This window comes from Candidatus Melainabacteria bacterium (assembly GCA_003963305.1).
Taxonomy (GTDB): Bacteria; Cyanobacteriota; Vampirovibrionia; order Obscuribacterales; family Obscuribacteraceae; genus PALSA-1081.
Window position 1 is genome coordinate 240,539 of record RXJR01000006.1, and the last position, 44,632, is coordinate 285,170.

The 44,632-nt window shown below is 51.4% G+C and carries 41 protein-coding genes (1 of these 41 only partly in view); 26 read left to right on the plus strand and 15 right to left on the minus strand.

Annotation, left to right across the window (positions count from 1 at the left end; translation table 11 throughout):
• The 5 genes from EKK48_08670 to EKK48_08690 form a co-directional block, all read left to right on the plus strand.
• On the plus strand, window positions 1-1,824 hold the 3' portion of the coding sequence (locus EKK48_08670) for a hypothetical protein (GenBank protein ID RTL43808.1). It extends 393 nt beyond the left edge of the window; only the last 1,824 of its 2,217 coding nucleotides appear in the window; its start codon lies beyond the left edge, outside the window; its stop codon occupies window positions 1,822-1,824.
• A 246-nt stretch (window positions 1,825-2,070) separates the two neighbouring features.
• A complete protein-coding gene (locus tag EKK48_08675) occupies window positions 2,071-3,450 on the plus strand; it encodes a ribosome biogenesis GTPase Der (protein RTL43809.1) in 1,380 nt (459 codons plus the stop codon).
• 52 nt (window positions 3,451-3,502) lie between these two features.
• Window positions 3,503-4,159: a glycerol-3-phosphate 1-O-acyltransferase gene (plsY, locus tag EKK48_08680; GenBank protein RTL43810.1), complete on the plus strand. Its 657-nt coding sequence runs from the start codon at window positions 3,503-3,505 to the stop codon at window positions 4,157-4,159.
• A gap of 362 nt (window positions 4,160-4,521) precedes the next feature.
• Window positions 4,522-5,502: a trypsin-like serine protease gene (locus tag EKK48_08685; protein ID RTL43852.1), complete on the plus strand. Its 981-nt coding sequence runs from the start codon at window positions 4,522-4,524 to the stop codon at window positions 5,500-5,502.
• Between the two features lie 21 nt (window positions 5,503-5,523).
• Complete coding sequence (locus tag EKK48_08690) at window positions 5,524-6,243, plus strand: response regulator transcription factor (protein ID RTL43811.1); 720 nt, start codon at window positions 5,524-5,526, stop codon at window positions 6,241-6,243.
• Window positions 6,244-6,282: 39 nt separating this feature from the next.
• Here EKK48_08690 and EKK48_08695 read toward each other — a convergent pair whose 3' ends face one another.
• Window positions 6,283-6,717 carry a hypothetical protein gene (locus EKK48_08695; GenBank protein ID RTL43812.1) on the minus strand — a complete coding sequence of 145 codons (435 nt, stop codon included), beginning with the start codon at window positions 6,715-6,717 and terminating at the stop codon, window positions 6,283-6,285.
• 545 nt (window positions 6,718-7,262) lie between these two features.
• Here EKK48_08695 and EKK48_08700 point away from each other — a divergent pair.
• The 5 genes from EKK48_08700 to EKK48_08720 all read left to right on the plus strand — a co-directional run bounded on the left by EKK48_08700 (window position 7,263) and on the right by EKK48_08720 (window position 13,390).
• Window positions 7,263-8,714 (plus strand): MBOAT family protein, encoded by a 1,452-nt coding sequence (locus tag EKK48_08700; GenBank protein RTL43813.1) that lies wholly within the window; start codon window positions 7,263-7,265, stop codon window positions 8,712-8,714.
• A 77-nt stretch (window positions 8,715-8,791) separates the two neighbouring features.
• On the plus strand, window positions 8,792-10,051 hold the full coding sequence (locus EKK48_08705) for a hypothetical protein (protein ID RTL43814.1): 1,260 nt from the start codon (window positions 8,792-8,794) through the stop codon (window positions 10,049-10,051).
• Window positions 10,048-11,397 carry a hypothetical protein gene (locus EKK48_08710; GenBank protein RTL43815.1) on the plus strand — a complete coding sequence of 450 codons (1,350 nt, stop codon included), beginning with the start codon at window positions 10,048-10,050 and terminating at the stop codon, window positions 11,395-11,397. Before EKK48_08705 ends, EKK48_08710 begins: the two co-directional genes overlap by 4 nt.
• Window positions 11,394-12,749 (plus strand): hypothetical protein, encoded by a 1,356-nt coding sequence (locus tag EKK48_08715; protein RTL43816.1) that lies wholly within the window; start codon window positions 11,394-11,396, stop codon window positions 12,747-12,749. The genes EKK48_08710 and EKK48_08715 overlap by 4 nt, the downstream gene beginning before the upstream one ends.
• Window positions 12,750-13,156: 407 nt before the next feature.
• Complete coding sequence (locus tag EKK48_08720) at window positions 13,157-13,390, plus strand: translation initiation factor (GenBank protein RTL43853.1); 234 nt, start codon at window positions 13,157-13,159, stop codon at window positions 13,388-13,390.
• 51 nt (window positions 13,391-13,441) lie between these two features.
• Here the strand turns inward: EKK48_08720 and larB are convergent, their stop codons facing one another.
• From larB to EKK48_08750, 6 genes are all read right to left on the minus strand, one after another.
• Window positions 13,442-14,107: a nickel pincer cofactor biosynthesis protein LarB gene (gene larB, locus EKK48_08725; protein ID RTL43817.1), complete on the minus strand. Its 666-nt coding sequence runs from the start codon at window positions 14,105-14,107 to the stop codon at window positions 13,442-13,444.
• The gene (locus tag EKK48_08730) at window positions 14,104-14,931 is read right to left on the minus strand and encodes an adenine nucleotide alpha hydrolase (protein ID RTL43818.1); all 828 of its coding nucleotides are present in this window, start codon (window positions 14,929-14,931) and stop codon (window positions 14,104-14,106) included. Before EKK48_08730 ends, larB begins: the two co-directional genes overlap by 4 nt.
• Entirely contained in the window at window positions 14,915-16,390 is a 1,476-nt protein-coding gene (locus tag EKK48_08735) for a DUF111 family protein (protein RTL43819.1), read from the minus strand. Before EKK48_08735 ends, EKK48_08730 begins: the two co-directional genes overlap by 17 nt.
• A gap of 141 nt (window positions 16,391-16,531) precedes the next feature.
• A complete protein-coding gene (locus EKK48_08740; GenBank protein ID RTL43820.1) occupies window positions 16,532-16,825 on the minus strand; it encodes a hypothetical protein in 294 nt (97 codons plus the stop codon).
• A 146-nt stretch (window positions 16,826-16,971) separates the two neighbouring features.
• On the minus strand, window positions 16,972-18,360 hold the full coding sequence (locus tag EKK48_08745) for a hypothetical protein (protein RTL43821.1): 1,389 nt from the start codon (window positions 18,358-18,360) through the stop codon (window positions 16,972-16,974).
• Window positions 18,361-18,483: 123 nt separating this feature from the next.
• Window positions 18,484-18,714: a hypothetical protein gene (locus EKK48_08750; GenBank protein ID RTL43822.1), complete on the minus strand. Its 231-nt coding sequence runs from the start codon at window positions 18,712-18,714 to the stop codon at window positions 18,484-18,486.
• Window positions 18,715-18,922: 208 nt separating this feature from the next.
• Here EKK48_08750 and EKK48_08755 point away from each other — a divergent pair, with 208 nt between their 5' ends.
• The 15 genes from EKK48_08755 to EKK48_08825 all read left to right on the plus strand — a co-directional run bounded on the left by EKK48_08755 (window position 18,923) and on the right by EKK48_08825 (window position 36,923).
• On the plus strand, window positions 18,923-19,669 hold the full coding sequence (locus EKK48_08755) for a response regulator transcription factor (protein RTL43823.1): 747 nt from the start codon (window positions 18,923-18,925) through the stop codon (window positions 19,667-19,669).
• On the plus strand, window positions 19,666-21,060 hold the full coding sequence (locus tag EKK48_08760) for a HAMP domain-containing protein (GenBank protein RTL43824.1): 1,395 nt from the start codon (window positions 19,666-19,668) through the stop codon (window positions 21,058-21,060). The genes EKK48_08755 and EKK48_08760 overlap by 4 nt, the downstream gene beginning before the upstream one ends.
• Before the next feature lie 388 nt (window positions 21,061-21,448).
• Complete coding sequence (locus EKK48_08765; GenBank protein ID RTL43825.1) at window positions 21,449-22,558, plus strand: hypothetical protein; 1,110 nt, start codon at window positions 21,449-21,451, stop codon at window positions 22,556-22,558.
• A 91-nt stretch (window positions 22,559-22,649) separates the two neighbouring features.
• Window positions 22,650-24,719 (plus strand): type II/IV secretion system protein, encoded by a 2,070-nt coding sequence (locus EKK48_08770; protein RTL43826.1) that lies wholly within the window; start codon window positions 22,650-22,652, stop codon window positions 24,717-24,719.
• A 17-nt stretch (window positions 24,720-24,736) separates the two neighbouring features.
• Window positions 24,737-25,876, plus strand: coding sequence for a type IV pilus twitching motility protein PilT (locus tag EKK48_08775; protein ID RTL43827.1), 1,140 nt, complete (start codon window positions 24,737-24,739; stop codon window positions 25,874-25,876).
• Between the two features lie 3 nt (window positions 25,877-25,879).
• On the plus strand, window positions 25,880-27,106 hold the full coding sequence (locus EKK48_08780) for a type II secretion system F family protein (GenBank protein RTL43828.1): 1,227 nt from the start codon (window positions 25,880-25,882) through the stop codon (window positions 27,104-27,106).
• A 76-nt stretch (window positions 27,107-27,182) separates the two neighbouring features.
• Window positions 27,183-28,115: a sigma-70 family RNA polymerase sigma factor gene (locus EKK48_08785; protein ID RTL43829.1), complete on the plus strand. Its 933-nt coding sequence runs from the start codon at window positions 27,183-27,185 to the stop codon at window positions 28,113-28,115.
• A complete protein-coding gene (locus EKK48_08790; GenBank protein ID RTL43830.1) occupies window positions 28,112-28,870 on the plus strand; it encodes an ABC transporter ATP-binding protein in 759 nt (252 codons plus the stop codon). Before EKK48_08785 ends, EKK48_08790 begins: the two co-directional genes overlap by 4 nt.
• Complete coding sequence (locus EKK48_08795; GenBank protein ID RTL43831.1) at window positions 28,867-29,691, plus strand: ABC transporter permease; 825 nt, start codon at window positions 28,867-28,869, stop codon at window positions 29,689-29,691. Before EKK48_08790 ends, EKK48_08795 begins: the two co-directional genes overlap by 4 nt.
• Before the next feature lies 1 nt (window position 29,692).
• Complete coding sequence (locus EKK48_08800; protein ID RTL43832.1) at window positions 29,693-30,883, plus strand: prepilin peptidase; 1,191 nt, start codon at window positions 29,693-29,695, stop codon at window positions 30,881-30,883.
• A 29-nt stretch (window positions 30,884-30,912) separates the two neighbouring features.
• Entirely contained in the window at window positions 30,913-32,727 is a 1,815-nt protein-coding gene (gene pilM / locus EKK48_08805; protein ID RTL43833.1) for a type IV pilus assembly protein PilM, read from the plus strand.
• Window positions 32,727-33,455 (plus strand): hypothetical protein, encoded by a 729-nt coding sequence (locus EKK48_08810; GenBank protein ID RTL43834.1) that lies wholly within the window; start codon window positions 32,727-32,729, stop codon window positions 33,453-33,455. The genes pilM and EKK48_08810 overlap by 1 nt, the downstream gene beginning before the upstream one ends.
• Window positions 33,456-33,462: 7 nt before the next feature.
• Window positions 33,463-34,224 (plus strand): hypothetical protein, encoded by a 762-nt coding sequence (locus EKK48_08815; protein ID RTL43835.1) that lies wholly within the window; start codon window positions 33,463-33,465, stop codon window positions 34,222-34,224.
• On the plus strand, window positions 34,221-34,772 hold the full coding sequence (locus tag EKK48_08820) for a hypothetical protein (GenBank protein RTL43836.1): 552 nt from the start codon (window positions 34,221-34,223) through the stop codon (window positions 34,770-34,772). Before EKK48_08815 ends, EKK48_08820 begins: the two co-directional genes overlap by 4 nt.
• A 276-nt stretch (window positions 34,773-35,048) precedes the next feature.
• On the plus strand, window positions 35,049-36,923 hold the full coding sequence (locus EKK48_08825) for a serine/threonine protein kinase (protein RTL43837.1): 1,875 nt from the start codon (window positions 35,049-35,051) through the stop codon (window positions 36,921-36,923).
• Window positions 36,924-37,009: 86 nt separating this feature from the next.
• On the opposite strand, the gene EKK48_08830 is transcribed toward EKK48_08825, so the two are convergent.
• From EKK48_08830 to EKK48_08865, 8 genes are all read right to left on the minus strand, one after another.
• Window positions 37,010-37,684, minus strand: coding sequence for a molybdenum cofactor guanylyltransferase (locus tag EKK48_08830; GenBank protein RTL43838.1), 675 nt, complete (start codon window positions 37,682-37,684; stop codon window positions 37,010-37,012).
• 2 nt (window positions 37,685-37,686) lie between these two features.
• The gene (locus EKK48_08835) at window positions 37,687-38,499 is read right to left on the minus strand and encodes an enoyl-CoA hydratase (protein RTL43854.1); all 813 of its coding nucleotides are present in this window, start codon (window positions 38,497-38,499) and stop codon (window positions 37,687-37,689) included.
• A 21-nt stretch (window positions 38,500-38,520) separates the two neighbouring features.
• The gene (locus EKK48_08840) at window positions 38,521-39,483 is read right to left on the minus strand and encodes a hydroxymethylglutaryl-CoA lyase (GenBank protein ID RTL43839.1); all 963 of its coding nucleotides are present in this window, start codon (window positions 39,481-39,483) and stop codon (window positions 38,521-38,523) included.
• Between the two features lie 40 nt (window positions 39,484-39,523).
• Window positions 39,524-39,736, minus strand: a complete 213-nt coding sequence (locus tag EKK48_08845) for a biotin/lipoyl-binding protein (protein ID RTL43840.1) — start codon at window positions 39,734-39,736, stop codon at window positions 39,524-39,526.
• Between the two features lie 257 nt (window positions 39,737-39,993).
• Complete coding sequence (locus EKK48_08850; protein ID RTL43841.1) at window positions 39,994-40,938, minus strand: hypothetical protein; 945 nt, start codon at window positions 40,936-40,938, stop codon at window positions 39,994-39,996.
• A gap of 249 nt (window positions 40,939-41,187) precedes the next feature.
• Complete coding sequence (locus EKK48_08855) at window positions 41,188-42,000, minus strand: hypothetical protein (protein ID RTL43842.1); 813 nt, start codon at window positions 41,998-42,000, stop codon at window positions 41,188-41,190.
• 210 nt (window positions 42,001-42,210) lie between these two features.
• Window positions 42,211-43,728: a hypothetical protein gene (locus EKK48_08860; GenBank protein RTL43843.1), complete on the minus strand. Its 1,518-nt coding sequence runs from the start codon at window positions 43,726-43,728 to the stop codon at window positions 42,211-42,213.
• On the minus strand, window positions 43,725-44,372 hold the full coding sequence (locus EKK48_08865) for a response regulator transcription factor (GenBank protein ID RTL43844.1): 648 nt from the start codon (window positions 44,370-44,372) through the stop codon (window positions 43,725-43,727). The genes EKK48_08860 and EKK48_08865 overlap by 4 nt, the downstream gene beginning before the upstream one ends.
• 146 nt (window positions 44,373-44,518) lie before the next feature.
• Here EKK48_08865 and EKK48_08870 point away from each other — a divergent pair.
• A partial coding sequence (locus EKK48_08870) for a hypothetical protein (protein ID RTL43845.1) occupies window positions 44,519-44,632 on the plus strand: 114 nt, incomplete at its 3' end.

Below are 44,632 nucleotides of genomic sequence, written 5' to 3' on the forward strand. Positions count from 1 at the left end.
GCAAGACGACTCGCCGCCAGTACAAACGCCGAGACAACCGGGTCACGCCCGGCAATTCAGGTGGAAACGCCGGTTGACGAGGTGCAACCAGCCTCGCACACAGCCACAACATTTGAACCAACCCCGGTAGGCGTGGCCCTTGGCGAAGTCGATTATGAGTACAGCGACCCGACGATGTCGTCCTCGTCGGCATCGGCTCCGACTAGTTTGTCCTCATCGCCAGAGCCACCCGAATCTTCAACTGCAGCGGCACCAACTGCTCGAGTTATTGCAGAAAGCGGCAAGCAAACCTCAAAACCGATCGAAGAAAGCACCGGCGACTATGAACCACTCAGTGACAGTCACATAGCCGGCGACTTTCACTTCGATAACTCACTCATGGCTGACAATGAGGACAGTTACAGCATAGAAAACAAGTTATCTGCATCACCGCCGGAACCCAAACCTGCAACATTGACAGCTGAATTGCCCACCGTGCCCAATTCAAGCACAGCGGCTCAGGCAAAAGCAGCGAAAGATCCCGAAGAAACCGGCGAGCATGACATTTTCGACGACATCGAATCGTTGGTTAGCGAACAACGCGAAACGCCAGCGCCTGCGCCAGCATCGACCAAAGCAGCTGCCGATATGGACTTCAGCCTGGCCAGTGAAAACCCCGAACCAGAACCCCAGCCTCGCAAAAAGAAGAATTTTCCCGATATCGACTTTGGTCTATCATCCGAGCCTGAAACAAATGGCGGCGAACATCACCAGGAGGCGATGCCCGCAGGTGCAGTGCAGACCGCACCGCGCCCGCCCGAACCGCAGCCGGCAGCCGTGGCGGCAGCAGCGGAAGAAGGTGCTGTCAGCCAGCTAACGCGCGATCCGGAGGGCATTTACAACATCGCCCGGTCCGGCCCGACCGTCAGCAGTAGCGCCTACAACCCTCTGGTCGAGTTGTCCTGGAAAGATCTTCAGACCGTCTATAACTTCAGCGTTGCCTCTCTTAAGGACTACGCCAAACCGGGCTTTGGCAGCGAACCCGGCTCATTGGGCGGAACCAACTTTGCCGACTCCTCCACCCAGCAGCCCAAAGCCGCCCCACAGCCGAAACAACCGGCACCAAAGCATGAAGAGCGATATATGGAACCGCCCGACCCGATGGGTCAGGATCCACGGCGCACCGGAGATCGCTTGCAGGCGCTCTCAGACCCCCGCAATCTGCTCGACTCAGAACCAATCGTCGACCTTGATGCACTGGATATTTTCGACGATCTGGACGATTACGTCGATCTCGACAAAATCGAAGTTATTGAAGACGTGGTTGCCAAGCCCAAGGCAGAAGAGCCATCCATGGGCGGCGACGAGTTGCGAGAGCTGATTAAGGGTCGCATCAAACAAGCGGCAGAAATGCCCAACGAGCCAGCCACGCCGCGCATGACCACTCCGCCCCAGCAGGGCAAAGATGATGCCAAGGGCGCCGCACCAGCTGGTGGAGCGCGCAACAAGTTCATCGGCGGTGCCAAAGCCGGTCAAGAACCACCGCCGACCACTCCAAGCTTCGTAGTCAAGCAAATTCCTCCTGAAATTCGCAAAGCTTGCATGATTTTGGGTCTTAAACCAGAAGACGCTACACAAAAGTCGGTTATCGAAGCCTGGAAGAAACAGATTGCCTCACCAGGCGTCCATCCCGACCTGGGCGGCGATACCGAAGCAGCCGTCTACCTGAATACTGCGAAAGACCAGCTGGTTCGCTGGCTAGACCAGCAGGCGCCCAAACTTGGTAAGAAGTTCGGGCAGGCTAAACCAGAGCCCCCTCGTCCGCCCAAAAAAGACGACGACTGAGTGTAACGAAACCAGTGAAACCAAGAGACGTTTGCTTCCTCCGAAAGCGGCTCGGTGGATCAACCTGCTTATAATTGATGCGAATCAATCGCCGTGTAATTGGTATTTGATTCAGTCGATCCGCCCGGACTTTTGCCTCAACTGAGCAGTTGTTTAGAAGCGAATCGGCGAGCGTGGATTCCGAGGACTGCCAACGCAGCACGCTACAGACTCAAACCGCCCTCGGTTTGCAAAGGAAAAAAACTAATGGCCAAACCAGTGGTCGCAATCGTTGGTCGCCCCAACGTCGGCAAATCTACATTCTTCAATCGCTGCATCGGTGCTCGACACGCAATCGTCGACGACAGCCCCGGCGTCACACGTGACCGCCTCTATAGAGAAACCGACTGGGCTGGTCGCCAATTTCTGCTCGTAGATACAGGCGGCGTCATTCCCAATAGTTCCGAATCAATTCAAAACGAAGTCTTCGATCAAGTCACACTGGCGGTTGACGAAGCCGACGTAATCATTTTCATGGTCGATGGAAAAACAGGAATATCAGGCGCGGACGAAGAAGTGGCCAACCTTCTGCGCCGCAGCAAGAAGCCGATTATCGTAGCCGTGAACAAAATCGACGAGCCTAAAGAGCAGCCTAATGCCATGGAATTTTATGGACTTGGGCTCGGAGACCCGCATACACTCTCGGCTATGAGAGGAAGTGGTGGAGTCGGTGATTTGCTCGATAAGGTAGTGTCTCTATTTCCTCCCGAGACACGCAAATCCGTCGACCTGGACAATCTCTCACAAAATGGCGAAGCAGCCGAAGAAGAAGAGGAGCAAGGACCGCTCTCGCTCGCCATCGTGGGCAGACCAAACGTCGGTAAGTCTTCACTCGTAAATGTACTCGTAGGAACAAACCGCAGCATCGTCTCCAATGTGCCGGGCACCACGCGCGATGCTATTGACTCGCAAATAAAGTTTCAGGGGAAAGAATATATACTCGTCGACACCGCAGGAATTCGCCGAAAATCGCGGGTAGACTACGGCATTGAGGCATTTGCCGTAGTGCGTTCACTGCGAGCCCTGGAACGAGCAGATGTCGTAATTTTGATCTTAGATGCGACGCAAGAAATTTCAGACCAAGATCAAAAAATCGCCGGCAAAATCGACGAAGCAGGTAGAGCCTGCGTGATCGTCGTCAACAAGTGGGATTTAATCGACGAGAAAACTTCCAAGCTGATGAAACAGTTCACTGAAAACGTGCGCTCAGAGTTGCGCAGCATCGCCTTCTCGGAAGTTATTTTCACAAGCGCAATCAACAAGCAGCGCGTCACCAAGATTATCGAAGCAGCAGATCGCGCACACGCAATGACCAAGAAGCGAATTGGAACCGGGCTTCTCAACCAGATCGTCAATGAATCTGTGGCCCTCGTTCCACCACCGTCATCCAAACGAGGCAAGCGCTTAAAAGTGTATTACACGACGCAAGTATCGACCGCGCCACCAACATTCATACTGTTCGCCAATGACGACAAACTGATGACAAAAAATTATGAGGCGTATTTAGAAAGAAAGTTGAGAGAGGCGTTTGGTTTCGAAGGAACGCCGATTAGAATAGTGACCAGAGCAAAGAAAGACAATCGCTGAGAGGACGATTTTCGTGATAGGGGCGCTGCTGCTTATAATCTGTGGCTACGTCATGGGATCGATTCCTACGGGCTTCTGGCTGATCAAGGCTCTGAAAGGAATCGACATTCGTCAGTTCGGCAGCGGCTCGACAGGCGCCACCAACGTCTGGCGCGCGGCTGGTCCAGCAGCCGGAATCTTCACGTTTTTCTTCGACACGATCAAAGGCTACATTCCCGTAGCAGCGGCAGTCTATCTCGACACACACGGCTACGAATCGGAATGGGCTTTCGCCTACCCGCATCTGGTACCGTCTATAGTGGCAGCGGCGGCCCTTGTCGGCCACAGCAGATCCGTGTTTTTGAAATTCTCAGGCGGTAAGAGCGCCGCGACCGGACTGGGTACTCTTTTGGCTCTCAGCCCCATGGGTGGCTTATGCACTTTCCTGACCTGGATGCTTATTGTTAAACTGAGCGGATATATCTCTTTAGCATCGATACTGGGAGTTGGCTCGTGCCCATTCTGGTTTTATGCTTTCCACGCGTCAGTTCCCGCCATCGGCTATTGCATCTTCGGCTTTATCTACGTGACTTACAGGCACAAAGCGAACATACAACGTATGCTTAAAGGAACGGAACCTAAAATCACAGACAAGAAAAAAGTTGACACGACTGAAACATCAAGCAAGTTACCTGACACCACATCTAGCACTACCGAATCAACTACCTGACCATGAAAAAATCTGTTTCTAGAACTTCAATTGCTATCGCAATTCTCACGATCGCGCTTGGTTTACCAGGCATGGCGCTACCTGATGGAACGGCGAAATCCTCGACTGGAACGTCGAAATCCTCGACCGGAACGTCGAAATCCTCGTCCGGAACGGCAAAATCCTCGTCTGGAGCGGCAAAATCCGCCGCCACAGCAGAATCCAAGCCAGCCGGAAATTCTGGCAACGGCGCCCAGAAAGCCGCGGGCTCCAGCGCTGAAAGCAAATCGACAGCTACTAAAACTGCTGTCTCGGCAGCAAAACGAGCGGTCAATGCCGCGAAAGCAGCCGAATCAGCAGCGCAAGCTGCAGTTGCCGTTCATATGACGCCGGAAGAAACCGAAAATATCCGTATATACAAACAAGCAAACCGGGCCGTCGTAAACATCTCCAGCCAGACGACAGCCGAAGACGTCTACCTCAATCTCGTGCCCAAGGAAGGCTTCGGCTCGGGAACGATTATTTCAAGCGACGGATACATCCTCACCAACAACCACGTCATTAACGGAGCCACGAGCGTGCGTGTGACGCTCTTCGACGGCTCGAGCTATCCAGCCACACTGGTCGGCGACGATCCTCCTAACGACCTGGCTGTGATCAAAATCAACGTCCCGCCGGGCATGAAACTCACCACCATTGCCTTCGGTGACTCATCCAATCTGGAAGTCGGACGCCGCGTGCTCGCTATCGGTAATCCGTTCGGCTACGACAGAACAATGTCTTCGGGAATTATCTCAAGCCTCGGTCGAACGCTTAGAACCGAGAAAGGAAGATTGATCAAAGGCATAATTCAGACTGACGCCGCCATCAATCCCGGCAATTCAGGCGGTCCGCTGCTTAACTCAGCAGGACAGATGATTGGCATAACCACTGCAATCTTCAGCAATACAGGTTCTTCAACCGGCATCGGTCTGGCGATTCCCATCAATATAGCCAAACGAATTGTGCCCGAACTGATTGCCCACCACGGCGTCAGCCGTCCGGACCTGGGCATCGAACTGTACGAACGCACAGACAAGGGACTGAGAATTATCCGACTGGACCCGAACGGTCCGGCTGCAATTGCTGGATTGAGCGGTCCCAAACTGGTAATTTATAAGGACGGCGATTTTGTCTTCAGAAGCATAGATCGCAGTCTGGCTGACATTATCACCGGTATCGACGGTACTCCCGTCAAAACACTCGATGATTTGCTCTCATATGTAGAGCAGAAGAAAGCTGGTCAAGTGGTTACACTGACTGTATTGCGCTCAGGGAAGAGCGTCAAAATTCCAGTAAAATTGTCACTCGTAAGTTCAGCATAGGCTGCGGCCACGGAGAGAAAATTGTCAAGGATTCTCGTAATAGACGATGATCAAGCCATCGCCGAGTTGGTAAAAGTCAACCTGGAGCTGCTCGGGCATCAGGTCACTACAGCCAACGACGGTATCAAGGGATTGGCTCTCGCCCAACAGAATAGACCGGACCTGGTCGTACTCGACGTGATGATGCCTGACCTGGACGGTTTTACCGTCTGCCAGCGTCTTCGCCAGAACCCCACCACTCATCCGATCCCAGTTTTGATGCTCACCGCCCTCGGCATGACCAAAGACAAAGTGACAGGCTTTGATTCCGGCGCCGACGATTACCTGGTCAAACCTTTCGAAATTCCTGAACTGCAGGTGCGCATCAGAGCCCTGCTGCGCCGCTCCGGCTCCGTGCCGCAGTCGTCAACTCTGCCGGAAATTTTGCACGCAGGTGAAATAACGCTAATCCCAGAAAATCTGCAGGCGAAGGTAAAAGAGCGCATCGTCAAATTGACACCGACAGAGTTCGAAATTCTGCATTGCTTGATGCAACACCACGGTCAAACCGTTTCCACCGGCAAATTGCTGGAAGAAGTCTGGGGCTACTCGCCCGATGATGACGTGGATACAATCCGCGTACATATCAGACATTTGCGCACTCGTTTGGAAACATCAGATCGCAAATACATCAAAACAGTCTATGGCGGTGGCTACCAGCTCATTTCTGACGGATTCGAGAGAGCCGCCGGCGAAGCCTGAGCACCACCAGTAGTATCCGAACAGACACGGTGCAAACACTCACCGTGTCTTTATTTGTTGGTGCAATAAGTAAAGCCCCCAGTAAATGGCGGGAATGCTGATTACAGCTATCGAAATCGTCATGCCAACTTTCCAAATCTCGGGGCCAAAACTGCGCTGATCGCTGGACATACAAATATCCACTAAGGATCCCAGGCAGTAACACAAGTTCCAGAAGACCGGAAGCACCGTAAGGGCGAACAGATAGGCAATTGGCTCTACTAAATCTTCACCGCCAACCAGAACGTTAGCCTGCCTGATACAAAATGCGTACAAAACAAACGAGACTACTGTTGCCGCAACGATGAGCAGATTGTAGAAAAAGCGGCGCTGCTCCCACCATTTCCATATCTCGGTCCTGGTTACGTTCGGCCCGACCAGAGGCTGGAAAAGCCCAGAGGCTTCTCTATCTGCAGCAAAATTATTCTCGACCATAGGTTCATTGTATAGACTGCCGCTTAATTTCGCTCGCTCTCATCGAACCTCATCGCAAACGGCTCTGGCGCTGTCCTGAATGGCTCCAGCAACATCCTGAATGGCTCTAAGCCATCTTCCAGAGCGAACCAACTTTCGCAACACGTCGCTCGCTCAGGCTCTTGATGCATGCCACTATATGCAGTGACATGATAAAAAAAGAAGACGTATTGAAGTTTCAAGCAATATTACAAATTGCCGATACCGCTTGACATATATCGTTTGCGTATAGCCTGATTTGATCGCGTAATCTTATATGAGAGAAGACTTCACAAGCACGAAGTCAAGCGCCCGAAAACCACGCATAATCTGATTCTGTAGAAATTGTGCAGAAGGAAACTATAGACTTTTTAAGTAAACACAGAGCCTGTTCGCTAGACATTCTTGAAATCCACCCGATATGATGTGCAGCGAGCCATTGATAACTTATCTATGGATAGTCTGTATCAGCAACTGCTGATAATCCGAGACTTAAAAACCGACATCGGTGACTAAGGAGAAGTAACTTGCTATTCAACAGTTTGCAGTACTTGGTGTTCTTGCCCACAGTATTTTTGCTGTTCTGGCTGCTTCCACATCGCGCCCGCGTGCCACTGCTCTTGGTGGCAAGTTATGTGTTCTACATGACCTGGCGTCCGATTTATGGATTGCTCATCCTTGGCTTGACCGTCGCTAACTGGCTGCTCGTCAACCGGCTCGGCAAATCGGAAACTAAGAAAAAGGCATGGCTCACCGCGACCGTCACGGTCAACTTAGTTACTCTGGCAATCTTTAAATATCTGAATTTTGGTCTCGATACCATCAAAGATGGTCTTGCTCTGGCTGGCGTCAATTGGCATGAACCTCACCTCCACATTCTCCTCCCGCTCGGTATTTCGTTCTTCGTATTCGAGTTTATTCACTATGCGGTTGAAGTTTACAGAGGCAAACCAGTAGTCAAATCGCTCATCGATTTTGGCTTGTTCGCATCCTTCTTCCCCACGCAGATCGCAGGTCCGATCAAACGCTATCAAGACTTCATTCCGCAGCTCAGCATTCCAGCTAAGTTCAAATGGGAATACGTCGATGAAGGTATGCAGATGATCCTCATGGGTCTCGGCAAAAAAGTTTTGATTGCAGACAACCTGGCAATGGTTGTGCAAGCAGGCTTTTCACACCCGGAGAATTTCTCTTCCTTAGATCTCTGGTTGATCACCTATGCATTCGCTTTCCAGATCTTCTTCGACTTCGCCGGATACACAGATATCGCCCGCGGTTCCGCAATGTTGTTCGGCTACAAAGTGCCGATCAACTTCAATTTGCCTTACCTGGCTGCGAACGTAGCTGACTTCTGGCACCGTTGGCACATCAGCTTGTCCACATGGTTAAGAGACTACCTCTTTATTCCTCTGGGCGGTTCACGTGGCGGCAAGTGGCTGAACTACAGAAACTTGTTCCTCACCATGACACTGGGCGGTCTGTGGCACGGAGCTGCCATGCACTTCCTGGCATGGGGCGCATATCAAGGCGCGCTGCTCATCTTGCACAAGGAATACTCAAGAGGGCTGGAAAGAGCTGGAGTCGCTTCAAAACTTCTCAGCTCCAAGCTCTATCACGTCGTTTCAGTCATCGTGACATTCCACATCGTCTGTCTCGGCTGGGTATTGTTCCGCGCTGATGACTTGAACATTGCCGGTAAGATCATTGCCAAGTTGGCTCAGGCTCCAGAAGCTCTGGCACACTTCAGCTCATCGCAACTGGCTGTTCTTCAGATCCGTGATCCAATCATCTTCCCTTCGTTGGTTCTGATTGTTCCTGCGTTGATGGTCTCTCATCTGGTCGTCAACTGGCTGAACGATAAAAAGTTCTACCAGAGCCCACCCTGGGCAGTGCAGGTAGCCGTCATGGTTGTCCTCATGTGCGTGCTGACAATCTTCAGTCCAGATAGTTCACCGAAGTTCATTTACTTCCAGTTCTAATGGTCAAGTGACGTCGGCGGGTAGAGTCCAGGCTTGTCACAACAAGTTCTGCGAGTCGAACGATTCAGGCATCTCCTTTGGCAACAGCACAATCAACTACTTCTAATAAGCCACAATCCGCGCGTAAGCTCGTGAAAAGCCGCTTCCTCGTTGCAATTGTTGCATTCATCGCGGTCAGCGCCGTGTGGGGCTGGACACGTCTGGGGGCTCTCAGTCCTTCGGATTTCCCGTTCCACACCTGGACAGCCTGCGCGATCGAAGACTTCCTCAGCAACGAGCAGGGTCGACCTCAAATCGACCTCGTTGGTTCATCGCTCATGCTTGCACCGATTGGCGGAGTCGACGCCGACTTCACCAACGCCGCTGTAGATGCCCCACATCACCACCGCAGTCTCTACTTCGAGAACGCCTTCAAGAAGCGCACAGGCGAGTCAGTGAAGACATTCAACTTCGCCTTGCCTGGCGAAATGCCGTCTGATGCCTACCTGATTACAAAGTTCCTGATGAAGGGCGAGAAACGCCCTGACGTAATCGTTTATGGCGTCGGACCAAGAGATTTCCTCGACAATCTCTTACCGAGTCCGTCGGCAACAGACCCTTACGCCTGGTTGAGCAGATTTGGAGACGTCAACGACCGCATCGCTCTGATTTCACCAGACTGGCAGCAACGACTGAACTACGAGTTAGGACGCCTGATCTATCCATACGGTCAGAAAGTCGACCTCAACAATTCATTCTGCCGAGCGGTGACAGCAACATTGAACAAAGTCGTTCCACCAACTGACGGTGGAGCGCCGATGAGCGTGCGCCGGACCATTTTGCCTGAATACCGCAACTTCGAAGTCGGCAAAAACGAATGTCTGTTCACTCCGACCACAGATGCCAACCGCCCGGCATTCACCGATAACATCGCCGAATACAAGAAGCGCTACAAGCACATGAAGTGGGACACATATCTCACTCAGATGCGCTTCATGATCGATATTCTCAATACTGCCCGTGAACGTAAGACGCACATGGTCATCGTCGCCATGCCGATTACGCCGATTAACCGCTCCCTGCTCAGCGACCTCGCCTGGGATACATACAAGCGCAGCATCAAGGTCATAGCGCTGGCAAAAGGCGCTACCTTCATCGACATGGAAGGAAGCGGCAAGTTCGCGGTCAAAGATTTCAGCGACACTGTCCACCTGCATTCAGGCGGCGGAGCCAAATTGCTGGATCTGCTGTCAGAGCGCCTGGCTAACGATCGCGCTGTAATGACAGCATTGAATCAACCCGCCAGGGCTGATCAGAATTCAACTACCGTCGCCGGCTTGAAAGGACAGCTTCAATGACCGGAACTATCGCACCACCACCAGCAGTGGAACAACAGCATGCCAACCATCATGGCGATGCACCATTGCCGTTCGTCGATCGCCGCAAGAATGGACCGAGATACAAACGCGGCTACCAGAGCGTTTTCGTGTTGTCGTTTGTTGCTTACATAGCAATCAACTTGTATCTATCTTTCTCGGGACCAATTGAATTCGATCCCTACAATTACATTTACCGCGGCTGGTCGTGGTGGATTCTCAACGATCTGAGACGACATCCGCAGCCACATAATGTGGCGTTGCTGGGGTCTTCGCTGATGGTTAGCGCGGTGGCAGGAACGGATGCCAACTTCCTAAACGAGAAGATAGACCTGACCAATTACCACAAAGCTGCTTACCTCGACGACAGATTACAAGCCAAATTCGGTGGAAAATTCAACACCTTCAACCTCTCTGCGCCAGGACAGATGCCGTCTGACGCCTTCATGACGCTGAAGGCGATGGTCAACACTGCTGACCGCCCTGAAGTGGTTGTCTATGGCGTAGCGCCAAGAGATTTCATCGACAGCACGCTTTCGAGCCCGGTAGATACCGAGCCATTCCACTATTTGAAGCGCATCGTCAACCTTGATGATGTTTCCAGCGCGCTCTTCAGAAGCCCACAAGCCAAGCTGGATTTCTGGCTCTCGAAGAGTTTGTACTTCTATCAATACTCACTGGACATTGAAATGGCAGTGAACGAATTTGTCACCGAAAAACTGGCTGTATTGCTGCCACCAGACAAGAAACATCCTTTCACCTGGTGGGATCGCACGAGATTGCTGCCTAATTATCTGCCAGGCGAAATCAAGCCGGGCGCGATGATTAGCGCGCCTATGGATTTCGAAACAGCGAAAACACACTTCGCCGACAACACGAAAGAATACATTCAACGCTACAAAAAGCCTGATCGACACATTTACAAAACCCAGTTCATTTTCCTGAACAAACTGGCCGAGTTTTGTCATCGCGAAAAGATTGAACTCGTCATCGTCAACATGCCGATTACGCGTTACAACGTCAGCATTCTCAAGCCGCAAGTATATTTGAATTACATTCAGGCGCTGCGTGAGTGGGCTTTTTATCACAACTTCCTCGCTTACGATTTGTCGAACTTCGAAAAATACGAGCGCTCCGACTTCCATGATTCAGTTCATTTGAACGCATTTGGCGGCAAGAAACTGTTCGACAATATCGTTGAAATTCTCAGCTCAAACATCCGCACATCTTCAGCAATGGAGATGGCCGGCAAAGAGCTGGAGCGCCATCGCGCCATTGCTGAATACAGCAAGAATCATCCTGAGCAACCGGGGATGAGACCGCTATGAGCTCCGAGACGAATTCAACAATCGCAAAAGAAGCGACTTTAACAGACACGAAATCGACGATGGAAACATCGCTACAGAACATTTCGTCGACGTACGAAAGCCTGAAGAAGTCCGAGAAGAAAACATCACCACTGACCTGCCGCACACTCTCAGCATTCCTGCTCTTCGCGGTCGTAAACATAGCGATATCTTATATAGTGCCACATCCAGCCAGAGTAGTGGATGAAGAATTCATTCGCTCGAACGGTTCGGAAGCTCGCCAGCAAGGCAAGTGGACATGGTGGATCAGCCGCAACTACCTGGGTCGCCGCCATGCACCGGATATTGCCACTATGGGCAGCTCGCAGATGGGCTCGGCAACTTTCTCAGCCGACGCTGCCACGTTGAAGAAGCCTCTGGATTGTGTCCTGCACCGCAGCAGCTCAACGCTCGAGAAAGAACTCTTCGACCGCACCGGCAAGCGCGTAGATACCTTCAACTTCGCTATGGGCGGGTCGATGGCTTCTGATGCTTACATGTTCTCCAGTGCGCTTTTCAAAGCCGATAAGAAACCCAGAATGGTTGTTATCGGAGTCAGCCCCCGCGACTTCATCGACAATACACTGCCTTCTGTAAGCGCCACTGAACCATTCAATTTCTTCGCCCCCTTCGTTGAACTGGGCGAACTGAGCCATGTCGCATTCTCAGATCCTCTGGCAGAGTTCAACTTCTACGTCAGACAAAATCTGCCGCTTGAACGAATTCACGATGCGCTCGATCAATGGGCGAAGAATTATCAGAACGAAGCGCCGACTCAAATGACGGCTATTCCCAAAGCTTCCGAGCACAAATCATTGCTCAGAGCCGTTCTTGGCTCAGCAGACGAAGTCAGGCTGAACGAATGGCTGATACCAGAAACGATACCAGCATGGATCTTCGAAGATAACACAAAAGAATACCTGAACAGATTTAAGAACTGCAGACCACCGCTATACAAATCCGAAAAAGCATTTTTCAATGCATTCCTGGCTAACATGGATGCTCAACACATTCCCGTGCTGGTCGTGGGAATGCCGAGCCTGCCGGCTAATCGCACCATTCTTCCAAACGACTTCTGGACAGAGTTCCGCGGTGATGTCGCCGGCATGTGCAAGACGCACAATGCAATATGGGTCGATCACACAGATGACCCGCAATTCGAATTGCCCGATTATCTCGATACCGTACATTTAAATGCGAAAGGCGGAAAGAAAATCTTCTCCGAGATGGCAAAAGCAATAACAGCGGACCCAGAGCTGCTTTCCGTCGTCAACACGACGAAAGTTGATCCCAGGCTGACTGAAAAGAACCAACCTGCACACTTTAGCTTCTAGGTTGCAATCGATTTGGCATGACGAATCAGGCTAGTGCAAGAATTCTATTTCTGAGCCCGGATCTTGAACAGGGAAGACTAGCAAAAGAACTGTTCGACAGCGAAGCGGCTAAAGCCGAACTGGCTTGGAACGCCCTATGTGGACTTCATTCCGAACTTTCACAGGCGAACCAGGATGTGAACCTGGTGGTTATTTTGCACAACGGTATTGCTCCGAATCATCCGCAGTCAGATTCCATAAGAACGGAATCCTGGAACATTGGCACACCTGACGACAATCTATTGCAGCAAAACATATCTCGGCTGGTGGTCCGCTTGATTCTCCAGGGTGGGCGCCGCACTCCTCTCTCAGTAGAAACCACGACGAAAGCAAATCACACAGACAACGCAAAAGCGGCAGCACAAGCCATGGTGCGGGTCGGATTGGAATCAAAAGGACGCGGTGGCAAGAAAGTAAGCGTGATTACGGGACTGCCGTTGAGTGATACCGAATTCGATACCTTAACCACAAAATTGAAACGGACATGCGGCACAGGCGGAACACATAAAGACGGGCAAATTGAAATTCAAGGCGATCACCGCGAAAAACTTATGGCAGAACTGCAAAAGCTCGGCTACAAGCCAAAAAAAACCGGAGGCTAACCGTGCGCTTTTGGTTGGCCACGGCATGAAATTTGCAAAGCCAACCGCCAGCTAGAAATTACCGGCGTTCAAAACTCGGATGGCCGCACTTGCGGCGCCGAATCCATTATCGATATTTACTACTGTAACTCCCGGTACACAGCTGGATAATAGGCTGTTCAAAGCCGCCTGCCCTCCAGCTGTCACACCATAGCCCACGCTTGTGGGAACCGCAATGACGACGGATGGAACCAGACCAGCCAACACTGTGGGCAGCGCCGCATCCATTCCAGCAACAGCGATAATTATCGGAAAGTTCTGTAGAGCAGGCGCAGCATCGACAATGCGCCACAGACCAGCTACTCCCAGATCCTGAAAAACAGATGCAACATATCCATAATATTCAAGCGTCTTGGCGGCCTCAGCAACAATCGGCAAGTCGGAGGTGCCACCGGATACGATTGCGACAAGAAGACTGCGATTCAATTCAATCGGCTCACCAACTACAGCCGTGTTCGAAAGTGCATCATAAGTGATTACAGCTTTCGTTTCCTTGGGCAGCTTCGCGTACTGCTCGGGGGTCAACCGGGTCAGCAAAACTCTGCGCCCTTCTTCAAAAATCTGTCCGACAATGCGGCTTATTTGATCGATACTTTTGGAAGCACAAAAAATGCATTCGTCCAGGCCGGTGCGTTCGCGCCGGTCTCTGTCTTCCATAAAATCGTCAGTCAGTGTCATTTAGCTGCTTGTAGAAATGCGCTTCCGGTGCGGTAAGCAGTCACATCCAGCGGATGGCTCTTGAACCTGTTTGCCAACAGCGAACGGATCTCGTGCTCGATCGATTCGTTCTGTCTGATATTCGACGAAACTTCCGGTAGGGATTTTTCATCGATCTCGATTACTACCTTCCCATTTCGCAACCTGCATCTCACAGTTCGGCAAGAATATTTTTCAGAAATGAATAATTCGATAGCATTAATACTTTTCAGTTCGTCCGGCTCAATTGATATGCCGGTTTCAACGCGACTGGCCAGGCAGGGCGCCGCAGGCAGGTCTGAATACTGCGAAATACCATACAAAGGTGCCAGCTCTCGAATCATTTGCTTCGTGACATCGGCTTCGACGAAAGGATGCCTGACGCCGTAAGTTTTTGCCGCTTTGAGACCGGGACGAAACTCAAGCAAATCATCCTTGTTCGTTCCAGACACGATCACTGCATCGGTAGCCGAACGTATGGTGCCATACAAAGCAGATTTACAGTAGAAGCATCTATCGACCGGATTTTCGCGGTAGTTCGGATCGGCAAATTCATTCGCATCCACCAATCGCACATTCCACTTGAACTGCTCGGCGCACTCCAGAACGCGAGCAGTAGCCTGCTCTGGAACCGCAGCAGAAACCGCGTGAAACATCGTGCAGTTCACAGCACTCTTCTGAGACACCGCAAAACAAATCGAAGAGAGAACAAGACTGTCGATGCCGCCGCTGAGAGCGACAGCGATATTGTCGACATCGCTTATTATCTGTTCTAAGGCTTCAGCCTTTTCAATTATGCTCATCATTGGTTTCCTTTAGAACAGTTTTCTCAGCGGCATTTGCCAGCTTGCGCATGTCGTGGCAATTCGCAGAAGAAGCGCTTAAATCGTCAATATCCACCTTTGCAGTCTTCGCACCGCCGGGTCTCTCTGCTACTTTCACTCTTACATTGCTATCGCCGACCGTCATCGATTTCAATTCGCGAGCCAACACAGTTCTAGAAACAATCTGCTGGCGAACACCAAGAGTGGTGGTAGAACCAAGGATAAGATTCACAACTTGCTCTTGCAATTCAACCTTAGCGAGAACCTGAACACTCATTACCAGACGATTCTTCTTACCGTAAACCGTCGACTGGGTTACATCCAGCACACCTTCGGCAGCGCGCAGATTATCGAGACAGATCGCTAACTCCTCACCAGTCATATCGTCGATTTCGAAATTTAATAGCGCGATCGGTTGCTGTTCAGTCGGAAAAGACTGGAAAAATAAAACTCGCAACACATTACTGATAGACGGCAACTTCCTGGTTCCGAATCCATTTCCGACACCCTTCAGCTCCAGGGCAGAAGGCAATCTCAGAGAGGGATTCAAGTACTTTAGAATCGCAGCACCAGTAGGCGTTATTCGCTCGCCAAGCACGCCATCATCATGGAAAACAAATCCGCGCAATATTAATGCCACCGCGGGTGGAGGCACAGGCAGTTTACCGTGAGCACTGTCAATGAAACCTCCGCCTTTAGGCAACGAAGAACAAGACCATGTCGCACCATCCGCATACTCAATGGCACAAGCGGCACCGATCACGTCAACAACAGAATCCCAACCTCCGACCTCGTGAAACGAAATCAGTTCAACAGGCACACCGTGTACTTCTGCCTCCGCCTCTCCGATGATGCGGAATATGTTGAGACTGTGCTCTCGAACGCGCTCCGGCAATTTGGCGGTGGTCAGTATCTGGCGAATCTCTTCGTAGGTCCTATGAGCATGTCCGTGATTTCGCGCTTTTGCATAGACATTTTCGTACTGCGGCTTATCGTCGGGAACTGACGAAGGCGCGTGCTCATGATGTTGCGAGGTATGCAAATGGTCGAAATCATGCGGATGTTCGTGCGCCGATTGCTCGTGGTGTTCGTGGGTATGCAAGTGTTCGAAATCGTGCGGGTGCTCGTGCGCCGATTTCTCATGATGTTCGGCAGTATGCAAGTGTTCGAAATCGTGCGGGTGCTCGTGCGAATGTTGGTGCGCCTGCAAATGTGAATAGTCATGACTATGAAGATGAGAGCGTTCAACTTCAGTCACCTGAAAGTGCGTGCCAAGCAGAACACCGTCGTTCTTGGATTCAAAGCAAATGGAAACACCCGAGAAATTTGCTTCAGCAATGACTCGTTCAATTCGCAGCTTGAGTTCAGGAAATGCATTGGACATCGCAGCGATAAACATGTCGCCGGCGATTCCGCCTACCAGATCGAGATGAATGTGCACCAACCGAGCCTCCGTGCCTTCATCATAAAACACTTACCGGAGAACGCGGACATTCTTCTTCAAAGAAACACACAATCTAAAGTCAGCAGTTGGCTACAGCCTGTTCTGCTTGAAATCAGGGACGGATGGACCGCGAACGCCTTAGCTGCGCTCCTGAGACTCCATGGATTCGCCAAAAGGAGAAGGCCGCACTATTCTGAAACGGTTCAGGGGGACAACATTAGTGCTTGAACCGTCAGCCCGACTAGCGCTGTCACTATCGGCGAGAGCTTCGGCATCTGAGCCTTTGCCCGGAGCGACGGCAGATTTATCAACTCTCTCAATTTCCTCGGCAATATGCATCACTTTCGCAGCGTCATCGAGGTATCCGCTTTTCATTGCTTTGATTGCAATGCTTTCCAATTGTTTTATGGCTCTACTAACGTCTTCTTCCATACTTCCGGCCCTCCGCCAGCTTAGACGCAGAGTTACCAGGAAAGTTTCGGGAAAGTTGCGGCAAGCCGACCCTTTCGCCTGTTATCGTTTCAGGCATCGTTCGATGAATTTCCACGAATAACGGCTCGAGCCGATACCGCCTGTTTTCATTTTTCAGCGCGAGGCTTGCGCTTGCGCTGAGATTTCGGAATCACTTCCTTACCTCGGATACCGCTTGAATCTGTATTCAGCATTCTGTCGAAAATAAATGTCAGATCCTCACGATAAAAAACATCCTGCAGAAAAACGTGGCTGCCAGGCGGCCAGAGCAAATCAGAGCCGAACAAATCGTCATCCAGGTCGTGCAGATAAGCTTTATATAGATTGGAGCGGTCCAAGTCGGGTGTCAGAGCAAGCATGTACAAGCGCGGCAACAACGCAGTCTCGTGATCCTCCATTGCTTCCTTGAGCTGCTCCTCAGCCTTGTCCTTTTGCCCATTAAGCGCCATCATGCGGGCCACCTTCAAGTTCAAACGAAAACTTGGGGACAGTTCCAACGACTTGCGCATTGATTCAATAGCTTCATCCTTGCGTCCCAGCGCCCACAATGCCTCAGCCCGTGTCTGGTATAGACCTGACGCGACTTTCCCTTCACGCATAATCTTCGTGCTCACCCACGAAAACGGCACTGGATGCTCTCGAATTTCCTCCGCCTGCTCGAAGAAATGTGGTGCCAATTTCCGCTCAATACGCGAGTCACCAACCGCAGTGAAATCACACAAATAGTAGTTCTTAAGCATTTCAAGATAATTGAACATGCTGAATCCTACGTCCATCAAAACTAGAAACAAGAAGACGGCACCAAACTGTTGCACATAGACCGTACCCTTAACCTCAGGTTGCGCAAGCCTTTTAGAGAGACGAGAGTTTAGTTTGAGGGCAGGATTGTAATACTGCATCGTGTCGATCAACAGTTTTTGATCGGCAACACTGGCAAATCCAAACGGCACCTTGAGAATTTCTTCGGCGCCGACTGGCTGAAATAGCGGTATTCCGGACTTCTTCAATTTAGTGCTGGGAGCACCACTGAGTGCCCGAGACAAAATTCGCAAGTTGCCCCACATGGTCAACTCGACTTCGTCGATGGCACGCCACAGCACATGTCGCTGACCAAAACTGACACCTGGTTCCAAATCTGAAGAGTCAAGGCGAAGCCACTGTCGATAGACGCACGGAGGACGGCGCTTCCATATCGGCGAGAAGAAGTTACAGCCGGCCTCGCTTTCTACCCAGCTTAGAAAAAAGTGCGTAACGACCAGTGCAACCAACGCAGCTGGAACACCCAGCCAGGCAATGTTTACCTCGAACCAGAAATCGTTCGAATAGAGCGTGAGGAACCCCAACTCGAACATGATGAAGCCAATGGCGACGAGCGTATACCCCTGGTGACCGAGCGTCGTGCTCAGACTTACATCTGCTGCTGGTTCAAATGACGGTACTGTGGTCGAAACCACATCCCTGCTTTCAGACCCATCTGCACTGGAGGCAACACTCATCTAAGGAATCCCACATTGGTCGCTCCAATCTTATTCCCACTGATGCGTAAGTGCCATAGTCAAATCCCCAGGTTTAGTCTGGACTGACGCGACCCGAAAGGCTGTGGATTCGGTTCAATCAGTCTAACGATGGTGATGATGTACGGTGTGGTGTACGTGGTGCACGTGGCGCACGTGATGATGATGATGGTGGTGGTGATGGGTGACGCGACGGCTCGATGCTACATAAGGATAAGCGGCAGGGTTTTGAGAAGCATTCTGAATTTCTCGCTCAACAACTGAATGGCTTGCAGCCATCGTCGGAGCGTTCAAGGTTGCCAGTAAAACGAAAAACGGAATCAAAATTTTCTTCATTTTCCTATCCTTATACCATTTAGTTGCCGTCCAGCTAATTCAACCACATCTCTGATGGAACAAATTCCAGCCAGAGGTGCACAATGTTATCAGGAGGGTCAAATCGAACAATGATGAGCTTCTCGATAAGCTTGCAAGCCAAAAGCAAGATTGCGGTGCTATAACCGATTCAAGACCCTATACTGACGTGCATGCGACCGCAATACGAATGTGGCGCAGCACCCTCAGTCAAAATTCAGCGCCACAACTCATTCCAACTCTGACTATTCTGGAATCCGCAATGAATAAAGTATTGCTGGCCGAAGACGATGACTACTTACTCAAGGGACTCTTGCTCGCCTTGCAGCGTCGCGGTTACTCGGTGACGACAGCAAAAACGGGAGCGGAAGCACAAGCAGCGTTGCTCACAGACACTTTCGACTTGTTGCTGCTCGACCTGGGTTTGCCGGGAATCGATGGCACCCAGATATTGTCCGAACTACGAGCCCGTGGCAATGACGTGCCAGTGATCATCATCACAGCAAGAGATGGATTAGAAGACAGAATCAACGGTCTCGACCTTGGCGCCAATGATTATCTCGTCAAGCCATTTGACTTCCGCGAACTAGAAGCAAGAGCCCGAGCCGTTCTAAGAAAAACCAACTGGAATAATCAAGTCGAAATCGAGTTTGGGTCGCTGAAACTCAATACCAATAACGGGGTGTTGCAGTTTAAAGATGACGAACTGGATTTAACGCCGAAAGAAACTATCGTCTTAAAAACGCTGATGGCTAAAGCCGGTCGCGTAGTCAGCAAGCGGCAAATTATGAATCAGGTCTCCGATCACCTGGAAGAAGCGAGCGAAAACGCCGTCGAAATAGTCATTCACCGGTTGCGCAAAAAACTTGAATCCGCCAGGGTTCTAATCACTACCGTGCGCGGTTTTGGCTATCTGCTAACTGAAGAAAGAGCATGAAAAGACTTTCGATTAGAAAGCAGCTTCTCACTCTGTTTGTGCCCTTCTTGTTTGGACTGTGGATTGCCAGCGCGGTGCTGTGCTTCTGGCTGGTTTCCAATTTCTCGCACGAATCCTTCGACCGCGATTTGGTAAGCTCCGCAGATTCTGTTGTAGGCAGGCTGAGAGTGAAGCAGGGCAAGGTAGTCGTGGACATGCCACCAGCGGCGATTGCAATACTCAAACACGATGATTCCGACAAGTTTTACTACAGCGTCATTGATGCTGATGGAAAGCTAATCTCCGGCGACGCAAATCTGCCACCACCGGAGCAATCGCTGCTCATCGATGTGCCGAAAGTTGTAGACGGTCAAATAGCAGACAAGAGCGTACGCATCGCTGAAATTAAAGTATCGCCGGTAGATGCCGACAATCAAACAGTGATCGTACAAGTAGCAGAGACCAAAAACGTACGAAGCGCATTCCTGAAAAAAATGTTTCTCAGCATCGCCGTGCCTCAACTGCTGATTATCTTACTCGGACTTTTTGCCGTCTGGTACGGCATCGCGAAGATTCTGACGCCGCTCAAACTTTTGCAGGAGCAAGTGGTAAATCGCACTCAATTCGATTTGAGTCCGTTGTCTGGTGCAGAAACGCCAGAGGAAGTGTATCCGCTCGTGCGAGCCCTGAATCAGTTGCTGGAACGATTGAAGGAAGACATTCAAGTACATCAGCGCTTCATCGCCAACGCCGCGCATCAATTGAGAACCCCGCTAGCCGGGCTGAAAACATATTCCAGCATCGGTACTGAAATGTCCGACCCAAACGAATTGCAACATATCGTCAGCGAGTTAGATTCCGGAATCGATCGCGCCAGCAGAATTGTCACACAGCTCCTTGCTTTAGCCAGAACTGACGGAGTAGAACAAAACAGCAACAGAACACAGAGCCTGGTCGACTTGAATTTCGTTGTCTCAGAAGTGACCTCTGAACTTATCGATCAAGCAATAAGAAAAGGATTAGAGCTGACCTGCAATCTCTCGCCCGTTCCAGCCACCATTGGCGGTGAAGAGATGGGCTTGAGAAACCTTGTTTCGAATCTGGTCGAAAATGCAATTCTCTATACCGAGCCAGGCGGTCATGTTACAGTCGAACTGGTTAACAAAGACAAGCCAATTTTGACCGTCACAGATACAGGACCAGGAATACCCGAACAGGAACGCCCCAAGGTATTCGAGCGATTTCATCGCGTACCGGGCGTACAGAACAGCGGCAGCGGGCTGGGTCTGGCCATTGTGCAAGAAGTAGCAAACTCCCACAAAGCACAAATAACTATTGAAACGGGACGCGACGGTCACGGCACGTCGTTCATCGTTGAATTCCCTCAAGCTGGCAATACTTTGAGTGCCTGAACGCAAGCATTTTGCAAGCTCAGCCGAAGGAGAATACCCAGGGGAGACTTCCACTCAACCAGGCGATGGTTTTTCCTTCTTAGCATCGAATCGTTGATGTCAACTTCGGAACAGGAAATCTCCCACTCTTTCACAGTCACATGATGGACAACGTCGCTCGCCTGAGCACCATAAGCGATGGCAAATGTCATCGCTTATGGTGCGCTAGCGTGTTGTGCTGCGAGACCCTATACTATCTGGTATGTTGTGTGGGGGCTTGCCGCGTTTAGCGAGCCTGACGCTCGGGCACATGGCGTACAGACGGCGGTGTTGAAAGCAACCAGGTCATTATCAGACGCGTCGGGGTTTGGCAAGCTCTCTTTGTTGTTTTCAAGGTGAAGAAGTAAAAATGGCATCCATTCGTAAGGCTATTGGCGATTTACTTGTCGACAATGGTCAGATCACGCCCGAAGAACTCGAGCAGGCTGAGGCCGAAAGAGTTAAAACAGGGGAACCCATCGCGACAGTTTTAGAAAAACTGGGGCTGGTCACCGAAAATAGTTTAAAAAATGCGCTGGAACTGCAGTACGGCGTCAATTACGTCAATTTATCAAAACGCGAACCGGAAACTGAGCTGATTTCGCTCTTGCCTGAGGATGTTATCCGAGCTCAACTGGCAGTCCCGGTCTCGCAACAGGGCGAGAGGTTGACTATAGCAATGGTCGACCCTAGCGACTCAACCGCCGTTGACGAGGTAAAGAGAAAGTTGGCAGGACGCCAGCTCAAAACTGTCGTCTGCCTGGAAGAAGAGTTTGTCAAATTCGTCGATAAAGCCTTCAGACCAGAAGAAACCTCTGGAAACGGCTCAGATGCACATATTGACGACAAAACCGATGCAGCCAACCATGCCGACAGCCAATCAGACACTGACTCAGACAGCGGTTCAGGCGCTGATGCAGGCACTGACACCGCAGCCGAGGAGAACGCCAGCCCTGAAAAGTCTGGACTCGATAAGCCTCAACAATCGACCAACGGTTCACATGATGCTGACTCGAAACCGTATAACGAACCGGAAATCTACTCCACCCAGGAGATGAAAGCGAGACCAGCGCCGGGCTCAGTGCCGACTGAGCAGGAAAAAGAAGTCTCTTCCGATTCATTCAGTGAGCTCAGTCTCGCCAGGCGAGCTCAAGAAGAAGCAATAGTGCTGCTGGCCAACCAGATTCTGGGCAGCGCCATCAAGCGCCACTGCTCTAATATCCACATTTCCATGGGTGCCCGAGAGTCAGTCGTCCACTACAGACTGAACGGTCGCCTGGTCGTCGACAGAAAACTGCCTAATACGGTAGTGACCGCGCTGGTAGCGCGCTACAAGATGATGGCCAGATTGAACCTGGCTGAGCGCAAAGAGCCACAAGACGGGCACATCAAGGTGAAGTCAGCCTCCAAAGAAATCGTTTGCTTGATTTCCGTCATACCAACTGATCACGGCGAAAGCATCGTCATCTGGATTGTTTAATCGTATCCAGATAGACGCAGCCACGATAGGGGCACGCCCCAGATGGGCAGATTTCTATAAGGTGCGCCCACGGTGACAAGGACGAGAGAGCATGGCTTTAATCAAGAAGGAAATCGGCGAGCTGCTGGTTGACAACGGGTTGATCACGGCTGATGAACTGAAGCTGGTTCAACAGGAGCGCCGAAAAACGGGCGAACCAATCAGTCTGATTCTCTCCCGCCTTGGTTTAGCTAATGAAAGTCATTTGAAGAATGCCCTCGAGCTGCAGTTCAACTGCAACTATGTCAGCCTGGCAAAAACCAAGCCTGATTTTGCCGCCATGGAACTCTTGCCTGAGAAACTGATTCGCCAACATCAAGTGGTGCCATTTTCACAGGACGGCACTGAAGTAGTCGTGGCGATGGTCAATCCCAACAATCTAATTGCCCTCGACGACATCAGATATCGTCTCAAGGGCGTGCGCATCAAGCCGATGGTTTGTACTGAAGACGACTTCCAGCATTTTATGGAAACGGTCTATGCGCATAAACAGGAAGAACTTCATCAAGCCGGCGAAGCACTGGCAGACCAGACCTTCATCGAGTCGGAAGTGGACCTGAGCACACTCGATGTAATGTTCGACAGCGATGACGAGATAAACGATCTCGACCTGGCGAAACAGGCTCAAGATGCCCCGATTGTCCACTTAGCCAATCAGATTCTGGCCAAAGCAATCAAGAAACGCTGCTCAGACATCCACGTCGAGCCGCAAGATAAGCACGTCACTGTGCGCTACCGACTGGACGGCGTTCTTTTCGTAGACCGCAAACTGCCCAAAGCAGTAATGGCAGCGCTGGTTTCAAGATACAAAATTATGGCCGACCTCGATATCGCCGAACGCAGACTGCCCCAGGACGGGCGCATTCGGGTGCGTTTTTCGGGAAAAGACATTGACTTTCGCGTCTCATCAATTCCCAGCAAACACGGCGAAAAGGTGGTCATGCGTATCCTCGACAAAACGACGACAACACTCGGTCTGGATACCCTGGTCACTGACGAGAGCACGCTGGAAATGCTGCGCGATATGATCAGCAAGCCCTATGGCATTATTTTCGTGACAGGTCCAACCGGTTCGGGAAAAACTACAACGCTCTATGCAGCTCTGGCTGAACGAAACACGCCGGAGGTGAACATCGTCACAGCCGAAGACCCGATTGAATACGATATGCAGGGTATCACTCAAGTGCAGGTGTTGAGGGAAAAGGGACTGGACTTCGCCCGCATTTTGCGCTCATTCTTGCGACAAGATCCTGACATCATGCTGGTGGGAGAAACCCGCGATAGAGAAACAGCGAAGATCGCCGTCGAAGCAGCGCTCACCGGTCACCTTGTCTTCACTACACTTCACACCAACGATGCCCCTGGCTGCATTACCCGTCTGGCAGAAATGGAAGTGGACCCATATCTGGTGGCATCGGCAACCATCGGGGTAATCGCCCAACGACTGGTGCGCAGAATCTGCCCCGATTGCAAAGTGCAATATGTGCCTGAGCGAGCCACTCTCGAATATTTAGGTTTGCTTGAAAAGAACAGCGAGCGCGTCACTGAATCGATCGCCCAATATTATCAGCTCAATTTGAACGAAGACGGGCTGCCTGTATTTGCTCACGGCACCGGATGCGATGCCTGCAACAACACAGGCTACAAAGATCGAGTCGGCGTTTTTGAAGTGATGCGTCTGAACGACGAAATCAGAGACCTGGCCGCCAAGGGGTCCACTACATCAATGATTCGCTTTGCGGCAAAGCAGTCGGGCATGGTGCCCTTGAAAGATTACAGCATGAGACTGGTCGGACAAAACCTCACCACGCCCGAAGAAGTGATTCGTGTCACTCTTGCTGACACTACGGGCGAAGACACACTCTGCACCAAGTGTCGCAATCCTGTCGGAGACGACTTCATCAAATGTCCGTTCTGCCAGCATGAGCTGAAAACCTCCTGCACCAGATGTGGCACCATGCAGCAAGAAGGATGGACCAGCTGCCCTAAATGCGGACTCTCTAAAGAGGAAGCCAACCAGGAAAGCTGCTGCCGCGGCTGTGATGCAGAAATTGCCGGAGACTGGCATCTTTGTCCTTATTGTCAAACCCCAAGGCAGTTGACCGAACGAGTTAATAGTTAAGAAGAAAGTGGAGCACAATGCTGGAAATTCAGGAACTGCTTCAGCTCGTTTTTGACCGAGCCGCCTCCGACCTCCACATCAAGGCTGGACAGCCGCCGATTATTCGTGTTGCCGGAAAGCTAATAAAGTCGACACTGCCACCATTATCGAAAGAGGAAGTGCAGCGCCTGATTTTTTCGATCATTACATCCGAGCAAAGAAAACAGCTCGAACAGACCTATGAACTCGATTGCAGTTTCGGTCTGGACGGCATCGGTAGATTCCGCGTCAACGTATATAAAGATAGAGGTTCGTATGCTGCTGCACTGCGTGTAGTGGCAAGCAGAATTCCCTCACTAGACGAACTGAACTTGCCGCCGATCGTCAAAGAGATAACCCAAAAGCCCCGTGGGCTCATCCTCATTACCGGCGCTACAGGTCAGGGGAAGTCCACCACGCTGGCTTCTATGATTGACTGGATCAACGAGAATCGGGCCGACCATATTCTCACCATCGAAGATCCAATCGAGTTTATTCATCAGAACAAACGATCGATTTTGAGTCAACGAGAGTTGGGTCAAGACACCAAAAGCTTTGCCAACGCGCTCAAAGCGGCTCTCAGAGAAGATCCTGACGTGATCCTGGTAGGCGAAATGCGTGATCTCGATACCATTCACCTGGCCTTGACCGCAGCCGAGACCGGTCATCTGGTCTTCGGAACTGTGCATACATCGTCGGCCGCGCAGAGTATCGATCGGGTTATTGACGTTTTCCCACCCGACCAGCAACAGCAAATTCGCATCATGCTCTCAAACGGTTTGGTGGCAATCGTCAGTCAAACCCTGCTACCCAGACTGCAAGATTCAGCCGGCGGAAACCCGGTCACCAAAGGCAGAATTCTAGCTGCCGAAGTTCTCGTCAACACACCGGCAATCGCCAATTTGATCAGAGAATCGAAGACTCCGCAGATTTACTCCACAATGCAGATGGGCGGTGCACTTGGCATGCAGACTCTGGAGGCTTCGCTGGCCGGACTCGTCAAAAACGGCTTGATTAGCCTCTCTGAAGCCATGGCCAAGACGACGCGACCGGAAGATCTGGAGCGACTCTGCGGAGCATCAGCCAAAAGCTCTACGGCACCAGGCAAAAACTACGGAAGTTTCGGCGGCAGGTTCTAAGCGATGGTGGAGTTTGTCTACAAAGTCAGAGACGCACAGGGACGCATACAAGAGGCGCTGGCTCAGGCTGAAACTTCTGCGATTCTGCGGGCACGGCTGACATCGCGTGGTCTGGATGTACTTGAAATCTCTCAAAAGACGGAGGGCTTGAACTATCGAGAGCTCTGGGAGAAAGCCAACGGTGTTTTCGAGCAGGTCACGCTCAAAGATATGGTCGTTTTCTCAAGACAGTTCGCAGCCATGGTCTCGGCTGGTGTGGCAATGTTGCGCACATTGACAATCATCGTCGATCAGTGCCCCAACAAAAAGCTCAAGCAAACTCTCGACGATGTTCGCAAGTCGGTAGAATCTGGTCTTTCTCTTTCAGACGCCATGGCTAAGCATCCCAAGGTGTTTGACAAGCTTTACGTTTCCATGGTCAGAGCCGGAGAGACAGGCGGTATCCTGGCAGAGGTTCTCAAGCGACTGGCAGACTTTCTGGAAGCGAGACAGAAGCTGAATACGAAAGTGCGTTCGGCGATGGTCTATCCGACGGTGGTTCTAGCGGTGGCCATCCTGGTTTTCTGGGCCATGCTGACCTTCATTCTGCCGATTTTTCAGGGGCTCTTCCGCAATGTCGGGGGCGAACTTCCAGCCTACACCCAGTTTTTGATTTTCCTCTCCGAAGCGATGCGCTCGATTTACATGGCCATCTTCATTGTGCTCGTGCTAGTGGGCGTTTTCCTCTTGAAGAGGTACTATGCCACTGAAATCGGTCAACTGCACATCGACGGAATCCTGCTCAGTCTGCCCGCTTTCGGCGACCTGATTAAAAAAGTGGCGGTTGCCCGCTTCAGCAGAACCTTCGGAACGCTTATCCGAGCAGGAGTTCCAATGCTTTCTGCGCTTGACGTCGTCAAAGACACCGCCGGCAATGCGGTGGTCAAAAAGGCTGTAGACCGTGTCTACAACGAGGTCAGACAGGGCGGCAGCATCGCTAAACCAATGTCCAAAACCTCAGTTTTCCCACCTATGGTGACGCAAATGGTGGCAGTCGGAGAGGAAACCGGCAAGCTCGATGACATGCTCTCCAAAATCGCTGATTTCTACGACATGGAAGTGGAAAACGCCGTCGAAGCTCTTACCTCGCTCTTAGAACCGATTATGGTTGTCGGCATTGGAGGCATCGTCGGCTCGGTCGTCGTGGGAATGTATCTGCCGATTTTTACAGTCATCAATCAGCTGCATTGAGGAAAACCAACCATACACCGTCTTATAAACCGCTCAGATTGGAACTCAATAGCTTAAATACAGCCTTTACGACATAATGATTGGTCGTATTTGGTATTTTTGTTTTACAATCTGGCTATACCCCGACAATAAGAAAACAGTGGTTGACGATAACGTGATAGTAAGCAAAGACAGCTTGCCCGCAAAAGGCGCCGTGGGCCCGGCTAATGGACCCAAGCCCGAAGGTGGAAAGGGACAAGATCAGATTCACCACTGGCTCTCTGTCTACTCCGACACACGCGACCCAGCGTTACGTGACGCCATAATTCAGGCCTCGCTGCCTCTGGTCAAACGTATTGCATATGGTCTGGCTCGACGCTCGACTGACCCTGTGGAAGATTTGATCCAGGTTGGCTCGATCGGTTTGATCAAAGCCGTCGACCAGTTCAAGCCTGATGCTGGAGCTAAGTTCCAGACTTACGCCACTCACTTGATCACAGGCGAGATTCGACACTACCTGAGAGACAAGACAGCTATGATTCGCGCTCCGCGCGAGCTTCAGGAGTTGTCATTCCGCATCAACAGACTGGTTCAGAACCTGACGGCACGTCTGGGCAGAGAACCAAGCGACACTGAAATCGCTCATGAGCTTGAAATCCCGGTCAGCCGCGTCAACGAGGCTTATGAAGTCGACCGCCGCCGCACTTTGATTTCGCTCGACCAGGCGCTCTCAAACGATGCAGGCAGCGAGCAGTCGCTCATCGACACTTTGATCGACGGACGCTATCAGCTTCTTCAAAACGCAAAAGAAGACCGCTTTATGCTCTCTGAAGCAATTAAGCAGTTGCGCGATGGGCTGCGCGAAGTCGTGCACCTCACCTTCTACGAAGATTTGAGTCAGACTGAAGTAGCCCGCCGCCTCGGCATCTCGCAAATGCAGGTCTCGAGAAGGTTGCGCGCAGCCACGGCTGAATTGAACAAAATCATCACTCAGAGCAAAAAAGCGGGCGGACAGAAAGGCGGCGCATGACAGAGGCTGCAATTGAGGCGTCCAAGCTAAGCAAGGACGTGGTCAGCAGTTTCTTGCGTAAGCGCGTGCGGGTCCTGCACGAACTTGATCTGACGGTGGAGAAGAGCGAAACGTATGGTCTGCTGGGTCCCAATGGAGCCGGCAAGACGACCACATTGAAGATTCTTCTGGGTTTGATGCGCCCCACAGAAGGCACGGCAAAAGTGCTCGGTGAAAAAGCCGGCGACCGCCGCGCCCTGGAGAAAGTTGGCTTTCTGCCAGAGCAACCCTATTTTTACTCGCATCTGACCGGGCGCGAATTTATGGACTTCGCCGGGCGTCTTTTCGGCTTGAACGCAAAATTGCGTGCCGAGCGCACTGCTGAATTGCTCGAAATGGTGGCACTGGAGAAAAACGCCTGGGACAAACCGATGCGAAAGTACTCGAAGGGAATGCTGCAGCGGCTCGGCATTGCCCAGTCACTGGTGAACGACCCTGAACTCTTGTTCTGGGACGAACCCATGTCTGGTCTGGACCCGATTGGACGCAGAGACGTGCGCAAAATTCTCAACGCCTTGAAAGACCGAAAGAAAACCATTTTCTTCAACTCACACCTGCTGCCTGACGTAAACGAAGTCTGTGACCGCGTCGGCGTGCTCAACCGCGGCAGACTGGTAGCGCAAGAAAAAATCAGCACCATCTCGTCGACCGGCAACTATAGAGATCTCGAGGACTATTTCCTCACCATAGTTGGTGAATCGGAAAAAAGCGCATGAGTTCAAGCTCTCCCCACAGCAGCGCCTTGAGCAGCATCACAGCGATTGGCTTGAACACGTTCCGCGAGACGGTGCGCGACAAAATCATGTATGCCTTCATGTTATTTGCCTTTGTGATTTCACTGCTCTCAATACTGCTTGGCAGTCTGTCGGTCGGGCAAGATGTGAAAATTCTGGAAGACATTGGGCTCGCCGCCATCGCGTGCATCAGCGGTATCATCGCCGTTTTCGCGGGCACGAATCTTGTATACAAAGAGCTGGAAAAGCGCACAGTGTACTTAATCTTCACTAAACCGATCAGCGGCTGGCATTTCATCGCCGGCAAATATCTGGGCCTTGCCGCTTGTCTTTTGATTGTGGTTGCGGCGATGGGCTTTTTTCTCAGCGGGCTTGTCTGGATGGTGCGCCCTGAGCACGGTCTGAACGACCTTATGGCGGTCTCAAACTTGATGATGCCCGCTGTAATGCTCGTCTATCTGGAATTGCTCCTGGTCATTGCTCTCGCGACCTTCTTCTCGACCTTCGCAAGCCCCGTCATGAGCGTTCTATTTACGTTGGCGTTGTGGTTGATCGGTCATTTCGGCGATTCACTCAAGCAACTCGGTCAGATGTCTCAGAACCCGACCTTCGCTCAATTCTCCAACTTCCTCTACCTGATTCTTCCCGACCTGGCCGGGCTAACGAGAGCGCGCTCGATATTGATGTACGGTCGCAGCCCCGGTCCTGAAGTGATTACCTTCATAACCTGCTATGTTTTTGCGTATGTAGTATTACTTCTGGTGCTAGCCGCTGCCGTGACCGATCGAAGAGAATTCCCTTGATATGTTTGACCCCATAACAAGCAGTTCCATAGGTCGCGACGCACTGGCAGCGGTGCTCGGGTTGTGCGTCGGCAGTTTTTTGAACGTACTGGCTTTACGGTCCGTCAAAGAAGAATCGCTGATTAACCCACCATCGACCTGCCCCGATTGCCAACACAGAATCGCTGCATACGACTTGATTCCAGTCGTCTCATATATAGTTCTGAACGGTAAATGCCGGCATTGTCGAAAACCGATTCACTGGATGTATCCATTCGTTGAAGTTTTTACGGCTTGCACTTATGTTGCCTTGCTGCACCTGTTTGGTCCCAATTTCAACAGCGGCGACCTGATGATCATGGATTTCGGGCAACTGATCGGCATGACCATCTTTTGCAGCACCCTGATTGCCATCAGCATCACAGACTTTCGCGAAAAACTGATACCACACGAAATTACCTACCCGTCCATGCTTCTTGGCATCATATATAGTGGCGTGGTTCGCAATGACGCGCAAGGAGCACTTATTGGCGTCGGTGTGAGCTACATGCTCTTTGACTTTCTGGCTTTCTACGGCACCAAGTTCTACATCAAGCTCTACGGCGATCCCGATGATCCCGAAAACAAGCACAAAAAGATTTTGCTCGATCGAGATCGTGAAGGCATGATGGTGACGGGCGCGGACCCAGACGTGCATATTCACCACACACTTTATGCAGCAGATGCCTTTATCGGCGAGGAACTAATTTCTGTCGACGAAGATGACGATGAAGAATTCACGGTCATGGGTGGCGGCGATGCGGTTCTTTCCGCCGTCATCTCAGCCTGGCTGGGGCTGCAGGCGCTCGGCATAGCACTACTGGTCGGTTTTCTGGCCGGTACGGTAATGGGTTCCGCCTACCTGTTTTATGAAATGTACAAAGCGAAAGTACTGCGCAAGTGCCTGAAGCCGGCCTTAATAGGGGCTGCTTTAATGATCTTGCTGGTTGAAGGGATGTTGCTCTTTTTCCGGTCGCTCAGCGCCAACTCCGGCTTTACCATGCAACTGCCCTACCTTCAACTCGGTCTGGCCGCCGCTATCGGTGGTGCACTTCTGGGGGCGCTCCGCTCCGGCCATGATGTCTCGAAACCCTTTCCCTTCGGTCCTTCGCTCGCTGTCGGAGCAGTTGTAGCCATGGTTACAAAGTCAATGATTTTCCCAGGTGCGCCATAATAGGATAAGCAAGAACCCGTGGAGCAACTTTGAACGTTTTCAGTTTCGGCAAAAAGAAAGGACCGACTCTCGGTCTGGATATAAACAGTGATAGCATCACGCTTATCCAGCTCGACAAAACACGTTCAGGAATAGAAGTTGCACGTTTCGCCTGCCAGCCCACGCCTGCCAACGCCATTCGTGAAGGTTTAATCGCCGACCCGGAAACAGTCGGTCAACTCCTCATGGATTTGCTTGCCTCAGCCAGCATTCCGGTTTCAGGTCCGTCACCGGTAATAAATGTAGCGGTACCGGCCCAGGCGGTAGTAATTCGCTTGATGCCAGTGCCGGTCGGTATGCCGCCGGAAGAGCTCGCCGACGTGGTCACGCAGGAAGCGACCAACCATGTGCCCTTCCCCATTGAAGACGCCAATCTCGACTGGTCGCAAATGCCGGCCACCGAGCGCACTGATGCAGACGGCGTGCGGCGCATCGACGTAATTCTGGCGGCGATTCAGCGCTCAATCATCGAATCTTACTGGCGCATGGCAGACAGTGCCGGCGTCAGACTGGGCAAGGTGGATATCTCATCGCTGTCAGTGGTGCGCAGTCTGGCGCTGGCGGGATACCTGGGTTCGAGCGGGCACCTATCAATGATTGTCAACATCAGACACGATGCCACCGATATCAACGTGGTGAGAAGTGCCATGCCGCTATTCGGGCGTTCTATTATGCTCGGTATAGATACGTTGACTGAAGCGCTGTCTCGAAGCCTGGAAATCAATTTTGACGAAGCACTAGATCTGCTGCCGGAGATCGCTCTCTTCAATGTCAACCCAACAGATTTCAAAATGGGGCAAGCTTCACAGGTAGCACGCACCATATTCAGTGACATCACAGACGAGTTGCAAAGATCTCTCGACTTCTATAAGTCACAAGTCGGCGATGTCAAGGTCGATCAAATCATCCTCACCGGTCCAGGCTGCATGATTCCCCAGCTCGACCAGTACATCTCCAACCGCATGAACATCAAGACCATTCTGTCTGACCCGATGCGCGATCTAATTTTCAGCCCAGACATAATTGTCGACAGCATGCGTCCAATTCTGGCTGCCTTGATCGGCTCCTCAATCGAAACGAGCTGGAATCCTTCTTTCACAGTCGATCTGGATCTGAACAAAGAAGGACGTCTGCCGCTTTTATACGACGAGCGCAAAACTCAGGTTATCGCTCCTGATGAAAGACCGACGCCCTGGTTTAAAGCCGCTATTGCTGCCGGAATTGCTGCCCTGGCGCTGTCACTGGCATCGTATGGATTCATCACTCAATTCGACATTCCAAACAAACAAAGACAAATCGACCAGCTGGCAGAAAGAACCGTACAGAGCAACGCCGATTTAAAACAACTGAGCGCTTTGCGCAAAGAAAACGATGTTCTGACCAACAAAAAGAAGATTCTCGACAACATCGTCAAAAAATCGAACCACTGGTCGACCGTCTTGAATTCAATCAGAACCAGCATTCCCGGCTCCGTTCAAATAGAGTCAGTCATAATCGAAGATGGTGCCACGATAGAAGGCAATGCCATGGTTTTTGAGGGAATATCGAATTACGCCATCAACTTGAGCACCGCCCCTGGTTTCACGGACGCGCTCATACAAAGCGCTTCGCGCAAAGAGAAAACACCCGAAATAATCTTTTACCAGATCAGAGCAAAACTGGCGGGACATGATGAACCGGGCTCGTCTGCCCCCACTACTCTTGCCGACGGCAAAACAGACGCACACCCAGGTAATCCACTGCCCAACGTACTTGATGGATTGCAAAACCTGCCGAACCTGAAAAAACCCGGGGGCGCGATGTGATGAGAAAATCATACAAAATCTTCATCGCCACAGTTCCGTTTATAGCCGCCGGTTTTGTGCTTTCCGCACTGACTTATCCCAAAATCATGGAAGATAAGGATAAGAGCAACGAACTGGCGCAGAAAGATCAACAATACCAACAATTGCAAGCCAAATTACAACAGCGAGTGAAAGCAGAGCAAGAGAAAAGAACGCTGGAGACAGACATTGAAACCCTTCGCGGAGCGGTGCCCAAATCTCCCGAGTTGGACCTGGCTATGATCGATCTGGAAAAGATGTGCTCTGAATCCGACCTGCATCTTCTCGGAGTGGAAGTACCCACACAAGAGCAAATGCACAAAATCAGTTCATCCGAACAAGAAATAAAGGAGTTGCTTGGAGAAAGCACGGTAGGTTTGGGCACTAAGACTCTGCAACGAAGCAACGTCAGAGGCAATACCGCAGATGGTGACAAAGCAAACAATGGTGCCACAGACTCAGGTTTGAAGAGACTGATCAAGCAAGTATATGTAACCGGTGACTATAATGGAATGGTCAACTTGATGCGGCGTCTGGAAGGCTACCAACGAACCGTTGGCGTTGAACAAATTTCAATTGCAATCAACACTAAAGGCGCAAACGAGACAAACGAATCTAATGAACACTCGGCAGCCCAGGAGCGAGCGCAAAAAATGGGATTGACGAAACCTGTGATGGCCTTTTTATTGACCCTGTATTACTTACCCTGAGAAGCAGATGACGACAATGCGCAGAGATGCATGCAAAAAAGATTGGCTGCTAACGGCTTCATTAGCTTTGCTCTCAACCATCAACCAGAACGCTTCTGCCCAGACCGTGCCCACACCCGGCGCATCTTCCTCAACGCCCGGGTCGCACCTGTCTTCCCCAGGCATATCAGGTGAGACGAACGGCACGACCTCGACCAACGGTAATGGCGCACTTCCCGCCAACGCCAACGCAGCACCAGATTTGCAGTTGAACGTACCGGCAACGAATCGCACCGAGGCGATGCTGAAAGCGCGCATAGGTGCAGGAAGATCTGATCCGTTCGCACAACCGCTTTATGCGTTCAAGCCGCTCTTGTCCGAGCCGACGGTGATTAAGCAGCCAAAAGCTCTTCACAAAGTACATTTGCCCCCACCGCCTACTGATTCGACTCTGGCGCCGCCACCACCTCCGACTGAAACAATCATGCCAGGGCTTGCATCACAATCAGTTGGTCAAGCTGGACAGTTAGCAGGCGGCAGTGACATGCCGGAGCCACCCGAAAAGCCACTCATATCCGAAAAGATGAAGCTCGTAGGTGTGCTTGCAGACAAAGCCTTTTTCACATTCACCGATATCGGTTTAAGAAGAGCGAACAAATTCCCTTCGACTGTAGTCCTGGCAAATGGGGAACAATTCGAATCAGTCCACCTGGTCTCCGTCGCACCCAATAGTGTCGTGCTGGAAGAAGATGGCGAGCGCGTCACCAAGGAATTAGAGCGAATCCGATGACAATAGACACAGACAATATCACTTTCGACAGAGCAATCTCATTATCCAATGACCTGATCTACTCGGTCGAAAAAGGTGAAGTCACGCCGGCTGAAGCGGCAGAGCACCTCAACAGTATTGTCAGCTCAATAAACGGAGCCCGGGGCTTCTTCGTAGCTTTACTGACTGGCGAGTCTGCCCTCTCGAACGACTTGCCTGAACAATTCCTTGATGCTTTTCGCAAGCATTCGGATATTGTTTGCGACCTGCTCACAAAGAATCTGATCATGTCTGCAACGATGATGGTAACCCACCGGCGCAACGGTGACGCGCAGATGGAAGCCAACTCTCGCTCAGTAAACGAAAAAACAAAGCGCATAATTCGCCGACTGGACAATGAAGCGATGGCTCGACATCTCCTGAGCATGACAGATGCCATCAAACATAAATTGCAAACGGGCGAAGACGATCACGGCTCTGATTACTCGCCATTTCTGCAGCGCTGGCGCTACGATGGCGAGCAGCTCAAAGAAGGACTGGCAGCGCTTTCAGACTTGAACCCGGATTGAATAATCACTTCAGCCACGCCTGCGAGTCTGTGCTTACTGGCATTGGGAGCCCACTCGTGCAATTGTGACAGAGTTGTGGCGTTGTTGTGAACATGACAGAGCCAAGGAATAGAGCGAATCTCAAGGCGCAGAAGCGTACATTTCGACTTGTCCCGAGCGGGCTGAAGGCTATAACTGACGGCGTTTCCGGGGCAAATTTCACTTGACAACAGCAGCCTGAAGACGACAATGGAATAGACCGATTCCCTCACTTTACTAACGCATATATCTTTGTATATGGATTCTTTCGTGTCTCAAACACACGATACATCTGGCGGCTTTGTGCCGACCGATGATCGACCGAAGTTCGCCTTGATAGCAAATTCTGAAGACCGTTATTTGGGAACGGTAATTGGAGACCGCTACAAGGTCTTGTCGCTCCTGGGAAAAGGCGGCATGGGCTCGGTCTACAGAGCCCAGCACACCGCTCTGGGCAAGATTCAAGCGATAAAAGTTTTAAAACAGTCAGCACTGGAAAACAACACTGCCCTCAACCGCTTTGACATCGAAGCGAAAGCGGCAAGCTCTCTCAATCATCCAAATCTGGTGTCGGTTCACGACTATGGTTTGACGGCTGAAGGAGCGCCCTATCTGGTCATGGACTTTGTCGAGGGTGTGAGTTTGCTCGACGTGTTATTGCGTGACGGAGCTTTGAATTCAGTGCTCGTAATCGAATTATTCGAGCAAATCTGCGATGGTCTTGCATACGCACACTCACAGGGCGTAGTTCATCGCGACATCAAACCAAGCAACATCATTCTCACTCGCACCGCATCTGGTGCGCCACAGATAAAGATCGTAGATTTCGGCATCGCCAAGATAGTCGGTCATGGCGAGGCTGAGCACGAGTTGACACAAACGGGAGAAGTTTTTGGCAGCCCCATGTACATGAGCCCGGAGCAATGCGAAGGGCAACGAGAAGTAGATGCGCGCTCTGACATTTACTCTGTGGCGTGCGTAATGTATGAAGCGCTGACAGGGCAGCCGCCTTTCACTGGTACTAACGCCATTCAGACCATGTACAAACAGATAAACGAAGCCCCGAGCCCGATGGACGGAGCGAATCGGCGACTGAAAATTCCGCCGTCCCTCGAGAATGTAGTCATGCGAGCACTCGAGAAGAAACCGTCAGAGCGCTATCAAACCATGGAGGAATTGCGCAACGACCTCCAGTTGATAAAATCGGGCGGCGTTCCAAACCGCACCAGGAGCCAGCTCTGGTTCAACAGAAAGCCTGTACGCAAGAGAATACTAGTCTACACCCTGGCAATTTTCATCGGCACATGGCTGGGTATAACAGCCGCTTCCCTCTATGCACTGGCGCCGGTCATCTTCATGCCGGAATGGCAACGCACTTTGCACAAAGCCAACAACAACTTGCGCAGGGGACGCTACGACTTTGCTGAACAGGGCTACGTGAGAGCGATGAGCCTGGTGGACAAGTCTAATGAAACTGCATCAACCAGGGCGTTTGTGCGTTCTAATTTTGCAGATTTCAATTTGCTTATGGCAGACAATGAAGAAGACAACAACCAGACAGTGCGCGCCTTGCATCTCTACGAAGAGGCACAGGAGCTAATTTCCACTGACCTGAAGGGCAAGCCATCAATCGAAGAATCATCCTATGTCGGCAGACAGGGTGACTGCTACTTCCGCATGGGGAAATATCCAAAAGCGATTCAACTCTTCAGACAGGCGATTGCGATTGGTGAAATTGCACCGGGAACTTTTGACAAGGCGGAACTTTACTATCGTCTAGGACGGGCTTACAGTGCCGAAAACAAGCCAAAAGATGCTGAGATAAGTTATCGACATGCACTCGATGAAGCACGCAAAACAAAAGACTTTGAGACACTAGAATGTGCGAAGTACTATCATTTCCTGGCCAACTCGCTTGTTGCACAACAGCGTTTCACAGAAGCAGATCTGGTTTTCAAACTGTCAGAGCAGCTCAGGAAGCACATCTCGGGAGACAATACTCCTGTCTACCTGGCCACACTTGCTGACCACGCAGCACTGTTGCTGAAAATGAACGAAACAAGTCAAGCTAGAAATATGTTGAATTACGTCAAACAACATCGGCACAGCAGCGAGGTCGCCCCGCCACTCTAGACGCACACTGAAGATTCGATGCAGAGAGAACCTGTCGATTGACTTCGCTTCATTCGCTTCGATGCGATTGAGCTGGTTCGCAGCTGTCAAATAACCTGGCGTTTCGCCGGAAACGGATGCACGGCAGCCGCCGTTGCGCCCATGATGGCGCGCGAATAATCCTGTGGTGTGTTTACGTTGAAGAAGGCGGGCAATTCCGCCCCGTGAGATTTTTCATCGTAATCGAAAGATTGAGCTGTCAATCCGGAGAGAAACTCCTGCAAACTCAGGTTCCCCGCAAACAAAGACTCTTCCAGGGGCTTGATGCAATTCTTTGAGTAGAGAGCCAGCAGAGGTTCTACGCCGAGATCATGGGTGAGAACGACGACATCACTGCCGTGCCGTGCCGCAGTCATTTCACGAATCAATCGCTTATCGACAAAGGGCATATCGCAGGCGATCACGAAAACGTACTCGTGCTTAGCGACAAGCAATCCGGATAGAATTCCACCTAAAGGTCCGCGGTAAGGCAGAATATCTTTGACCACGTCAACACCAAGATCTTCATAGTTGTCGGGTTCATTGGCGACAATGAAGATTTCGGCGAAGAGATCACGCACCTGATTTAAAACATGGTTGACCATGGTCGTTCCCTCAAAGGGAAGAAACGCTTTTGGGCGCCCCATGCGACGACTCTTTCCACCACACAAAACAAGCGCTGTTACTGGCAGCGGCAGAGCCTCGCGCGTTGGTGACTGAATGACGTGATTAAGGTTCTGCATCTCTACTCACCGGTGTAAACGGGTTTGCGCTTCTCTGCAAAAGCGGCTAAACCTTCCAGTCGATCTTTACTGTTCAGAAGCTGCAGATAGGCCTTTGTTTCGAGAGCCAGACCGGCTTCCAGGTCTCGGTCGAAACCTTCATCAATGGCGATTTTTGCCTGCTTAAGAGAGAGCGGTGCAGCAGACGAAATATCTTTCGCCCATTTACGAATCTCATCCATCAACGGTTGATGGAAATCGCCCGAAGTTGCTTCAGGCACGACACGGTGAATCAGTCCCAATTCATATCCACGCTGGGCAGTCAAAGGTGCGGCGGTCAAAATCATCTCTTTGGCTTTTGATTTGCCGATCAAGCGCGGCAGCCGCTGGGTTCCGCCAGCTCCGGGGATGATTCCAAGCGTTACTTCAGTCAAACGCAGCGAGGCATTTTCAGCCATTACACGCAGGTCACAGGCCAGAGCCAACTCGGTACCGCCACCATATGCGGAGCCATTAATACCAGCGATGACAACCTGCGGCAATTGCTCCAGCGCATTCATTGTCTTCTGGATCATGAGCAAATATTCGATCGCCTCAGCCTGACTCATGCCTTTGCGCTCTGTCAAATCGGCGCCGGCGCAAAAAGTTTTGATACCAGAACCAACGACCGCGACCACACGAACTGAGCGGTCATCTTTCAACTCTTCGCAAGCAGAAAGAATCGAGCGCAGCAACTCACGATTCAAACAATTCATTACTTTAGGGCGGTTGAGCTTGAACCAAACGAGACCTTCTTCTCGTTCAATTTCCAGAACCTTATCGCTAACTTCGGTCATTGTCGTCATGCCCCTGTCCACCTATGCTGTGGCTTTCGCCGCTTGTGCCTGCATCTCCGCCTTTTTGGCTTGTTTCGCCCGGCCTGCCAGTGTCGCTTTCAAGTAACGACCGGGCAGCTCTTTACCCAGAATTTGCTCAGCCAGCTGACCGGCGTCAACTAACTTGTCGAGATCAATTCCTGTCTTGACACCCAGTCCGTGCAGCATGTAGACAAGGTCTTCAGTGGCCAGATTGCCTGCCGCTCCAGGAGCATACGGACAACCACCCAGGCCGCCCAGGCTGGAATCGAAGATTGCCACGCCTGCGTCCAGCCCGGCAAGAACGTTAGCCAGAGCGGTTCCGCGCGTGTCGTGGAAGTGCAATGCCATCTTCTCGAGCGGTACTTCCTTCTTCAAAAGATTGATCAGGGCAACGACTTGATTGGGAGTAGCAGCGCCAATGGTGTCGCCAAGCGAGATTTCGTCAACGCCCATGGCAACAACATCTTTGACGATGCGCACGACTTGAGCCGGGTCGACCGGTCCCTCATACGGACACTCAAACACGACTGATATATAACAGCGGATGGACTTGCCATCTTTCTTCGCCTGTTGAGCGACTTCGCTCAGAGCATGCGTAGCTTCTGCGATGCTCTTATTGATGTTCTTCTTGCTGTGCGACTCGCTGGCCGACATGAAGAGCGCAATTTGTTTCAAACCGGCTGCCTGTGCAGACTCGTATCCTTTCAAATTAGGCACGAGCGCCGAAACAGTGATGTCGGCGGGAAGCTGAACGGCACGCGCTACATCGAGACCGTCAGCCAGTTGTGGAATCCACTTGGGACTGACGAATGATGTTATTTCAATCGACTTCAGACCAGCATCAGCGAGGGCGTGGATTAGCTTGACCTTATCTGCGGTGGCGACATGCTTCTCTTCGTTTTGAAGTCCATCTCGTGGACCGACTTCAACAACACGCACTCTCTCAGGTAGATGCTCCAACATGCCGTCACCATCACAACCGGCATCGCCGGTCGCCTTTCAACTATTCGAGATCTAAAATCGCGTCGCCTTCGTTGACGAAGTCACCGCTGGTAACTTTGACGGCACTCACCTTGCCTGCCAGACTGGACTGCACCGGCAGTTGCATTTTCATCGATTCGAGAATAGCCACTTCCTGCCCGTCTGAAACCTGGTCACCAGGCTTGACCAGTATCTCGAGTACAACGCCCGCCATCATTGATGTCACTTGCTTCATGTTTTTCTTTCGTTTGACGTGAATAGGGAACGAGAGGCGCTAAAGCCCCTCGGGCTCAATGTTATCAAAGACGCCGGAACTTGAAATGACGACTGTTTTAATGCTTTCAGTCAGCCGGTCAGATTTGACGCAACTCACTATCGTTGGCCAAGCGGCTCACCATCAGCATCTCCTCATGACCAACTTTTTTCAATCAACGAAACAAGACGGCAATTATCGGAAATCTATTCGGTTATTTGGTTCTAACGCACGATCAGCTAGCGGAACAGTCCACGCAGAGCGTCGTTGATACTCTTGACAGTATCGTCCGGCTCATCATCGTCAAGGTCCTGCACCTGCGCACCATCATCAGACTGAGCAGCCGCCTGCTTGGTTGGGTCGAGAAACAGCGAAGGCTGGGCGGCAGGGTCAGGCTGAGCAAGAGGTGTTGAAGGTTGCAGGGCAGCCTCGGTCGACCCCATCGGGGTGAAAAAGGAAGTCGTCACTTCTCCCATCGCTGCTGCACTAGACGAAGTGGCGGCTGGGGCAGCCGGGGTTTCTGGAGGAGCCAGAGCAGGCGCTGCCGGGGCTGGCACAGGCTCAGTCGGCTGAGGATTCTGATAATCGTACGAAACACCGGCACTATATGGCGCGCCGGGTGTCGAAACAGGCGCCTCAGGCTGAGTCGGCTGAGGTTCGTCTGGAGCACCGAAAATGTCCAGAGGGGAGAATGCTTTTGGTTGAGCAGCCGGGGTTTCTGGTTGGTTCAGAAACAGACTTGACGTTGCTGCCGCCGCGGTCTCGACAGCCGGTGTCGGCGTCTCAGGCGGCGTCATGGCAGGAATGCGAGTAGACGAAGCACGAACATTGAGCGGCGCTACCGGTATGGCATCTGGAGTAGGGGTCGCGGCAGCCGAACCGGCTCGACCTGGTCTCGGGCGAGGTTCTTTCGGCTCTTCAACGGCAGGCACTTCAGTGGCAGCTGGTTTGGCACCCACAAGAGGTGTACCAGGGGTCAAAGTCGAACCGCCGCTGTATCGAGCCTGCATGGCCCGAACCTTTTCACGATCGGTCGCGACCGTGCTCAGCTTTTGCTGGGAGGTCAAGATGCGCTTCTCCAGCTCACCGATTTGCTCTGTGATGACATTGATTTCTTCGCGAGTGTGAGCCTCCTTCTCGGAGAACTCATCCAGCAGTTTTTTCAACATCTCCAAACTGGGCATGTGCAAGCTCCTTACATCCGCTTATCAGCGCGTCCAGCGCCTCGACGCTACAAGTTTTTTACCACCTAACAGGGAATTTAACCACCCCCGAGCCGTTTGCCGCGCCAAAACATCACTATTTGTGATGCAACAAGCGCACTCAGCGCGAGACGAAGAAGCTATCTAGCACTGCCTGCGGTGCAGTCTTGTGGTCCAGCAGAACGAAAATGTCGACGACTGTAATTTTATCGTCTGAGCGCCTGGCAAGCCTCAGCCGGTGGCTGAACTATCGTCCTGCACGGCAGCCGACTTAGTAGCTTGAATCAGGGAGCTGAACAACCACATACAGAGTTCGTCAAGAGAATCGACAGAAGGGTTGGCATCAGACATGCGCCACATCATGCCAAGCTCAGAGATCTTGACCTGAATACGCGCCAGTGGTTTGTAATCAACTTCTGACTTACTCAATGCCATGACTTTATTCACAGGCAGCAGATAAAATTCAATGGCGTCGTCTTTTCCTCTCAAAACCAGGGAATGCGTGCGCGTCGACAGACGTGCGCGGAAGTATGTCTTAGTCTCCTGCGCTTCGCGCAATTTGTTGGCGCGGGTGACCTCAGTTACATCACCGGATATGGTGCCGGAGACATGCAACTCAGTGCCGGCTGCGACCTGGTTGAACTCAAATTGATAACGCTGCAAGAGTCCATAGATTTTGTCGATCAGTGTCTCTATGCCCTTCTTGTATATTGACTCACGATAAATCTGCTGCAGATCGATGCCGCGCTTCTCGGCCAGGTACTGCATCGAGTCTTCCTTGAGCTTATACATCCAGTCATTGCCGGTTTCGGCATTTTGAGACTCGTGATACACCAGAATCTGACGGGATAGCGCGGCTTCGCGCTCATCTGCCGAGATGTCGCCCACGGCGCCGCCCGTCTCGAAACCTACCCTGTCCACATTGCGAGGCATTCCGCTCTGTCGCGCCGGATGGTTGTCTAAAAACTTACGCGTTTCTTTGGGATCGCGGGGTTTGGGGGCATCTTTACCGGAGCCTGAGCCCCCCTTCTTCTTATCCCACATCGCCACTGCCTCCTTCTAGACTCGATCCGGCCCTGCACATACTTGTGTGCTAAGCGGCGCCCTCATTCAATTTGTACCCATCTATTATGCTTTTCGAGCCTCCCACTTGTATATGACGATTTGGTATTAACGCAATCGTGTACAAATCCTCGGAGGCGCCATGGGCTGACCAGATCGAACCATTAAGAATTATGAGAATTGCTTCATAATTTAAACATTGTAGCGTATTTCAAGAGTTGTGGTCGATCCCTTTCCCTCTGCTGATTCGAAACGTAGCCTGGCCGGATAGTAACAACGAATCATCTCAGCTCTTTCTTTGTTTCCGCTCTGGCCGGTGCCACCCTCGATTGCTTTTCGTGCTTCCACATCACTGGTATCGACACCCTTGCCGTTGTCTTTGACTGTGAATTTGACAATGGTTTCAGAAACTTCGATATAAACCATGATTCGCGATGCCTCAGCATACTTTTCAATATTAGTAAGGGATTCTTGCACGATGCGGTAGATGTGAAGCTGCACTGGATATGGAAATTCCGGCAAATCTCGCTCACATTCAAAGGTGCAGTCGATGCCGATGCGCTGTTCGACTCGCGCCAGCAGATCGGCGATAACAGTCTTCAGCCCCCAATCAATGAGATCTCGAGGAGCCAGATCGTGACAGATCTCACGCAGTTTTTGAGAGACGGAATCCAACCCGGCACTCAGCTCAGAATCTTGAATGCGCCTGTCGCTGCTAAGCTGACGCTTCAATGTCATAATGTCGGCAATGACAGCATCGTGCAAATCACGAGCGATGCGATTCTGAATTTCTTCTTGCTGGCTGACAATCTTCTGGGCCATATTTTGCTCAGCCAGTAGAAGTTCCCGCACAGTTGCTCGCAAAGCGGCTCCTTCTAAATTGTCGAAGATTGCCGTGCCGATCAATTCATCTTTCAAGCCTTGCGCCGAGGCGAACACAAGTGTCTTAAAGAGACTCCGCACCAGATAATAAAGCTCATCCGGATCAGCCGGCAATGCATCGATAAACCAGATACCGGGCTGGTTTCGATCGTTCATCTGCAAAACACTCTTCAATCGCCCCGGCGTCTCGCTGCGAGAGAATTTAAAAATCTCCAGCACAGGCACGAGATAAAACTCGATGCGCCCGTGCGTTCCACGCATTGATAAACTCCAGGTCGAAGATGAGGCTCGACAGCGCAGATAAGAGATGGACTTTCTTTGTGTCGCCATCGGCGCAGCCGGTGAGCCATTCTCCTGTGTCTGATAAGGAGAGTCTTCCCGCACTTCGCTCACGTCGGTTGTGCTGAGACGCAATGGCGCAAGCTCCGGCACATCTGACACCAGTTCGTTGAATTCCAGCACCAAACCTTTCAAGGTGGCTGATAAAAGCGCCATCAAACTGCGAGTTGCTTCTTCGATCTCTTCGCCTGCAAATTCCTCCGGACCATGAATCAAATCTTTGTGACCCGGCACCATTCGAAAAGCCAGCTCGCGTAACCAGAGCGACTGATAGATGGATTGCTGCGCCCGCCGTCCCATATCTTCGCTCGAATATTCGCGAATGTGATTGAAACGCCCCCACTGCCCCGAATCAGTGCCAACTTTGTTTACCGAATTTGCACGATCGACTCGCTCGGTAATGCCGAGCTTATCAGCCATCGGAGGTGGCATTACCTCGATGAGGTATTTCAAAACTTCGTCCAGGGCTCGATCTAAGATTGGCTTCACGGCTCTAACTCGAGATTTCCATATCCACTTTGCACCGCCCAGGCAATCAATTGCTCACGACTTTCGAGCCCCAGTTTGAGCAAAAGCAGTTCGCATTGTTTACGCACCGTAGCGGGAGAAGCCTGCCTGCGCTCAGCAATTTCACTGTATTTCATGCCGCGAGCCAGCATTTTTAGTACTTCCTGCTCCGAGCGCGTCACCTTAGTTTCGCCGGAAACCAGCTCGCTTGAAAGAACCGGTTTCTTTCCGTTCATGACCTGTCGCATGGCATCAGCCACGGTGCCGACATTCTCCGACTTCAATAGATAGCCGGCAACGCCCATTGAAAGCACTGTCTGAATGAACGCCATACGATTTTCGCCTGAAAAGATGATGACATTGGCGCCGGTCACCGAACAAAATGAGTTGACAGTCGTCCTGGGCCCGGTCGAGCCCGGCAAGTGCAGATCCAACAGAATGATCTGGGGGTTCAGAGCGGCAGCCATCTCCAAGCCCTGATCAGATGTTGTGGCGGTACCAAGCACATCAATATCAGATTCTCTCGATAGCCCGGAAGTCAGACCTTCGAGAGTGACCTGATGGTCTTCAACAATCAACACACCGATTCGACTCATCATTCCAGCCTGCTTGACACACATGGTCATACCCAGACCAGAGCTTCCAGTACCGGCACAGGCGGATTGCGTTTGTAAAGCGCCGAGCCTCGCCGCCACTGGGTTTAGGATGGTTTTTTATAAAAGTCGACAGAGAAAGGTGTTAGAGTTTAGCCGCAAGACAATCGGGCAGTCCCATGCAATTAGACGTTGTGTTTTTGTCACGCGTTCAGTTCGCGCTGACAATTATGTTTCACTACATATTTCCGCCGCTGACCATCGGTCTCGGACTTTTCATGGTGCTCATCGAA

Coding starts and splice junctions, on each gene's coding strand:
- EKK48_08675 (RTL43809.1), top strand. CDS start 2,071: ATGGCCAAACCAGTGGTCGCAATCGTTGGTCGCCCCAACGTCGGCAAA.
- plsY (RTL43810.1), top strand. CDS start 3,503: ATGGGATCGATTCCTACGGGCTTCTGGCTGATCAAGGCTCTGAAAGGA.
- EKK48_08685 (RTL43852.1), top strand. CDS start 4,522: ATGACGCCGGAAGAAACCGAAAATATCCGTATATACAAACAAGCAAAC.
- EKK48_08695 (RTL43812.1), bottom strand. CDS start 6,717: ATGGTCGAGAATAATTTTGCTGCAGATAGAGAAGCCTCTGGGCTTTTC.
- EKK48_08710 (RTL43815.1), top strand. CDS start 10,048: ATGACCGGAACTATCGCACCACCACCAGCAGTGGAACAACAGCATGCC.
- EKK48_08715 (RTL43816.1), top strand. CDS start 11,394: ATGAGCTCCGAGACGAATTCAACAATCGCAAAAGAAGCGACTTTAACA.
- EKK48_08720 (RTL43853.1), top strand. CDS start 13,157: ATGGTGCGGGTCGGATTGGAATCAAAAGGACGCGGTGGCAAGAAAGTA.
- larB (RTL43817.1), bottom strand. CDS start 14,107: ATGACACTGACTGACGATTTTATGGAAGACAGAGACCGGCGCGAACGC.
- EKK48_08730 (RTL43818.1), bottom strand. CDS start 14,931: ATGATGAGCATAATTGAAAAGGCTGAAGCCTTAGAACAGATAATAAGC.
- EKK48_08740 (RTL43820.1), bottom strand. CDS start 16,825: ATGGAAGAAGACGTTAGTAGAGCCATAAAACAATTGGAAAGCATTGCA.
- EKK48_08745 (RTL43821.1), bottom strand. CDS start 18,360: ATGAGTGTTGCCTCCAGTGCAGATGGGTCTGAAAGCAGGGATGTGGTT.
- EKK48_08750 (RTL43822.1), bottom strand. CDS start 18,714: ATGAAGAAAATTTTGATTCCGTTTTTCGTTTTACTGGCAACCTTGAAC.
- EKK48_08755 (RTL43823.1), top strand. CDS start 18,923: ATGTGGCGCAGCACCCTCAGTCAAAATTCAGCGCCACAACTCATTCCA.
- EKK48_08760 (RTL43824.1), top strand. CDS start 19,666: ATGAAAAGACTTTCGATTAGAAAGCAGCTTCTCACTCTGTTTGTGCCC.
- EKK48_08765 (RTL43825.1), top strand. CDS start 21,449: ATGGCATCCATTCGTAAGGCTATTGGCGATTTACTTGTCGACAATGGT.
- EKK48_08770 (RTL43826.1), top strand. CDS start 22,650: ATGGCTTTAATCAAGAAGGAAATCGGCGAGCTGCTGGTTGACAACGGG.
- EKK48_08775 (RTL43827.1), top strand. CDS start 24,737: ATGCTGGAAATTCAGGAACTGCTTCAGCTCGTTTTTGACCGAGCCGCC.
- EKK48_08780 (RTL43828.1), top strand. CDS start 25,880: ATGGTGGAGTTTGTCTACAAAGTCAGAGACGCACAGGGACGCATACAA.
- EKK48_08785 (RTL43829.1), top strand. CDS start 27,183: ATGATTGGTCGTATTTGGTATTTTTGTTTTACAATCTGGCTATACCCC.
- EKK48_08790 (RTL43830.1), top strand. CDS start 28,112: ATGACAGAGGCTGCAATTGAGGCGTCCAAGCTAAGCAAGGACGTGGTC.
- EKK48_08795 (RTL43831.1), top strand. CDS start 28,867: ATGAGTTCAAGCTCTCCCCACAGCAGCGCCTTGAGCAGCATCACAGCG.
- EKK48_08800 (RTL43832.1), top strand. CDS start 29,693: ATGTTTGACCCCATAACAAGCAGTTCCATAGGTCGCGACGCACTGGCA.
- EKK48_08810 (RTL43834.1), top strand. CDS start 32,727: ATGAGAAAATCATACAAAATCTTCATCGCCACAGTTCCGTTTATAGCC.
- EKK48_08815 (RTL43835.1), top strand. CDS start 33,463: ATGACGACAATGCGCAGAGATGCATGCAAAAAAGATTGGCTGCTAACG.
- EKK48_08820 (RTL43836.1), top strand. CDS start 34,221: ATGACAATAGACACAGACAATATCACTTTCGACAGAGCAATCTCATTA.
- EKK48_08825 (RTL43837.1), top strand. CDS start 35,049: ATGGATTCTTTCGTGTCTCAAACACACGATACATCTGGCGGCTTTGTG.
- EKK48_08830 (RTL43838.1), bottom strand. CDS start 37,684: ATGCAGAACCTTAATCACGTCATTCAGTCACCAACGCGCGAGGCTCTG.
- EKK48_08835 (RTL43854.1), bottom strand. CDS start 38,499: ATGACCGAAGTTAGCGATAAGGTTCTGGAAATTGAACGAGAAGAAGGT.
- EKK48_08840 (RTL43839.1), bottom strand. CDS start 39,483: ATGTTGGAGCATCTACCTGAGAGAGTGCGTGTTGTTGAAGTCGGTCCA.
- EKK48_08845 (RTL43840.1), bottom strand. CDS start 39,736: ATGAAGCAAGTGACATCAATGATGGCGGGCGTTGTACTCGAGATACTG.
- EKK48_08850 (RTL43841.1), bottom strand. CDS start 40,938: ATGCCCAGTTTGGAGATGTTGAAAAAACTGCTGGATGAGTTCTCCGAG.
- EKK48_08855 (RTL43842.1), bottom strand. CDS start 42,000: ATGTGGGATAAGAAGAAGGGGGGCTCAGGCTCCGGTAAAGATGCCCCC.
- EKK48_08865 (RTL43844.1), bottom strand. CDS start 44,372: ATGACCATGTGTGTCAAGCAGGCTGGAATGATGAGTCGAATCGGTGTG.